Source organism: Candidatus Schmidhempelia bombi str. Bimp, assembly GCF_000471645.3.
Lineage (GTDB): Bacteria > Pseudomonadota > Gammaproteobacteria > Enterobacterales > Orbaceae > Utexia > Utexia bombi.
Window position 1 is genome coordinate 1 of record NZ_AWGA01000013.1, and the last position, 41,744, is coordinate 41,744.

The 41,744-nt window shown below is 38.1% G+C and carries 28 protein-coding genes; 17 read left to right on the top strand and 11 right to left on the bottom strand.

Features of this window, described 5'->3' with window-relative positions; genetic code table 11:
* From O970_RS01395 to O970_RS01420, 6 genes are all read left to right on the top strand, one after another.
* A partial coding sequence (locus O970_RS01395) for a laccase domain-containing protein (RefSeq protein ID WP_024495399.1) occupies positions 1-373 on the top strand: 373 nt, incomplete at its 5' end.
* A gap of 650 nt (positions 374-1,023) precedes the next feature.
* Entirely contained in the window at positions 1,024-3,384 is a 2,361-nt protein-coding gene (locus O970_RS01400; protein WP_051318571.1) for a type VI secretion system Vgr family protein, read from the top strand.
* Positions 3,384-4,352, top strand: a complete 969-nt coding sequence (locus O970_RS01405; protein WP_024495401.1) for a hypothetical protein — start codon at positions 3,384-3,386, stop codon at positions 4,350-4,352. Before O970_RS01400 ends, O970_RS01405 begins: the two co-directional genes overlap by 1 nt.
* 83 nt (positions 4,353-4,435) lie before the next feature.
* Positions 4,436-8,677 (top strand): toxin VasX, encoded by a 4,242-nt coding sequence (locus O970_RS01410; RefSeq protein ID WP_024495402.1) that lies wholly within the window; start codon positions 4,436-4,438, stop codon positions 8,675-8,677.
* 12 nt (positions 8,678-8,689) lie between these two features.
* Entirely contained in the window at positions 8,690-9,349 is a 660-nt protein-coding gene (locus O970_RS01415) for a hypothetical protein (RefSeq protein WP_024495403.1), read from the top strand.
* A gap of 126 nt (positions 9,350-9,475) precedes the next feature.
* Positions 9,476-10,135, top strand: coding sequence for a hypothetical protein (locus O970_RS01420; RefSeq protein WP_024495404.1), 660 nt, complete (start codon positions 9,476-9,478; stop codon positions 10,133-10,135).
* A 529-nt stretch (positions 10,136-10,664) separates the two neighbouring features.
* Here O970_RS01420 and hemW read toward each other — a convergent pair.
* The 4 genes from hemW to dsbB form a co-directional block, all read right to left on the bottom strand.
* The gene (hemW, locus tag O970_RS01425) at positions 10,665-11,801 is read right to left on the bottom strand and encodes a radical SAM family heme chaperone HemW (protein ID WP_024495405.1); all 1,137 of its coding nucleotides are present in this window, start codon (positions 11,799-11,801) and stop codon (positions 10,665-10,667) included.
* Positions 11,794-12,387 (bottom strand): XTP/dITP diphosphatase, encoded by a 594-nt coding sequence (locus tag O970_RS01430; RefSeq protein ID WP_024495406.1) that lies wholly within the window; start codon positions 12,385-12,387, stop codon positions 11,794-11,796. The genes hemW and O970_RS01430 overlap by 8 nt, the downstream gene beginning before the upstream one ends.
* A 41-nt stretch (positions 12,388-12,428) precedes the next feature.
* Complete coding sequence (gene rluA / locus O970_RS01435; RefSeq protein ID WP_024495407.1) at positions 12,429-13,085, bottom strand: bifunctional tRNA pseudouridine(32) synthase/23S rRNA pseudouridine(746) synthase RluA; 657 nt, start codon at positions 13,083-13,085, stop codon at positions 12,429-12,431.
* 199 nt (positions 13,086-13,284) lie between these two features.
* Positions 13,285-13,830 (bottom strand): disulfide bond formation protein DsbB, encoded by a 546-nt coding sequence (gene dsbB / locus O970_RS01440; RefSeq protein ID WP_024495408.1) that lies wholly within the window; start codon positions 13,828-13,830, stop codon positions 13,285-13,287.
* A 105-nt stretch (positions 13,831-13,935) separates the two neighbouring features.
* Between dsbB and rluC the strand changes: the two genes are divergently transcribed.
* The 3 genes from rluC to O970_RS01455 all read left to right on the top strand — a co-directional run bounded on the left by rluC (position 13,936) and on the right by O970_RS01455 (position 17,870).
* Positions 13,936-14,892 (top strand): 23S rRNA pseudouridine(955/2504/2580) synthase RluC, encoded by a 957-nt coding sequence (gene rluC / locus O970_RS01445; RefSeq protein ID WP_024495409.1) that lies wholly within the window; start codon positions 13,936-13,938, stop codon positions 14,890-14,892.
* 100 nt (positions 14,893-14,992) lie between these two features.
* Entirely contained in the window at positions 14,993-15,649 is a 657-nt protein-coding gene (locus O970_RS01450) for a histidine phosphatase family protein (RefSeq protein ID WP_024495410.1), read from the top strand.
* Positions 15,650-16,418: 769 nt separating this feature from the next.
* A complete protein-coding gene (locus O970_RS01455) occupies positions 16,419-17,870 on the top strand; it encodes a hypothetical protein (protein ID WP_024495411.1) in 1,452 nt (483 codons plus the stop codon).
* Between the two features lie 481 nt (positions 17,871-18,351).
* On the opposite strand, the gene O970_RS01460 is transcribed toward O970_RS01455, so the two are convergent.
* From O970_RS01460 to bepA, 5 genes are all read right to left on the bottom strand, one after another.
* Positions 18,352-18,738, bottom strand: a complete 387-nt coding sequence (locus O970_RS01460; protein ID WP_024495412.1) for a DUF805 domain-containing protein — start codon at positions 18,736-18,738, stop codon at positions 18,352-18,354.
* 745 nt (positions 18,739-19,483) lie between these two features.
* On the bottom strand, positions 19,484-19,843 hold the full coding sequence (dndE, locus tag O970_RS01465) for a DNA sulfur modification protein DndE (protein ID WP_024495413.1): 360 nt from the start codon (positions 19,841-19,843) through the stop codon (positions 19,484-19,486).
* Positions 19,844-19,875: 32 nt separating this feature from the next.
* Positions 19,876-21,843 (bottom strand): DNA sulfur modification protein DndD, encoded by a 1,968-nt coding sequence (dndD, locus tag O970_RS01470; RefSeq protein ID WP_024495414.1) that lies wholly within the window; start codon positions 21,841-21,843, stop codon positions 19,876-19,878.
* On the bottom strand, positions 21,840-23,465 hold the full coding sequence (gene dndC / locus O970_RS01475; RefSeq protein WP_024495415.1) for a DNA phosphorothioation system sulfurtransferase DndC: 1,626 nt from the start codon (positions 23,463-23,465) through the stop codon (positions 21,840-21,842). The genes dndD and dndC overlap by 4 nt, the downstream gene beginning before the upstream one ends.
* A gap of 1,081 nt (positions 23,466-24,546) precedes the next feature.
* The gene (bepA, locus tag O970_RS01480; RefSeq protein WP_024495416.1) at positions 24,547-25,992 is read right to left on the bottom strand and encodes a beta-barrel assembly-enhancing protease; all 1,446 of its coding nucleotides are present in this window, start codon (positions 25,990-25,992) and stop codon (positions 24,547-24,549) included.
* 304 nt (positions 25,993-26,296) lie between these two features.
* On the opposite strand from bepA, the gene rlmKL reads away from it, so the two are divergent.
* The 5 genes from rlmKL (at position 26,297) to O970_RS01505 (ending at position 34,040) form a co-directional block, all read left to right on the top strand.
* Positions 26,297-28,426 (top strand): bifunctional 23S rRNA (guanine(2069)-N(7))-methyltransferase RlmK/23S rRNA (guanine(2445)-N(2))-methyltransferase RlmL, encoded by a 2,130-nt coding sequence (gene rlmKL, locus O970_RS01485; protein WP_024495417.1) that lies wholly within the window; start codon positions 26,297-26,299, stop codon positions 28,424-28,426.
* A gap of 32 nt (positions 28,427-28,458) precedes the next feature.
* Positions 28,459-30,369 (top strand): ABC transporter ATP-binding protein, encoded by a 1,911-nt coding sequence (locus O970_RS01490; RefSeq protein WP_024495418.1) that lies wholly within the window; start codon positions 28,459-28,461, stop codon positions 30,367-30,369.
* A gap of 193 nt (positions 30,370-30,562) precedes the next feature.
* The gene (locus O970_RS01495) at positions 30,563-31,843 is read left to right on the top strand and encodes a PqiA/YebS family transporter subunit (protein ID WP_166667065.1); all 1,281 of its coding nucleotides are present in this window, start codon (positions 30,563-30,565) and stop codon (positions 31,841-31,843) included.
* 17 nt (positions 31,844-31,860) lie between these two features.
* Positions 31,861-33,480, top strand: a complete 1,620-nt coding sequence (pqiB, locus tag O970_RS01500) for an intermembrane transport protein PqiB (protein ID WP_024495420.1) — start codon at positions 31,861-31,863, stop codon at positions 33,478-33,480.
* Complete coding sequence (locus tag O970_RS01505) at positions 33,480-34,040, top strand: ABC-type transport auxiliary lipoprotein family protein (protein WP_036562214.1); 561 nt, start codon at positions 33,480-33,482, stop codon at positions 34,038-34,040. The genes pqiB and O970_RS01505 overlap by 1 nt, the downstream gene beginning before the upstream one ends.
* A gap of 60 nt (positions 34,041-34,100) precedes the next feature.
* Here the strand turns inward: O970_RS01505 and O970_RS01510 are convergent, their stop codons facing one another.
* Positions 34,101-34,967: a D-hexose-6-phosphate mutarotase gene (locus tag O970_RS01510; RefSeq protein WP_024495422.1), complete on the bottom strand. Its 867-nt coding sequence runs from the start codon at positions 34,965-34,967 to the stop codon at positions 34,101-34,103.
* A gap of 731 nt (positions 34,968-35,698) precedes the next feature.
* Between O970_RS01510 and O970_RS01515 the strand changes: the two genes are divergently transcribed.
* Both O970_RS01515 and O970_RS01520 read left to right on the top strand, forming a co-directional pair.
* Complete coding sequence (locus tag O970_RS01515; protein WP_024495423.1) at positions 35,699-36,826, top strand: ribosomal protein uL16 3-hydroxylase; 1,128 nt, start codon at positions 35,699-35,701, stop codon at positions 36,824-36,826.
* 151 nt (positions 36,827-36,977) lie between these two features.
* Positions 36,978-38,153 carry an FAD-dependent monooxygenase gene (locus O970_RS01520; protein ID WP_024495424.1) on the top strand — a complete coding sequence of 392 codons (1,176 nt, stop codon included), beginning with the start codon at positions 36,978-36,980 and terminating at the stop codon, positions 38,151-38,153.
* Positions 38,154-38,415: 262 nt separating this feature from the next.
* Here O970_RS01520 and argS read toward each other — a convergent pair whose 3' ends face one another.
* On the bottom strand, positions 38,416-40,152 hold the full coding sequence (argS, locus tag O970_RS01525; protein ID WP_024495425.1) for an arginine--tRNA ligase: 1,737 nt from the start codon (positions 40,150-40,152) through the stop codon (positions 38,416-38,418).
* A gap of 844 nt (positions 40,153-40,996) precedes the next feature.
* Here argS and vgrG point away from each other — a divergent pair.
* Positions 40,997-41,744 (top strand): type VI secretion system tip protein VgrG (gene vgrG / locus O970_RS01530; RefSeq protein ID WP_024495426.1); only part of this gene is annotated, 748 nt, incomplete at its 3' end.

The following is a 41,744-nucleotide window of genomic DNA, read 5'->3' on the forward strand; positions in this document are numbered from 1 at the left end:
CCACGCTGGTTGGCGTGGTTTATGTAATGGTATTATCGAAAATACCGTTCGTCATTTTCATGCAGCGCCACAACAGATACAAGTGTGGCTTGGTCCAGCAATAGGTCCGAGACAATTTGAAGTAGGACCAGAGGTAAAACAACAGTTTGAACAACATAACCCTAACGCCTCCCAAGCATTTCAGCTAATTGATAACGTACAACAAAAATATTTAGCCGATATTTATCTATTAGCCAAACAACGCTTAAATGCCCTAGGTATTACCGCCATTTTTGGTGGCGATCGCTGTACGATGAGCGAACCACAATCCTTTTTTTCTTATCGTCGTGAGCATACTACTGGGCGCATGGCAACGATGATTTGGTTAGCGTAATAAGGTTAAACAGCAAATAGGTATAGATAAAAATCATCATCTTTAAATGAGATAACTAATTGATTTTTCATGAGTAATGGATTATCAAAAGGTAACATGATGCCTTTTAAAGATAAACAAATTAAACCCCTTACATTGAATTATAACATGGTGCAATAACGGGTTAAGCTGGGCTATCATTAACATAGTATATAAACCAATTATTAATATAAGCATCTGATAAAAAATGCAGATATTCTAAACTGATTCAAATCTAACATGGTAGTAATAAAAATTCATAAAAACAGATAGAAATAGCTATATTATAGATATCTTGAAAATACAAACAGGCATAGCAATTTTATTCTCTTCATTTTCATCAAAAAACAGACTATTCATTAAGTAAATATGGGATGATAGAAAAGCCTACTATTTCTTTATCCTTGATTAAACATACCTAAAAGCTTAAAGACGCAAAGTGTCATAATCTATTAAATAAAATAGCTATAAAAACCCCATGAAGTATATCTAATTTTTTATCTTTACAGATTGATTAAGTAAACAAAATAACGTATGTTATCTAGCTAAATATGATCATCTATTTTAGTTAGTAAAAACTATATAAGCATAACAAAAAAATCTTCTATAAAAACAATAATAAAGGAATTCATATGGCTATAAATAAGCACCAAATAGCTAGCTTAAACACTGTAGTTAATAACTTTTCATCGAATCAATACACGCTGACTATTGTTGGACTTAATTCAAACTCAGTATTATCCGTTTTATCTATAACAGGTCAAGAACACCTCAATCAGCCTTGGTGTTATACAGTGACTTTTACCAGTACGGATAAACAGCTTATGATTGATTCAGTATTAAGTCAATCAGGCTCCCTCACTTTCTATCCACTGCAACCTATTAAACAAGCAATCCAAATCAGCTCCCTTGATAGGCCTGCTATTCCTCGCACTATATATGGTGTAATCACTGAATTTAGCCAATTGTCAGTAAATAAAGAAGAAGCATGTTATCAAGTTGTTTTACAGTCACGCTTAGCGCTTTTAGACAATGATCATTATAGTGCTATTTATCAAAATCAAAGCGTGGTGGAAGTAGTAAAAGAGATCCTACGCCGCCATGATTTTACCGATATTAATTATCGATTAGCACTTAAAGAGACCTACCCTGTCCGTGAATTTATTACGCAGTGGCAAGAAAGTGATCTGGCATTTATTCAACGTCTGTTGGCTGATGTAGGTATATGGTTTCGTTTTGAAATCCACGAGCAACATCACTGTGATGTGTTAGTGCTAAGTGATTATGAGCAAGGTTATGATGATGCAAGACATATTAGTTATCATCTACCTAGTGATATGATAGATAAAGGTCGTGATAGCGTATGGGATTTGCAATTCCAGAGTAAAACTGTCCAACAACAGGTACAAGTACAAGATTATAACTATCGTCAAGCAGAAATAAATATGCTGGCACAGATTAATACCCAACCAAAAGATAAGACCACCAAAGGCACCAGTTATCTTTATGGTGAACACTTCAACAGTAAAGGCAATGATAGCACGATAGAGAGTGGTAGTTGGTACGCTAAAATCCGTCATGAACAACATATCAGTCAACAAATAATCATTCGTGGTCAATGTAACGATTATCATTTAGTACCAGGACAACGTATTATTATCACTAATAGTAACATGCATGGCATTAGTCAAGGGATTATTATTCTTTCCACGCAGTCCTATGGTGATCGGAGTCAATCGTATACAACTAGTTTTACCGCAATACCATTTAATGTATTAAAACCATATCGCCCAGTGCCAATTAGCTGGCCGCAAATTGGTGGTACATTACCTGCTAAGATAACCAGCCCAGATAATGATACCTATGGTTATCTTGATACTCAAGGACGTTACCGAGTTAAATTTAATTTTGATTTAAAAACTTGGCGAAATGGTGAGGAAAGCTTATGGGTTAGACTGGCCAAACCCTATGCTGGTGATACTTATGGTTTCCACTTTCCATTAATTGATGGCACTGAAGTTGCGATTGGATTTGTGGGCGGTAATCCGGATCGACCATATATAGCTCATGCTATGCACGATAGCCATCATCCAGACCACGTATCAACTGCCAACAAAAACCGCAATGTGATTCGTACGCCAGCCAATAATAAACTACGCATGGATGATAAACGCGGTAAAGAACATATTAAACTGGCAACAGAATATGGTAAAACTCAGCTTAATATTGGTCATATAGTTAACCAGAATAAACAACAACGAGGCGAAGGTTTTGAATTAAGAACTGATGAGTGGGGTGCTATTCGAGCAGCGAAAGGACTCTATATTACCGCCCAAGGCAAATATAAAGCCGATGGTGATGTCCTTGATATCAATCAGCCAGTTAGCGAACTAGAACAAGCGCTTCATATGGTGAACAAACTCAATCAACAAGCAAAAGCGGCTAAAGCTTCACTCGCTGATCTACAAAATCAGCAAAAACTGCTAGAAGAAAAAATTAAACAGCTCACCGATTCGGCAATATTACAGTATGCACCGGCAGGTGTGGCAACGGTGACGCCAGACAGTATTCAAAACACGGCAGGGAATAACATTATTCAAACTGCACAAAATAGTATAGATATCAGCGCTTTTAAACGTTTTATGGTTAATGCTGGTAACCGCATTAGTCTTTTTGCCAATAAAATGGGTATCAACATATTTGCTGCGCAAGGGAAAATAGATATACAGGCCCAAAACGATGAGTTGCATCTCACCGGAAATAAACACGTAAAATTAACTAGTGTGGGTCATGAAGTGACAGTCTCGGCTTGTAATAAACTAACTTTAAGTTGCGGCGACTCCGCGATTATTATTGAGCCAAATAGTATTAAACTAATGTCGCTTGGCGATATACGGACTTTTTCGACAAGTTTTGGCAGTTTTGGACCAGAAACATTAAGTGTTTCCCCGCCGCAATTACCCGAAGGCGCACATTGTGAGGAGCAATTATAATGATAAGTACGCTTCTTAATAAATTAGCTGTTATATATGACCAATTACAAAGTGAACTAGATAGTGAGATTACTAAATCGCACTATCGCTATATATTACTGGATAAACTTGGTATTGTCAGTGAACTATCCTTAATTTACGAACTTGCATTACAAGATAATATTGCGCCAGAGTTATTAGCTGTTATCAAACGGCCAGAATTAGCCCATAATGAAAATAGTTGCCCATTGCTAGTGTGTATTGCCGAACCAAATGAACCATTAAACGAGGAATTGCTATTATCCAGCTTAGTGCAAATCAAAGAGGACTATTTAACCAGCAAACATTATGTATGCGGTTTTATTGCCAGCCCATTAACGCCCGAAGCATTGGCAGAGGCCTTACTTGAATCAGGGATACGGGCTGGACATGCACTTGGTAAACCATTTCTTCCTTTTTATGAACCGTTTACACTAGATATATTGCACCACAGTTATCAACAACCAGAATCCCATCTTGGACTAATCCTACCACCTAATACGTGTTATTGCTTTATTAATACCGATGTAGAAGCCTGTTTTTTTCAATCGGTATCTTATCAGGATGAACAGGATTTTACGCTACGTTTTGTTAATGAAACCTTACGTTATCATCAGCTAAATCAGCTGGCGCTTTATGGTCTGGCAGTCACTTGGCTAGAGTTATGTGAACAACAAAACAAAGATTTACCGGCGAAAGCATTAGCGACGATTATTGACTATTTTTATGATGCCTATGGAATGCAACTGACTAATGCTAAAGATAGAAGAGCATATGTTCTATTCTCATTACAATATGGTCAACTCACGGCAAATAAACGGTTATTGCAGTTGATCAATGACGTAATAGCCAATGAAGAAAAGCATGGACAATTAGGGCGATTACTAAGTCAACAAGAGGCAGATCTTAACGCCTTAAATCAAAATATTGAAAAAACGTCTAAATATTAAAAATTTATAAAAACCCCCATAGAAGCACGACTATTGACGCAAACAATAGTTGATTTGGAAAGGGGATAAGCAGGGGCAGACAGATGAAAGAGACAAAAAACCCAGCGGGACAGACAAAGGAATATGAGCCAAAACTAGTGTATAGTGCCAGTGAAAAAGAGTTAGCCTTAGCTGGAGGGCAATGTGGGGCGTGTCAGCGGCGCGGATTTGCAATATTTCTGGTAAGAAAATCGATAGTACCGTCATGTTTTATGCCGACGATTAACTGGGGTAAAGGGATGGTAACGCTGGCAGGGCGCGAGCCGGCAATGGAGTGGGAAAATTACCGTTATGCTTATCGGACTTTACGTGAAGGTTATGTTTATATACTGGCCAATCCCCAAGGCAATCAGGATGATAGCCAACTGGACCTACAGGTATATGAAGTGACCCATTCAGGGGCGTTTAGGTTACGTGACTTTCGGGATGTAAAAGGGACAAGACCCAAAGAGATACCGATAAGTTGTATCATCGCCCAACATCAGGTTAAGGCGCAGTTTATCACCATAGACAACAATCGCTACGATAACGCGTGGATAGCCTATTCATCGGTACGCTGGACAGCAGAGACAGTGGAGTATTACCGGCGGCATGTTGATGAGCGTCAACAGCGTTTTAGTAGGATAGACTTGAGGCAGGCGAGTTCAGACCGGGTAAGGGTTGACCAGCGACGGTTTGCGTTTAGGGATTTCTTAACCAAAAAGCGCCACTTACTGGAGCTAGAGTGTGATAAACACATGGTGCGTGATTACTTTGACGAGCCAAACTCGCTAACAGGTTTATTACCCACGACGGGATTGCCATTATTCAATGATATGCGGCGAGGGATGCTAGACCAACAGGGACGCAGTTTAAAAGAGTTACTGATGGTTAGTGCAGACGTTTTATCGGAATTATTTGGTCACCTATTTTACACAGCCAGTCATTTTAACTCATTAAAGGGTGAAGACCTCCATAAAGCTTTATCGCAAACGGTGAGCCGGTATCAATCAGACGAGGAATATGGAGGAGTAGAGCCGGCGGCGTTAGTGGTGGAAGACAGCCTAGGCATAGCGGAAGAGTTAGCGGTACAGCGGCGACAACAATTAGCGCCAGTGACGGAAGGATTAAGCGAACAAAGTGAAACAGAAGAAAAGGCGTTAAGTGGTTATCATCAGATAATACGTAGTAGCGGTCATGAATTTATCTATGACAAAGAGCGGCGCACCAACCGAACGACGCTGGTAGAGTCCATGCAACTCAAGAATGGTCGAGATAAACTAGCGGCGTATTACGATGATAAAGCCAGTCGGGTGAGCGATGCGCCGTTATGTTATTTCACGCCGGAGATAATTTATGCGCGGCATCACTACCGGCAGATAGAGCAATATAAAGCGGCGATACGAGGCTCAGTGCTAGAATCGGGGGCAGATGACGCTTACTTATTTCTATTTTATCGGAAAGCGAGTAGTTATGACCCGACAGCGAGCGACCTTAGGCAAAAAACAATCAATGATAGATTTGTTCAAGAAAATAATTTAATCAATTTACAGACGAATCATTACAAGCGGCTAAATGAACTGGCAGAGATAAATAAAATTCAGGTGATAGATGTTATAGGTGAAGAGACGTTAGCGGAAAAGCTGGGGTTAAGTCGGGATTCGGCAGGGCTACCGCGCCCTTATTTATATTGCCGTTATTTAAGTGAGTGCGGACTGGTCGGTTACAATGCCAATGGCATTGGATTGGGAGACTATAAAGAGGTGCTGTTAAGTGCTGAGCAACAACAGGCATTAATTAGCCAGTACCAACACGAGACGACGGGACTGAGAGTGAAAAGGGTTGACGGGGTAAAGGTGGTACATTTTTATCATCTAAAAGTGGCCAAAGAGCAGATAGCGGAGAAAAAGCTAAAAGAGGTATGGGAGAAACGAGAAAAGCGCCTCAATCGACAATCGGTAACCAATTATGAACAGTTAGAGCGACAGGGTCATCAATCATTATATAACTATGTTGAGCGGGTATCGCGGGATTACTTCCATTATTTAATTTGGTTATTTGGTGAAGACAAGCGCTACTATCAGGTGGAAAAGGGCGAGACTAAAGTAGCGTTACCGGAGCAATTAAATCGGTTACGTTTTTGGCGCAATGAAGTCTACCCGAACAGTTCAGATATGCACCTAAGCCTACTATCCTCATTTTTACTGATATTAGACAGTGGTCATATTGGGACGCTAACGCTGCCGTTACATGGTGTACTCTGGGGACTATTATTTGAAAATAAACAATCGATATATTTTTATCTGTTGGGAGATATAAAACCGGAGCTATCACCGGCGTCGAGCGCCAAACAGACCTACTGGAATAGTGAGCTTGAGGCATTGGAATTAGCTAGCAAATCAGGGATATTACCGACAGATAAAGCCCCGACGCTACCGGCGAAAGGGATAAAAGGGATTGGAAAGAGTCAAGTTTATGAAATGACTAATAAAGTGCTAAATCTGGAGGTAAATCAAAACACCCATTTACTGAGATTACTACTGGAAAGGCTGATTAGCAGTGGACTGGAAGGGATAAACAACGCAGCTAGCACATGGGTAAAAGTCAACGAATTAATGATACGCAGTCATTACATCAACGTCATCAATCTATTTAAAGATAAACATATCCACCGGGTCAGGCAATACCAGCTAACGATGTCGGTAAAAGGGCTACATCAATATTTAAAACGGTTAGAAGACTTTGGGTCACTGTTTTTTGATGGACAACTAAAGAGTGATAAAGGCACGGCGATAAATATTCTGCAAAATAACAAAGGGCGCTGGCATATACCGCAGTCGGGGAATAAGCAGACGGCGAGCGAGAAAGTAAAAGTCAGTATTCTGATGTCGTTTGACACGCCAGCCCATCAACAACGTTTTGAGCAGGCACTAAAAAGCCAAAGCCATGGCAATATGTCACAAAGCCAGTTAAGAGAGCTAAAAGCGAACGTGATTGAGGTGAATAACCTAACGTTAAATGACCATCAGATAGACTACTTAGCGACGGTAGCGAAAGGGCTAAGGCGGCAGCACTATATAGAGGTATTAGATATCACATCGAGTCTAGTGTTGGCAGGGGTGGGTCTCTATTTTCAGGTAGCAAACTTACGCAGTTTACAGCAACAGCTAGATGCATGGGATGACAATTATAATAAAAGATTAATGAAAGCCAAATTAATTAGCAGTTACAGTGTGGCCATCATTATGGGGATAGAGGGGATAATACAGTTAAGTAAATTGGGCGGGATGCTCAAATCGTCGTCCGTCTGCTTATACTTAACGAAGAATAGCAATGGGTATAACTTTTTAAGAATAACTAAAAGCATTGGATGCTGGATAGGGGTGGTCGACAGTGTGATGGGTAGTATTCTGTCGTACAAAAGCTGGCAGGCGGGGAATAGTGGGGCAGGGGTATATCTGACGACCAGCATATTAAGTCTGCTCATGTCAGCGGCAATGCTAGCAAATAGTGTACCGACGATAGGGCAAATAATTTTCCTTTTTGTCAGTGTAGGGATTTTTGTAATAAATGCGGTATTTTACAGTGATGGCAGTGACTGGGATGAGTTGGACAAATGGTTAAACCGCAGCATGCTGGGTAATTATGACCATCGTGACCGGTACCCGCCGTACTATTTACCGACGCCGGTGTGTATGCAACTTTCAAAGCAGGATTACTATTTAGCGGTGAATGGGGGGCTATGCAAGGCTGAGGCGGAATGGCGCTGGTACGACCAAATCAATACTGACTATGATATCTATTTAACTCTGAATTTGCCCGATTTTAATACGGATCTTGCCTGGTTCGAGGGTAAAGTAACGATAAAACCCGATCAAGGAGAAACGATTATTCTTACTATTGCTTATAGTAAACAGCGAATAGTAGTAACCCCAGATAAAAACAGCGTGTTATTTAAACCAGCAACAGAAAAGGTGCTTGATAAGAAGAAAGAACTTTATCGTATGGATGAAAAGAAAATAAAAAAACTGAGTGCAGATGAAAAGTTATGGACGAAGCTAATGACCATCGCCACTGGGCAACCGCTACCGCAAGCGACTCAACCACCGCAAGAAAATAATAGCTTATCAGATAATTTAATAGGCTTATTTCTTATTAAGCAGCGTTTAGGGCAGATAAGCGGAGACCATCAATTATCGGTATTTGTAAATTACTGGCCTAATGGACGGCTAGATAAAGAGGGCAAAGAGATAACACCCTATCTACTTTCCTATCGTTACCACAGAGAGAGTGTGGTTGTTTCATAATCAGGAACCAAGATGAAAAAATTACTATTAACAAGCCTATTAGGTATCGGCACTTTAGCATTAGCTGGGTGTGATAATTACCCTTATAAACAAGATATACAGGAACTTTATGACTGGAATAATCAAACGGGGGATAAAGCAATTTGTATGATGGTTGGTGAAGTTACCCAATCCATGTACCCGTATACGATTAAATATATGGACGGTGCAGATTTACCCTTTACATATGAAACGCGAGAAGCGCATTTTAATCAATTGACAAATGAAAGCCTACATTTTTTTAGCGGACTTGGTTTTTTTAGTGAGGAATTAGTTGGAGAAGAGCAAGGAAAACCACTTTATCGCTATGAGCTCACTGATTTGGGTAAGCAGTATGTAAAATGGAAATTTGGCGCGACTAATTTCTGCTTTGGGCGAATTATCGTGGACTCAATAGGCCGCAAACGAGACTCGATTAATGGGGTGGGTGGGGGCACTATACGTGAAGTGAATATCACCTATCATGTTGAAAATATACCTGACTGGGTAAAAAATTCGGAGGCGTATGAACGTTTTCGTTATCCTAAGGAGATAACAACGGGTGAACCGTTACCGGGTACGCACACTTATAGAGTTCTTGGCAATAATAAACTAGATACTATTTCTGGGGTAAGTGGTAATTATCAATGGTAATTAAACAAGATAAGGTAATGGTAAATAAGAACATCTAAGCAAAAAGAAGGCAAAGAGATAACACCCTATCTACTTTCCTATCGTTACCACAGAGAGAGTGTGGTTGTTTCATAATCAGGAACCAAAATGAAAAAATTACTATTAACAAGCCTATTAGGAATCGGCACTTTAGCATTAGCTGGGTGTGATAATTACCCTTATAAAGAGAAAATACAGGGGATTTATGACTGGGATAATCAAACGGGGGATAAAGCAATTTGTATGGTGATTACTGATATTACGCAATCCATGTACCCATATACGATTAAATATATAGACGGTGCAGATTTACCCTTTACGTATGAAACGCGAAGAGCGCACTTTAATCATCGAACTAATAAGAGCTTACATTTTTTTAGCGGACTTGGTTTTTTTAGTGAGGAATTAGTTGGAGAAGAGCAAGGAAAACCACTTTATCGCTATGAGCTCACTGATTTGGGTAAGCAGTATGTAAAATGGGCCTTTGGCGCGACTAATTTCTGCTTTGGGCGAATTGTCGTGGACTCAATAGACCGCAAACGAGATTGGATTAATAGGCTAGGGGGAATTAAAGTTCGGGACGTTTATATCACCTATCATGTTGAAAATATACCTGACTGGGTAAAAAATTCGGAGGCGTATGAACGTTTTCGTTATCCTAAGGAGATAACAACGGGCGGACCATTACATGGCATACATTATTTTGATGTATTAAGGGGGGGTAAATTGCGTTCAAGATGGGGAGTTAACGGCACCTATCAAAAGTAATTAAACCAAACGTGTACCAATGCCTGTCTAAAAAATATAAAAACCTCCATAGAAGCACGACTATTAATAGTTGATTTGGAAAGGGGATAAGCGCAGGGGCAAACAGATGAAAGAGACAAAAAACTCAGCGGGACAGGCAATGGGATATAAGCCAAAATTAGTGTATAGTGCCAGTGAAAAAAGTTAGCCTTATGAGGAGTCAATGCTCGTTATAAATGGTAATTAAAGAAGATAAGGTTACGGTAAATAATAAATATTTAAGAAAATATAGGTAAATAGACTAACCAAGAATATAAGCGTTTATAATTAAAACCAATAAGTATAAGTAGCAAAAGCTTGTTGTACTTATTGGTTCTCATAGATCTTTCAACTTTAATAAACTCGGTTTTTATTTTTTTAAATATCGTTTCCACCATCACATTAGTATATGGAAATCCTTTTTATTTAAGTGGGCATTTAATATTACATGTCTTGTCATTTCAATGAGTGGCCATCTCTAAATCTTGAAAGTTTGAACCATCTATTCAAACTATTCTAAAAATAACGCTAACAACTCATTAAGAAATAATTTGCCACGCTCGGTTAATATCCAGCTATCGTTATCTTCGCTAAGATAACCTTGCTCCATCGCTTGTTGTATCTGATTTTCAATGCTGGTAAAAGGTAAAAAAGTTCGTGCTGTGAATTCGGTTTTTGGTGTGGGTTCAAATAGCCTAAAACGATTCATAAAAAATTCAAACGGACGATCAGCTAGAGGTACATTATATCGTTTCTCCTGATAACGACCAGACATATAACCTTGTGGATGACGGGTTTTTACGGTACGGATAATCTCACCATTTGCTTGGGTTAATTTACCATGGGCGCCGCAACCGATACCTAAATAATCACCAAATCGCCAATAATTTAGATTATGTTGACATTGATAACCCACTTTAGCATACGCAGATGTCTCATATTGTTGGTAACCAGCATTAACTAGTAACTGATGGCCTTGTTGATAAATCTCCCATAGTAGATCATCATCAGGTAATATAGGTGGTTTAGAACCAAATAACGTATTAGGTTCGATAGTTAACTGATACCATGATAAATGAGGAGGGGCAAGGTCAATGGCTTGTTGTAGATCAAATAAGGCTTCTGTCAGGGATTGATTCGGTAATCCATGCATTAAATCAAGATTAAAGCTACGTAAGTGAAGGGAGTTAGCTAATTGCCCTGCCTGTTTGGCTTCTTGCGTATTATGCACACGACCTAAACTATGTAGTTTTTGATCAGAAAAACTTTGAATACCAATTGAAAATCGATTAACCCCCGCTTGCTGGTATCCAGCAAACCGTAACGCATCAACAGTGTTAGGATTGGCTTCCATCGTAATTTCTGCATCGGCAGCGACCGATATGCGTTGACGAATGCCCTTGATTAGTTTATCGATAAAATTCGGTTCGAGAATACTGGGTGTACCTCCGCCAATGAAAATAGTGGAGATTTGTCGATCGCCAGCTAACGCTATATCCTGTTGTAAATCTTTTAATAAATGATCAATATAAGCGTCATAATCTGGCCTACTTTTTAGCTTATGTGAATTAAAATCACAATAAGGACATTTTTGTACACACCAAGGAATATGCACATATAAACTTAACGGTAGCAAGTGATTATGCATGACGTAACGCTTCTAACAACATGGTTAAGGCCTGACCTCGGTGTGATAGAGCGCTTTTTTGCTCCCGTGTTAATTCGGCAGCACTGCAACCTAGCTCAGGAATATAAAATAAGGGATCATAACCAAATCCACCCGCTCCTCGCGGCGCTGTTAAAATATAACCAGACCATTTACCTTGACAAATAATGGGCGTCGGATCATCTGCATGGCGTAAATAGACTAAAGCACAATAAAAATAAGCGGTACGCTGCTGTACAGGCACCTGACTTAATGCTTGTAATAACTTAGCATTATTTTGACTATCATCCGCAGTTAAGCCAGCATAACGCGCTGAATAGATACCCGGCGCACCGTGTAATGCATCAACACATAAACCTGAGTCATCGGCAATGGCGGGTAAGCCAGTTATTCTCGCTGTATTACGCGCTTTTAAAATGGCATTTTCAACAAAGGTTAGACCTGTTTCATCAATATCAGCAACATTAAAATCCCGCTGCGAGATGACATCAAAACCAGCGTCAAACAGTAAGTGATTAAGTTCTTTAACCTTACCTTGATTATTGGTGGCGAGGACAATTTTTTGCATATTATTCTCCTATTTAGGCGTTCTAAAGCCTAACGTGATGATTAAAAGTCGGGTTCGCAAGTAAATGTCATTAATTTACCGTGAAAAGGGTGGGTAATTGTCAACGATTGTGCATGCAATTGTAAACGGTTAGCCATCGCTTTGGCTTCAGAATGCGCATAAAATTTATCCCCTAATATAGGATGACCAAGTGATTGCATATGAACACGCAACTGGTGCGAACGACCGGTAAATGGGATCAATTTTACGCGTGTGGTATTATCTGGATAGCGCGCGATCACTTCATAGTCAGTTGAGGCGGATTTACCCGTTTCAAAACAGACTTTCTGCTTAGGACGATTTGGCCAATCACAAATTAAGGGTAATTCAATACGTCCTTGATCGTGTTGTATATGACCAAATACCTGAGCGACATAATATTTTTTGGGTTCTCGTTCCCGAAACTGCCTTTTTAGTTCACGTTCTGCTGATTTGGTTAAGGCGACTACCATCACCCCGCTGGTTGCCATATCCAAACGATGTACGGATTCAACAAATGTAAAGTCACGTTGAAGACGGTAGATAATACTATCCGCATGTTCAGGTGCTTTACCTGGCACAGAGAGTAAACCACTTTGCTTATTAACAACAATAATGTGTTCATCTTGATAAAGCGGAATAAGCCAAGGTGTTGTCGAAGGGTGATATTCAAGTAACATAGATTAATATTTCAATGTAATAGCAGAAAAATTGGCGCTATTCTATCAGAAATTAGCATGACGCCAATGTTTATTTTTCATAAGTTAAAACACGATAATTCAAATAATTTTTGGCGCAAATAACAATAAAATGAGTCGATAATTGGTCACACCGTTATCCACCACTAATACTAAGCAATGGATAACCTGATATGTATTATCAATGAAATTTAACTTTATTTAAGTTTTGATCCAAAGGCTGTTTAAAAAACTGTACTAGTAAAATCAGCAAGGCCACGATAACGTAACAGATGAAAATTAACATTGTCCATTGCGACATCTCTAAGGATAAAAAAGCCCAAACTTTTTCAGAACATTGACCAAAACTAGCAAATATGGCTGGAAACCAACGATCAAGCGGTAACCAAGAAGGAAATTCTGGTGTTAATGAGCAAGAGTGAAATAAAGAAGGTTGAAATTGTAATGTCACTTGCTCATAGGCATAACAAAACCCTTTTATTGCGCAATAAAGCCAAAGCGCTAACGCGAATAGACGATAAAGTAATGATTTAGGATTGATTAAGGCAATTAAGGCTGCCAACATAATCCCTAGAAACACACATCGTTGATAAATGCATAATGTACAGGGTAATAATCCTACAACATGTTGAAAAAACAGAGCGACAAGTTCAAAACTTAAAGCGGATAATAATAATAGAAACCATGCCAGACGATTTTGTGAATAATAATTTAATAATCGAAGCATAAACGCACTTTCCTTGAATAGAATGAACAGTTTTCCTGTGCAAATAGTGTAAGTTATTTTCTAATAATGTAAACTATTAATCCTTTTAATTAATTATGATGATCAATGAAAGCAAATTCTCCACAGGTTAAGTTTATAACTATCACGGCTGAAAATGAACAGCAACGAATTGATAACTTTTTGCGTACCGAACTTAAAGGTGTACCAAAAAGTCTTATTTACCGTATTTTACGCAAGGGTGAAATCCGCGTAAATAAAAAACGGGTCAAACCAGAATATAAATTAGTGGTCGGGGATGAAGTGCGTATCCCACCAGTACGCGTTGCTGAAAGAAATGATCATCCAGTCTCAGCTAAATTAGATAAAGTCGCGGGCCTTGAACAGGTTATCTTATATGAAGATGATGATATTTTAGTCATTAATAAACCGTCAGGTATTGCTGTGCATGGTGGTAGTGGTTTAACCTTTGGTGTGATTGAGGGGTTACGTGCCTTACGGCCTCAAGCTCGGTTTTTAGAGTTAGTGCATCGTATTGACCGAGAAACCTCAGGCGTATTAGTGGTAGCGAAAAAACGTTCTGCATTACGTGCCCTACATGAACAATTACGATTAAAACAGATGCAGAAAGATTATCTGGCTTTAGTCAAAGGAAATTGGTCATCGGCTTGTAAAGTGATTCAAGCCCCATTATTAAAAAATACGCTACAAAGTGGTGAGCGAGTGGTTCGAGTACATCGAGAGGGTAAGCCTTCAGAAACCCGTTTTAAGGTAGAAGAGCGCTTTCAGTTCGCGACTTTACTCCGTGCTAGCCCTATAACAGGTCGTACCCATCAGATTCGCGTACATACCCAGCATGCGGATCATCCGATTGCTTATGATGATCGTTATGGTGATCGTAATTTTGATCGGTTACTGGCTGATACGGGGCTTAATCGGCTATTTTTACATGCGTTACAGCTACAATTTATTCATCCTAGAACGGAAGAAAAGATGACCATTGTTGCACCGTTAGATAATACGCTACAACAGTGCTTAACCTTGTTACGTCAACAAAAGCAATAAGATAGGGTAATTATCATCTCCAATGCAAGTAACGAGAAGTCAACCTGCATCGTGGGGTAAATATTGCTACATTTCAATGATAACCAAGTAAGGATAGTAAATGAAAGAGATAAATTTTTATTTGATTCGACATGGTGAAACGGAATGGAATAAACAAAATTTAATGCAGGGGGCGAAAGATTCCCCTTTAACCGAACAAGGCATAAATGGTGCTAAAATAACTGGAAATTATTTGTCCATGGTTCCTTTTGTTGCGGCTTACTCAAGTACCCAAAAACGGGCAATGGATACGCGCGATCTGATTGTCGCAGCCAATCATGCCACAACTACATCCATACCCTGTGCTACTCATTGTGGACTTTGTGAAATGAATTTTGGTATTTGGGAGGGGCAAGAGGTATCATATTTAAAATCATTGCCTGAATTCCAACCTTATTTAACCGATTTAGCGCGGTTTGATTCACAAGTTAATCAAGGTGAACACTATTTGGATGTTTACGCCCGTATGCGACAAGCCTTATTTGATATTATTGCTACACATGATAGCGGTAATATCTTAATTGTTTCACATGGTACGGCATTACGTTTGCTTATCCATGTGATTAGTGGTGGTGATTGGACACAGCATCGGGATGAAATATTGCGTCCTAAATTGCTTAATACTAGTATTAGTCTATTAAATTATCGGCAATCTTATCCAAATCAAATTGGGCAATTTACGTTGCAACAATATAACCAAGTTATCCATTTAACGTGACGATAAATCACCATAGCGTGGTTAAGTGGATAAAAGGATCATCATGGTTAAACTGCTGGTTGCCTAAATACTATTCTACTGATGATGGTATATTAATCGAAACCACTAATGATGGCACTTATATCAATGGTAAATTCATCAGTTTTGAACGTTTATTAAAGAGATATAAATCACGAAACTGATGAATCAGTTCAAATAAATTAATAAATATGATTTTGATTTTTCAGTAATTATTTTTTATTAGTTATAACGTTATATAATATGGGCAGTAGCAGGACATAACTTCGAATAATTCCGCTTATCTAACAAGATAAGTTTTTGATTCCAATTCGCCAGATACAAAAAACAGCATAAAATCAAATAGATATATTCTATATCTTGTCCTTTTATCTACCCAAATAAAAAATAGGTGATTTATCTATAATAAATAGCATTCACTCTTAAGAGGGATGCTCATATTTATGATAAAGCAGAGAATAAGGAAAAATCTATGTTTTTAATAGGAGTAAAAATTCATTATAGAGTAATTATTTTCATGATAAAGAGACGAAAATAGGAACGATAAAATACAAATCAATATATAAAAATAACCGCAATCAATAGTGAATTACTGTACTTTATCTATAACGATCTTTGTTCATAGATAAAATCTATATCAGATTAAACGAATAAAAAATGACTATTTCGATAGAAAGATGACTAATAGTATGTGTTTGGTGTCAACCAATCCACATGCTGCTTAATGAAGGGATATATAAAAGGAATAACAATGAAAATAGTTAAATTATTTTTTATCCATTATTTGCTACTTTTGAACTTTTTTAATTCATCGGTTAACGCTAATCAACCATCGCTAAACAATAAATGGATACCTAACTATATATTCAATGTAAAAAATATTGATAGTGATAACCATGATGAGCCGCCTTTAGCCGAAATGATAGCGAATTTTTTTATCCAAATAGATGAAAATCAATTTTACTTTAATCAGGAATCTTATTTAATTCAAACTTTCTCTACTGATATAGAGACATTTTTTAAACAAAATAATTTAGTACAATTTAATTTTTCAGCAAAAAAAATGATATCAGAATTGACCTATTATTATGGTATTGAATTCATGGATAAAATTACCTATATTCAATTTGAAAAAAGTGTAAATACATCAATATTAAGTTCATTCTTAACTCTAAATAATCAAGCTATCTTAATCGATAATAAATTATTTTTATTAAAAAATGGTTATTTATTTTCCTATTTAAAACCTTACTTTGAGACCGAATTTATTCAACAAGCACAAAAATTAAAAGATATTAATTTATTGCTTGATACGCAAGTAGATTTTGATTTCCCTTCTTTCACCGATATCTCTGCTCATTTTAAAACGTTTCTAAAATTACCGCTCAATATTCAAGAAATCAAAGCTGCCAAATTATCCCTCTCTTTACCCAATATAAATTCAATATTAATTAGTAACTATTCAGAAAGTGGCGATGTTAGCCTCTATTTATATCTGTTTTCTGAAAATTATAGCATGTTAGACAAACTATTTATTTATCATGACCAATCCTCAACGATAGGATCGCCAGAATATAATGGTTATCTTGTCGGTTATGATTTTTACATTGACCAAAATAACTTAATTAATATAAAACATCGTTTTGAAAATGGGGCCATGGAAATCAAACATTATCAAATCACCACCGATGGACATTTTAGGCAACAACCTATTACCTCTTCCTGTTATCCTCAAAATAACGTCAATCAAAATGAAAAGCTACGCTTAACGCCCTCTCAAGCAAATAATTATTTACGACCTTATTATGGTACTCATTTACCCGAATTGGCTAATGCGCGTATTGTTTTGAGCTTAAATAGCAAAGATAAGCAACTTTGTATCAATTATTATCAACCTTACACCGCCTCATTTGTTAAACAGAACTCAAGGACATTTTTTGGCAATGAAGTGCTTTATCAGCAACAAGTCGCTAATTTTAAACGGCATGGCATTGATATAAGTGAAGAATTAACCTATGTCAAATTTGAACATATCCAAAATTCACCATTAGCGGCATTTTTATTCAACGGTGATAAAGCCATCTATATGCAAGAGACGTTTTTTCTTGTTGGGCCTAGCCATTTCATCGCTTTTAGACAACCCACTCAGGAAGAACTGCTTTATACCAAAAAAGATAAGGAAGCTAATGGAAACCCTAAATAATATACAACAACACGAAATGTGCTATTCATATTAGCTAAAATGAGTAGTACATAGTGCCGTCATGATAACTTGGGTATATAGCTATTGGATTTGATAAGTTTAGCGTAAGCCAAAATATACGCCATCATGGATAGATAAAGGTGATAAATATTGTCTGTTTTAGTGGCAAGGCAAGACCAATGATGACTATAGTCCCAGTGATTAACGATGAAAACACCAAAGCAAGTTGCCATTGTTGGTTTTAATAGGAGCAAAAAACAATTTATCAACCCTAAATTAGCTTCTATATCCTCACCAAGGCGTGAGATAGACAAAATTACAACAGAACTATCAGTAAAACCCATTAACGTCGGGTAGCTGGAAAAAACAGTGTTTTACTTAAGGCGTGATTATTTAAAACAAAAAATGGGGATTTAATAAAATAGATATTAACATTCAAATAATGAACCTCATCACATCAAGTGATGAGGTAAATATAAAACTACATATTTTTCGGATTTTCACCATATTGATTACGACCAGGTGTTGAATCTAGGAGGGGAAATATAATTGAGATAATAAAACCCACATACGGGACGAAGGAAATCAAACTCCACCAACCAGACTTATTGATATCATGTAAACGACGAACTAAAACGGCCAAAGTAGGAATAAACAAAGCAAGGTAAGCACAAATGACAATAAAAATTACTACATGTTGTGTTGCTATTGAATCCATCTCCTTCATTGTGCAAATAACTAACGAAGCAATTACTAAAATGGACATAAAAAGAAGATAAAACAAAGTATACATCCAATACTCTTTTCTACGTGCACGCCCGCTAAAATTTGCATAATTTTTTGTAATACACTCAATAAACCAATTCATCCTATTATCCTTTAGTTAAATTATTAATATAGATTTTTTAAGGCGGCTATTTTAACAAAAAAAATTTAAAATAAAACTATTTTATAGTGATTATTTATAACGATTAATTAATGAACAAATAACGCTGATTATCATTTAATAAAAAGTTTAATTAATACAATAATTTATGGTTTATAAACTAGATTTAATGCGCAAACACGATCTTACTATCAAAGCCATTTGTGATCTTGTCAGTGACATTGGTATCCATACTCAATGATGACGTAACGACAGCTATAGCAACTGAAACAATCACGATGAAGGATTGGTGACGTTCGGTTGAGGATAAATGAATTAAGGGTAAAAATGTTAGTTGTGCCTATATTAGGTACAGGGTTAGAAATGATGAATGACGGGTTTTAACATGTACCAAATACCCATATTAGCCTTGCTGGATTTTACCATAGCGAAAAGCGACTTAAACCTATTGCTTAATATTGTTTTAACTACTCCTTTCTCATCGTTACAAGGGGGATGGTACTAGCCTAATTTAACTATAACGCAATAAGTGAAAACCTTTTGCCATGTTATATAGACATATTGTCATTAGAAAAAACATACTAGTTATTAGCTATATATACAGTTAATTTTTTATCTAGAGCAGATTTGGCTCCTAACATAGTCCATCCAATGACGTCTATTTGACAATAAACAATAATAAACGTATACCAATAATTTAACTTGGAGCAGATACTTTTTGATCAGGTTATTTTGATAGCAATAAGCATGCGGATAGATCGGCTAAACTTTTATAATTTCTTAAGGATGCGATACCATCTTCAACATGCGCCGCCCACGCTTTCATCGTCTCTTTTCTATCTAAATTGGGATAAATATATTTAAGTAACAATTCCGTTATCCCTTGTAACTCACCTAACCAGATTGATTTTTCTAGAATTAATGTTCCATCTAAATGTTGGGGAGTGGTTTGATAACGAAATCCAGATTCAATAGAACGATAAAAAGCCACTCTTGCTGCAATATTAGGCGTAATACCAGTAGCATTTTTTAATCGTTTTAATTGATCTTCTGTACGTCGTGATAATTGCATTCTATTTGGTAACATTGGTTAATCTCCTTATTTGGGCTAGGCATAGACTATAAATAGCCATTTTTTATATGCGATGCATGCTGCTGCTGATCAAATACGATCTGATAGCTATGGGCAATATAGCGGTGTAAATCATGCCTAAAATCGTGTTGATCAATTTCGGTGTCAGTAGACAAAATAATCACTTGATGACTGACAATCGGGAAGTAATAGTTGATTAACTTATTCCGATGTTCAGAATCTAAACGCCCTAATGGCGTATCAATGATAATCGGTAATTGACGACCTGAGGTTTTTCCTAAGGCTTCTAAAATGGCAATCGCATAAATCTGTTTTTCACCCGCGGATAATGAGTGGCGATGGATCAATTGTCCGTGTTGGTTCGTTAACTCAATGTTGAAGGTTTTGCTATCTATTTTGGCTGATAAATATTGATGTTGCTTACGGTTTAATCGTGTATAAGCGGCAATAAAATTTTTTTCCAATAACTTAATCCGTGATGTTGTCAAAGCTAACGAATATTGTTCAAGTAAAGGGAGCAACTTTTGCGCATAAGTGACGGCATTATTTAGACTAAAATGAGTGCGAGCATGATCATGGATTTTTTGCATTTGAAGGGCTCGATGTTTAGCTGAAGCTAACGCTTGCCTAGCTTGTTCAAGACGCTGTTTATATAGCTCAATCTGCTGTTGCCTTGAGCGTTCTAATTCTCGAATAGCCGCAAATATCGTTAATAATTGTTCCTCATCAGGTGCTCTTTGTATATTTAAACTGGCATTTTCTAACGCAACTTCTACTTCAGAAAGGCGCGCCTTAGTTTGTTGAAAACGCGATTGAGCTTTAATACTTTCGATAGTGATCATGTGTTGATAGCGGCCTAATTCGGTATCTGATACATCAAATAAAATCTCAGTTAATGATGATTTATTATTAAGATAATCAATTAATTGTTTTTCGATAGCTTGATAGACCATTTGTTGCTTGCTTGATGGATGCTGTGCCGTATTCACTTTAAGCTGTGCTAAAAAAAGGTCTAACTCTTTCTTAAAACTTAAGGTCTGTTTGACTTGTGATTCCTGTGTTAACTGTTGTAACAGTTGTGTCAATATCTTAGGCGCTAACGCTAAAGGAAAAAGACCATCAATTTCTTGACGCAGCATTTTCTCTAAACTCTCTTTTTCTCTAAGCAGATTTTCTGCTTTTTCTGATTCTTGGGTTTTGGTTAGCGCAAACGCGCCACCTTGGGTCGATAATACATGTTCCTGTTTGTTAATTTTTATCGTTAGCTGATCAATGTCTCGTTTAATCAATGCGGCTTCATCACACCATTGCTGTGCCATCGTCAGATCGCTATGTTTTTCTTGTTCCAGTATTGTTAATTGTTGCTGATACTGTTTATCCATATTATCAACATTATGGCGTTTTAAGAAAACGATTAAATCGTGATGAAGTTTATCAATGAGATCCAAACCAAGTAGACGTCGTATTGCGATCGGTAATATCAGCCCAGTTTCATCTTCAGCTAAATCAGCGATCTTCTCACCATCAAAAAAGAATAAATCAGCCACCCCAGATGGGATCAGTCCATTTAAAAATCCTTGGCTTTGTTCATAGCTAAGTTCCGTTAATGGTTGGCCATTACGCGATAACCGCAGGGTATCTTGCGATCCAGATTGCCAATTGCGAATAATATTAAATTCCGATTCTACCCCAGCCTGATTATAGGTAAAAACTAATTCAATTGATGCTTGCGTAGAATTATCGGTATGGGTTGGATTGCTATAAATCATTGATGATAGCCATTCAACATACTCTTGCTGACGAGCCAAAGGTTTAAATGCCATTTTTCCATACAGTGCCAAACGTACTGCAAGCAAGATGGACGTTTTACCCGACCCATTTAATCCGCCAAAAAGGATGATCGGTTTATTTTCATGGCTATTGGTCATGAGTGTGATTTCATGACGACCTTGAAAGACGCGAAAATTATTCAATATTAATTTTTTAATAATCATCTAAGCACTCCTCTATTGAGCGAGGATAAATTATTGGCTTTGGATAATTGCTGTTGAATACGTTTAAGCTGATCATCAATCTGATTAATTTCTTGTTGATGGATATCTTTTTCATGGCGTTTTTGCAGTAAGGCCTGTTTCTGCTCAATCTCTAATAGACTTCCCCAATCTTGTTGCAAGATTTGGTTAATTTTATTAAAAATGCCGTACCGATAATTTATGCCTTCCATACTGATCTCAAGTTCAATTAATTTCATCACCATCTCTGCTTCAATATGATACTCAGCACAAATGGTTCTGAGTAATTGAGCGTCACTGGCATCAAAATGAGATTGATCATTGATAATCCAATTTAAATCTTTACCATAAACATCTCGATAAATCTTGGGTAATGAATCGTCCCAATCAGGCTCATTAGGATCGGTAAGCCATTCTTGGCGTATGGCATGAAGCTCGCTTTCGCGGATCAACTGAATAGCATGACCTTGTTGATTAAGTTGGGCTTCAATGGTTAATAACTCCTTTAACCACTTTTTTCGGTAACTTAACCAGTAAGGACCAGGTACAATTTTCCTGATTAATGCGATATCTTCGCCCTTTTTTGCATGCTGGTAACTCAGTTTTCCTGTCCGCCGTTTATAGTTTCGATAGATATCTTTTTGTTGAGGATCGGTGGTTAACGCCAATAAATTGCGAAATTTTAACAACGGCGACATCCACGCTTCGCCGTGTTTAACTAAACTCTCCATCGCGCGATCTTTTTTTACTACGGTGCAGGTCCAACAGCCGAATCGTGAGTTACCACAAGAAGGTGTGGTTTTATCCATCACCAGTGGACACTCCCCCTGTTCCGAAGAGTCCATATATAGTGTCCAAAGTGGTCGATTATTGCCTCCCCATGGCGATTCCCACTCATCAAAATCGTTATGATTATATTTATAAGCACCACGTAATAGTTTCCACACATCCTCCACATCCCAACTATCAATCGGCGTATAAATAAAGGCATTGGCCAACGTGGTATGATGAGCTAACCGCGAACCAGCGATTTTATGCTTTGCAATCACTTGGGCTCGTGAGGCACTCTCACTACTTCGCGATCCTAATACAACAATCACTTCTTCAAACTGACTAATTTTATCTTTGATAAAATCGCTAACAGGATTGATCTTCATTCTTTCGGTGCACCAGCGGAAATTTCGTGTTGGTGCGGGATAACCTTTTCCAAGCAGATTAACCCAAAAGGTTTCATGGGTTTTAGGAATCACTGTATGGGTAGTTAAAGGAATATGATCTCGCTTAGCGCCTTTTTCGATTTGTTTCAGCGTACGGCTAATTAAATCAACCACGACAGGTGTTTCAACTAAAGTATCAGAACAAACAACAAAAATTGATTTTGTCCTTAATTTCGGATCCAAACCGAGTAACGCTAAATAAACTAGCGTAATAACGGCGGAAGAATCTTTACCTCCGCTATACCCAATCACCCAAGGACGCTTATCCGCACAGTAAATAGTTTGTACTTCGGTTAGGTATTCAATGAGGGGATGATTAGCGAAATGTTCATTATTGATAAAATCGGCATATTCGTATAAATCATAAAGTTGTTTCAAGTTTGTCATCATTCTTACATTTACTTATAGTTCTTTAATCGATCATTGTGGCTAAACGTAACAGATAAAAATTATTGATTAAACGAGGAAAAGCATGCCTAATAGGCGATATTATTAATCTCTGCTAAGTTGTTATCTATCTCCTTGATCTACGCCTGAATATTTACGGAATTAACCACCGTGAGCGTTGAGGCATTGACGCACTACAATAAACGGAATTGGATTGGATAGCTCACACCGATTATTCATATTTTGTCTAGGTTGCTTGTGACGATTCGCTTTAGCAACACATCTTATTCGCGCCAAGGAACAGTACACATATAGGAGAAGATAAAAAGTTATCGTTACGATTTTCTTTTTTACCTTAAACAAACAATAACGATGATGAGTATAAAAATTATTCATAATGGCATTAAGATGTTAGGAAATAGGCTGAACATCATACGTTATTCCGATACAGGATGTAAATATGTTAACACGTTATCATTATATAAATTATCGGTGCTAGGTTAGTAAGGTGTAATATATTGATCAATATATAGTTTATTTGTAATAAGTCGCTAAAAATGGCTAACGAGTCAGTCTGTATCGATAGTTCAATAACATAAACAGGAAATGAACGACGGCTATGCCATAGTGACGCGCAACACAACTGATTTTAATAGAAAGACAAAATAGCCTAAGTAAAATCGTTTGTTCGGCGCTCCACTGTTAATAGATATAATGCTAAAAACCATTAATTCGGTATTCGTGTTAAGACCATTATCGATAGCGGTATCTATTTATCAATAGGATTGTTATTATAGAAAACAACGAGACTGTTCAATATTCTGTGTCATTTCGGTAAACTAAGTTGCCAAAAAAGAAATGACACAGATTCCAAGAATTTGATTTTGAAAAAGCATTAGAATTATTACAAAATGGTCAACTATTAACGCGTAAAAAGGGTATATAAACCCCATTAATTAAACCGATCACCGAAGCGGCATGATCTCATCCATTTATATCTAATGGCGAAACAAACGTTTATTCATTACTGTACAAAGTATCCCAGAACTAGCGCCTTAACCACTAACTATCCCTGCTTTATTTAATGCTTATACTGTGCATAGCGTTTTTGTAACTGTTCAAGTTGAGTTATACGGGCATTACTACGTGCAGAAAGCGTTTTATTATTTTGTAGATAACTTTTAGCATTGGTTAATAATCGAATCGCTTGTTGAAATTGACCTTGTAAGGCGCTAATTTCAGCACGGGCCATCATCTCTTCGCCACGTAAACGCTGTTTAGAATAGGTTGTACCTAATAGCTCCCAGCCATTAATATCATTGCTATTTTGATGCGTATAGCGATGTAATAGCGTCGCAGCTTGGGATAAATCGTTATTTTCCAAATAAGCATTAGCTAAATTAAGCTGTAATACTTGACTATTCGGATTATTTTTTAACGCTTGTTGTAAACGAGTTATCGCTTTCGCAGTATGATTGGTTTTAAGATCAAGATCGGTCATCAAATCGATAAACCAAACATTATTAGGATAACTCGATAGCAAAGGCGTTAATATTTTTTCTGCTTGAGCATAATGGTGTTGATGATAAGCCACTAACGCTTGCCCATAATCCAACGCTATTTGAGTTACTGGTTGATGACTTTGTCGATAATTATTCAAGATTAATTGCGTGGTATTTTGATTTTTACTAAACACAGCTAAACGTATTTTCGCTAAATAATAATCCAATGAAGACGTAACGGTGGGTCGTTTTAACTGATTGGCACGATTTCGGATATCGGCTAATCGATTAGTCGGTAATGGATGAGTGAGCAGCATTTCAGGTGGTTTTGTGCTAAAACGAGAATCATCAGATAATTTTTCTAAAAAATCAGCGAAAGCGTAAGGATCAAAGCCCGCTTTAGTTAAAATATTCATCCCAATGCGATCAGCCTCTTGTTCATTACCTTGGGTAAAACTAATGGCGCTTTGTTGTGAACCAGCAAGGGTACTGGTAAAGGCGGCCATACCCGCTTGTGGATTGGCTAGAGCTAACAATATCGATCCTAGAGCAGCCCCCCAGATATATGGACTATTATTTTTCTGTGACTCCATCATTCTGGCTAGATGACGCTGAGTAACATGCGAAATTTCATGCGACATGACCGAGGCCAATTGACTTTCATTATCGGTCAACAAAACTAACTGTGAATGAATGACTACATTACCACCAAAAAACGCAAAGGCATTTACAACACGGCTGCGCATAACAAAAAAATTAAAAGGGGTTTGTACTGAATCGGCTTTTTCGACCAGTTTGTGACCCAATTGATTAAGATATTGATTAATAAGCGGATCATAACTTAATGGCGCATCGGCACGCAGCATCCGTAAATAGTAGTCTCCCATTTCAATTTCTTGTCCGACGCTGAGTGTCGCTACCGCAGCGGTACCAATATCAGGTAATGGTACATTGGCCGCCATCGCCATAGGTTGTGCTACCATCAGCGTGATTAAAGTAGCTATCAGTGATTTTTTGTTAAACATACGCTTCCCAGTTTTAATCGTTGTATAAACATATGACAAATAATATCGAGGTAATCAATCAAATATACAACGTATTTTGCGATAGTTAGGCTAATTTTTGTCATTCGTATAAAGTCAATCGATCATAACAGGACGATTTAACTGAATGCAATAATAAAAAATACCATGGTGATGATCATTTATATCCGATCGCAAAATAGCAGTAACTAAGATTAAGTAAATGATTAAACGATGGTAATTAATGCTGATTATGGCTGAGTAGTATATAATAGACGCTAATTTTTTTTAGATAGACAGAGTATTAATGAAAAACTTATTTGCCAGTACTGCCAGTGGTCTGGAAGAGTTATTAAAAAATGAATTACAGCAACTAGGTGCGACTGATTGCCGTATTACGCTTGGCGGTGTTTATTTTTCGGCTGATGATAAAACGATGTACCAAACCTTGTTATGGAGTCGTCTTGCTTCGCGAATTTTATTGCCATTAGGTGAATTTACTATTTATAGCGATTTGGATCTTTATGCCTGTGTCAGCAATATTGATTGGTCAGCCCTATTTGATGTTGATGCTTCCTTTATGATCCATTTTCGAGGCACCAATGAATTTATCCGTAATAGCCAATATGGGGCATTAAAGGTAAAAGACGCCATCGTTGATAGTTTTATGCGTAAAGTACAACAACGACCTAATGTAGCCAAACAGGATCCAGATATTCGCTTAGTTGTTCAACTCCATAAAAATCAGGTGATGGTTTACTTAGATTTAAGCGGCCATAGCTTGCACCAACGCGGTTATCGTTTATCGGCAGGCCAAGCACCATTAAAAGAAAATTTGGCTGCGGCGATCGTGATTCGTTCTGGTTGGCAACCTAACACGCCACTTATCGATCCGATGTGTGGTTCCGGTACCTTACTTATTGAAGCCGCTATGCAAGCAGCAGGCATTGCGCCAGGTCTTTATCGACAAGATTGGGGATTTAAAGCATGGAAAGCGCATAACTCAACCTTATGGAATGAGTTAGTTTTTGCGGCAAAAGCGCAGGTTAAACAGACAAAAGCCAACTTAACTACGCCATTTTTTGGCTATGACAATGATGCTAAAGTGCTAGAAATAGCTAAACAAAATGCACAGCGCGCTGGAGTGGGTGAGCTCATCATCTTTAAACAACAAGATGTATTGGCACTTCAAAACCCTTGCCCTGAACATCAAGGAACCCTATTAAGTAATCCACCTTATGGTGAACGATTGGAGAGTGAACCGGCATTAATCGCCCTACATAGTGCACTTGGGACCTTAGTTAAACAACGTTTTGCGGGCTGGCATTTATCATTATTTAGTGGTGCGCCCCAACTATTAGACTGTTTACAATTACGTGCCGATAGACAATATAAAGCCAAAAATGGTGCTTTAGATTGTGTGCAAAAAAATTACACCATGACGAAACGGTCAACATCAGCGCCGGGAAGCGCTTCAGCACCAACCTCATTGGTGGCGCCCGACTTTGCCAATCGATTACGAAAAAATGCGCAGAAATTAAAAAAATGGGCAAAACATGAAGGGATCGACTGTTATCGCTTATATGATGCTGATCTACCTGAATATAATGTAGCCATAGATCGCTATCAACATAAAGTGGTGATTCAAGAGTATGCACCACCAAAAACCATTGACAGTGAAAAAGCACGTAAACGTCTGTTTGATGTAATTAATGCCACCATTAACGTATTAGGCTTATCGGCAGATCAGGTCGTATTAAAAACCCGAGAAAAGCAGAAAGGCAAACAGCAATACCAAAAATTAGCACAAAAGAATGATCACTTCTTAGTCAGTGAATATCACGCAAAATTTTGGGTCAATTTAAGTGATTATCTTGATACTGGGCTATTTCTAGATCATCGACTAGCGCGTAAAATGATTGGACAGATGGCCTGTGGTCAATCATTTTTAAATCTGTTCGCTTACACGGGAAGCGCCACTGTTTATGCTGGACTGGGCGGCGCAAAACAGACCACAACCGTTGATATGTCACGTACTTATCTAGAATGGGCCGATCGCAACTTACGACAAAATGGGTTAACTGGCTCACAACATCGTTTAATTCAAGCGGATTGCCTTCACTATTTACAGGCATGTCAGGAACAATTTGATCTTATTTTTATCGACCCACCCACTTTTTCTAATTCTAAGCGAATGAGTGGTACGCTTGATATTCAACGTGATCATTTGCTGCTACTGAAACAGTTAAAACGAATGCTTAAACCGAATGGTACGATTATGTTTTCTAACAATAAGCGTGGGTTTAAAATGGATATCGAAGGAGTAGCCAAACTTGGTTTAACTTCTCAAGACATTACTGCAAAAACGATTTCACCTGATTTTGAACGCAACAAACAGATTCATTACTGTTTTTTATTAACCCATAGCAATAACTAATTTATTGATTTTATGATGGAAATATAATTTTTATGGCACTAATTAATTTAACTGATGCTTATCTTTCATTTAGTGATGCGCCTTTGCTCAATAAAGTTGGACTATTCATTGAGCCAAATGAACGTGTCTGTTTAGTTGGGCGTAACGGCGCTGGTAAATCAACACTGCTAAAAGTACTAAATAAAGAGTATCCATTAGATGATGGTCATATTGTTTATGAAAAAGATCTGATTGTCTCACGCTTACAGCAAGATCCGCCGCGAGAGGTGAGCGGTAGCCTATTTGATTTTGTTGCGGAAGGGGTGGCGCAACAAGCGGCATTATTAAAAACCTACCATCACATTTCAAGACAAATTGTTGATGACCCAAGCGAACAAAATTTAGCGCGTTTAGCTCAATTACAAGATCAACTTGAACACCAAAATCTTTGGCATATTGAAAATCGTATCAACAACGTATTAATGCAATTAAATTTAGATCCGGATATGGAGCTAAGCGCCTTATCGGGTGGTTGGTTACGCAAAGCGGCCTTAGCCAAAGCACTGGTATGTGATCCTGATGTATTGCTGCTTGACGAACCGACCAACCATTTAGATATTGATACCATTGAATGGCTAGAAACCTTTCTAAAAGGCTTTAGTGGTAGTATCGTATTTATTTCCCATGACCGTGCTTTTATTCGAGCAATGGCAACCCGCATTATTGATCTGGATCGCGGTCTGGCGACATCTTGGCCAGGGGATTACGATAAATACCTTATCGGTAAAGAAGAAGCGCTACGTATTGAAGCATTACAAAATGCGCATTTTGATAAAAAACTAGCGCAAGAAGAAGCATGGATTCGCCAAGGTATTAAAGCGCGTCGTACGCGTAATGAAGGCCGCGTACGCGCGTTAAAATCAATGCGACGTGAACATGCACAGCGCCGTCAGGTAATGGGTAATGCCAATATGCAGATTGAAGAGGCGTTACGATCCGGTAAAATTGTTTTTGATATCAAAGATATTAGTTATACGATTGGCGATAAACAAATCGTTGAACACTTTTCAGCACAAGTATTACGTGGTGATAAAATTGCCCTTATTGGCGCTAATGGCTGTGGTAAAACCACATTACTAAAACTCATGTTAAAGCAATTAGACCCAACGGCAGGATCGGTACATGGAGGAACCAAATTAGACATTGCTTATTTTGATCAATATCGTGCTGAGCTGGATCCTGACAAAACCGTTATGGACAATTTAGCCGAAGGAAAACAGGAAGTCATGATTAATGGGCGTCCACGACACGTATTAGGCTATCTACAAGACTTTTTATTTCACCCAAAACGCGCGATGACGCCAGTCAGTGCTTTATCTGGCGGGGAACGCAATCGCTTACTACTCGCAAAACTGTTTCTTAAACCGAGTAACCTATTAATTCTGGATGAACCAACCAATGATCTCGACATTGAAACCTTAGAATTATTAGAAGAGTTAATCAGTGATTATCAAGGAACCCTATTACTGGTAAGCCATGATCGACAATTTGTTGATAATGCAGTAACGCAATGTTGGATTTTTGAAGGCAATGGCGTGATCAGTATTTATCCTGGCGGATATGTTGATGCTCATCAGCAATTAATGCAAACCCAACACTTCAAACAACCTAAACCCGCTGAAGTAAAAAATACCGTTGTTACTGAGAAAAAAGCGGAACATCGCTCAAAAAGTAGTAAAAAACTGACTTATCAGCAACAACGAGAACTAGACCAGTTACCGCTAACCATTGAAAAGTTAGAGATGGAGATTGTACAATTACAAGCGCAAATTAGTGATAGTGAATTCTTTAATCAACCTCACGGGGTAACGACGCCTATTTTAACGCAATTAGCTGACAATGAAGCTGCGCTAGAACAAGCTTTTGAACGTTGGGAAACATTGGAAGCACTAAAAAATTCATAAAAAATAATTATGTTAACCTCTTACTCCATACCCATTAACCTAAAGATAGCGAGATGGGTTAAGGGATGAGTAAGAGTGTAATTATCGTTACACCGCGCAATAAAAATGGTGTAATGATAACTAATGATAATAAACAATGACTAGTTTTAAATTTTAGTTATTATAAAGTAGTATGGATAGGATAGAACAAGTTATGTACAAAGATATGGAAAATCAGGATAATTTCACAAGAAATCAATATGATGGACAATACATCTTGTGTAATGAATGTGATTTAGTGGTTGAAGTCCCCCGTATTACTAATCAACATAATGCACTTTGCCCTCGCTGTAATAATCGACTAGTGAGTTATCGTCAACAAACCAATCAGTTAGCATTGGTTTATGCGGTTTGTGCATTGATGATGTTTATACTTGCGTCTGCGTTTTATATGGTCAATATTCGCATTATTGGTAGCATAACCAATATGGATCTCTTCCTTATACCCAAAATGCTGATTCATGATGATTATACGTCATTAGCCTTTTTATTTATTACCTTTGTACTCGTTTTGCCCGTGATTACATTAATTATTTTAATTATTTTATGTTGTCATGAGTCGCTGCCAAAATGGCTAAAAACCAATTTATTAATTAGTTTAGAGCGTTTACAAAATTGGTGTATGGCTGAGATCTTCTTGGCTGGATTAATTGTCAGCTTTGTCAAGCTAATTAGCTATGGCGATATAGGGATTAATTTAAGTTTTATTCCTTTTTGTCTTTTTGCCTTAATGCAAATTAAAGCCTTATCGCTATTTAGCGCCAGACAAGTATGGCAAAGTATCTCGCCAACCATCCACATCAATACGCCTTTTGTGGCAGGAAAATCAGGGATAAGCCAAAATATACGCTCGTGCCATTGTTGTCATGCTATTTTGCCCATTAATAAAACCGTTTGTCCTCGATGTCAGATGAAAGGGACGGCCCGTTATAAAGATAGTATTCAATGGACCATGGCACTATTATTAACGTCAACTATTTTATATATTCCTGCTAATGTATATCCGATTATGGCGACGCTATTTGTCGGTAGCCTATCGGGCTCGACTGTACTTGATGGGGTAAGCTATATGTGGCAATCGGGTGACTATCCTGTAGCGGCGGTCATTTTTATTGCAAGTATTATTATCCCTATTTTCAAAATTATGGCCTTATGCTGGCTCTGCTACTATGCGATTTATAGGAGTAAACCCACTGAAAAAGCCAGTGCAAAAATGAATAAAATTTATAATGTTGTTGAATTTATTGGCCGCTGGTCAATGATTGATATTTTTGTTGTGTCGGTAACCGCAACGTTAGTGAATAACGGGGAAATGATAGCTGTTTACCCGGCAAAAGGTGCCGTCTATTTTGCCATTGTCGTGATAATAACGATGATAGCATCACATAAATATGATCCGCGTCTAATATGGGATAAAGTGAAAAATAATGAATAAACAGGGAAGCGTGTATTATGTCAAATAAAATAGCCAAAGTATCCAAAATCAAATTATTATCGCCAATTTGGATTGTGCCGATCATCACCGCTATTGTCGGGATCTGGATTTTATATACGCATATTGCTGGACAAGGTAAATCTTTTACGCTAACCAGCGCGGATGCCAGTGGCATTATTGCGGGTAAAACCGTCATTCGAAGTCGTAATGTCGATGTTGGCATTATTGAAAAAGTGACATTAAGTGATGATTTTAAACGGGTGATTTTAAAAGGACGCCTTAAACCAGAAATGAGTGAGTTGTTACAGGGTGATTCAATTTTTTGGATTGTTAAACCACAAATTGGACGCGAAGGCGTATCAGGATTAGGGACACTATTTTCGGGTGTTTATATTGAATTAATGCAGGGCACACAAGATAAAACCGAAAGTCATCATGTTTATGAGCTATTAGATACCCCCCCTATGGCGTCGATTAATACCGAAGGTATTAGACTCAATTTAGTGGGTGATCAGACGGCCATTGTTTCTCAAGGTGCGCCAGTTATGTTTCGTGGTTATCGAGTCGGAAATGTCGAAAAAGCAGAATTTGATGTACAAAATAAAAATATGAAATATCAAATTTTTATTGCTAAACCTTACCAGTCATTAGTGACACGCAATATTCGTTTTTGGCGTGATGTTGGGATAAATTTAGATCTATCTGCGCGTGGAGCGAATTTAACCTTGCCTTCTTTTGATACATTACTCGATGGCGGTATTAATTTTGATGTGCCAGATGGGGCAACGTTTGGTCCAGTTGAAAATCAGGCGGAACTAACCAAAATTACCTATCAACTGTATGCGGATAAAAAATCGATTCAGGATTCACAATACACCGTATACGATGAATTCTTGCTGATGTTCTCAGACTCCATTACGGGATTAACTGCGGGCTCTTCAGTCGAATACCATGGCATACGATTAGGTACGGTATCACACGTTCCCTATTTTCAACCTAATATGCAATTTATTTCATCGAATCAATATACTATCCCCGTGCTGATTCGAATCGAACCAGAACGTCTCCCTCAATTGCTAGCAGAAAAGATCGATATCAGTAAAAAAATTATTGAAGAACAAGCAAATGGACTACGCGCAGCAATAAAATCCGCTAACATATTAACCGGCGCGATGTATATTGATCTGGATTTTTATCCCGAAGAAAAGCAGGCTAATCTTCATTTACCCTCTGAAGTCTATGGATTTAAAACTATTGCAACGGTACCTGCGGGTCTATCGCAAATACAAGCTAAGTTAGTTCAGACCTTAGACAACTTTAATAAACTCCCTTTTGATAAAACCATTGATGAGTTAAATCGCAGTATTGTTGCTCTCAACCAGCTATTAGCGAGCAAAGATATGCAAGCGTTACCAAAAGAGATGAGAGAATCGTTACAAACACTGGATAAAACGTTGAGAAGTGTGCAACCAGGATCCGATTTAAACAGATCATTTAAAACCGATCTTGATAAATTTGACCGTCTGCTTGATGAGTTTACTCCATTATTAAAAACCCTTAACGATAAAAGTAACGCCTTGATCTTCTCAGCACCGGCTAAACACGATCCACAACCTAAAGCAAAAGGAAATAAATGATGAAAAAATTAGTTATATTATTATCATTATTACTCTTAACAGGGTGTTCATCATCATTGCCAGAAAAACATTACTATCAGATAAAAAGTGCCTATTCAGTCGCTCACGTTGAGACAAGCACCGCCGATAACTTTATTTGGATTGCACCGATTACCATCGCTGATTTTTTAAATAAAGATGGGCTGGTATATCAAACCAATGACGTTGAGTATCATGTAGCTAACGACAATTTATGGTTATCCCCATTATCTGAGCAATTACAAAATCTGGTGGTACATGATTTATCGGCATTATTACCAACACGGGTTATCTCATCGTCACCGATGGCAGCCGCCAAAACCTCGGTAAATTTATTTATTGAAGGGTTTCATGGCACTTACCAAGGCGAAGCGGTGTTAAAAGGTTATTGGGTGATAGCCAATGCCAATGGACAACTCTACAGTAAAAAATTTGCCTACACCTTACCTGTCAATAAAGATGGATATGGGGCTATTGTGGAAACCTTATCCCAAGCTTGGCAACAAGAAATCAGCGATTTGGTCAATAAATCCAAATTATAATCAATTCCTATTATTATCAGACCTACACCGTTAATCTAGGTCTGATAATATCAATCTACACTACGGCACTATCTCAATCGTAACCGCTAACGTTTGTGGCTGGCTAGGCGTAACCAATAACGGCTGCACAATGCGTGCCGTTTCGACACATACCATGGTTTTATAGCCATTATCGTCCATATCCGCCATCGCTGTTGCTGCGGATTGCCATGGATTCCACGTGACAACTTCAGTGCCATTATGATGAGTCAATTTAATTGTACGATCTATATCATCAATGTAATTAATCGCCTCCGCATGCGTATATACACGATCGACGGCTTGATCAAAGGTCAATTCGCCACACTGCTTAGGTAAATTAGCGACCTTAAGCGCATCGCGATAATCGGCACCTAAACCTGTCACTTTAATCTGCTCAATATCACTCACATTAAAATAACTATGTAAAGCGGCGGTAGCTTGATAATCCCCAGACATGCTTAATTCAAGGTAAGCTTGTTTACCTACGTTTATGGTCATGGTCGCGTTAAAAGCGTGTGGCCATAATTGACGGGTTTGAGGCGTATCACTCAAGCTCAAGGTAAGCGTGACCTGCTGTTCATTTTCGCTATATTGTACTAATTGCCATAACGAAATTCGGGCAAAACCATGAGAAGGGGTACCCAGCTGATTAAACCATGGCCAACAGAGAGGAACCCCACCCCGAATGGCTTTTCCTGTTTTAAACAGGGCTTTTTCACTTAACCAAATTACTGGGCGTGGTTGTTCGGTAGGTTGCCAAAATAATAGATGTGCGCCTTGTAAAGCAATGGCAGCCTGACACGTAGCATGTTTAATTACAATAACGTCTAATTCGCCTTGTTGTACTATTGCTATGCTGGGGGTTAATTGCTTAATCACCGGTTGATTTAAAAGAGTATTTATCATTGTATTCCATATGCCTCTAGAAACGTTTTATCGATTACATTAACATTGATTGTTAGCCACAAGAAGGACGGGCTATCTTTATATTGGCATATTACACCATTATGTATAAGATCAAAATCGGATCCCATAGCAAAATAAATGGGCGTGACATTATGCTCTAGACTTTCGCCATGGGCTCCCTTCGCCTTATAAGTTATTCTAATAACGATATCAATAGCGATTGCACTACCTTTATATCCGCTTATGCCAGATGGTGATGGCTTAATGCATTACCCCAAGCAAAACCTACTCGAGTTCAATTAAAATAGCAATGGTCAGCGATGGGATAGGTCACATAAAGATTCCCCTTTATGATTAGCTAACATTCAACAACGCAGCTTAACTCCCCTTATTTTTACAGTAATGGCAATCGGAATCAGGCTGATATCCCGCTAAGCGTGAGCACACCGCGACATCAACCTAACCCATAAAACGTGCCACATTATGTATAAGGCTTTATTCTATGCACGCATAATTAGCATCGGTTAATGACTATAGGATAGGAATACGTTAACCCAAATGCGCATTGACATGTAGCCATAATAGGCGGGATGATTGATAAAAGATTCCCAAATCGACCACGACTCCATTATACTAGCCATCATAATAGAATGATAAATATTGAAATTGAGCAATGCATCTGTTTAAGATAACCAAACAGTAGCATGCAGCGATAATAACAGAGGTTCACCATGAACAATCAATTAAACATTGACTGGCCGCATTTTCTAGCCAATTACTGGCAAAAAAAACCGGTAATTTTGCGTCAGGCATTTCCCCATTTTTGTGATCCGATAACGCCTGATGAATTAGCTGGATTAGCATTAGAACAAGAAATAGAAAGTCGATTGGTTTCCAATCTTGACCAAAAATGGCAAGCCACGTATGGACCTTTTACCGAACAAGATTTTACGCAACTAGGCGAAACCAATTGGAGCTTATTAGTACAAGCCGTGGATCATTGGCATGATCAAGCCGCAACATTAGTTGCGCCTTTCCGCTGTTTCCCGCAATGGCTATTTGATGATTTAATGATCTCCTATGCGGTGCCAGAAGGGGGCGTTGGTCCGCATATTGATCAATACGATGTCTTTATTATCCAAGGTATGGGAAAACGCCGGTGGCGAGTAGGGGATATTAACCCCAATTATAAACAATTTTGTGCCCATCCAGCGTTATTACACGTTGAAGCCTTTACCCCAATAATTGATCAAGAGATGACCGCTGGCGATGTCTTATATATTCCACCAGGGTTTCCACATGATGGCGTTTGTCTTGAAACGTCGCTTAGCTATTCCGTAGGCTTTCGCTCACCGACAGCACAGGCATTAGTCACCGGTTTTGCCGATTATTTACTCGAACATGATTTAGGTAAAGTACATTATACGGATCCCAATTTAACCCTACCACCAGACCCATTAAACGTATCGCCACATGAAATTGAACGTTTAAAATCGATGATGATTGCATTAATCAATCAACCTGATTATTTTAATCATTGGTTTGGAGAATACATTTCTCAATCTATGCACAGCTTAAATATTGAGTCTGTTGAGCCCCCTTACCACGTTGACGAGGTGATTGCCACCTTCAAACAAGGGAGTCAGTGCCATTTAGTTAATAGTATCCGCTTAATTAAGGTCGCTGAAACTTATTATATCCATGGTGAAGCATTGGATTTACCACGACCAATGATCGAAAAAATCAGTCATCTTCACTATTTTGATCAATCCGCGATTGCTGAATTTATCGATGATAAAAAGGTAATGAACCAATTTACCCACTGGCTTAATCGCGGCTATTGGTATTTTGTCGATTGATTGATAAAAATACCTTGTTTGATATAAATCACGCCTAAAACGTAAACCAACTTCGGCGTGATTCATATAATAGATAAAACCTATCGCTTATTAAGACAGGCTAATTAGCGACTAAAAATAAATGATAAAATGAAAAAGAAGGAAAACGGGTGTGAATAATTTTGATGTCATCATTATTGGTGGAGGTATGGTTGGATTAGCTACAGCATGCGCATTAGGTGAACAATCACTACAAGTCGCAGTGATTGATGATAACCTCACCTTAACCGTTTTACCGGAACAACCGACCGTAAGAGCATCGGCAATTAATGCCTCAAGTCAACGCTATTTTAGCCAATTAGGTATTTGGCAAGATCTCTTAGCGAGTCAACGTGTAGCAAAATTTAAGGCGATCAATGTTAAAGAGTTAGCTGGTTTTGCCAAACTGAGTGCAAATAGCCACGATTATCACTATCAGGAATTAGGGCATATTATTGAAAATCAATTAATCATTCAAACCCTTTACCAAAAGGCCCTAACTTATCCAACCATTCACTTTTTTAACCAAAAAGCCCAACACTTTTACGCCGCCAATCAACATGCATTTGTGGAACTCACCGATCAAACCCGACTAATGGCAAACTTAATTATTGGTGCGGATGGCGCTAATTCATGGGTAAGAAAAACCGCCGATATTAAATTATGGCAATACCCTTATCGCCATCATGCTCTGATTACAACAGTAAAAACAGCCTATCCGCACCAAGCTTGCGCCAGACAACTTTTTTACCCGGATGGTATTATTGCATTTTTACCACTATGGCAAGCGAATTTAAGTTGCTTAGTATGGTCAGCCAAACCAGACGAAGCGAATAGTTTAATTCAACAGGACTCCGCCACCTTTGCTAATACATTAACTGCTGCGACAGGACAATGGTTAGGTCAATGCGAATTAGTTGGCGAAAGACATCTATTTCCACTCATTGCCCGCTATACACCAGAATTTGTACAGCACCGATTAATTTTGATTGGCGATGCCGCCCACACTATTCACCCCTTAGCTGGACAAGGCGCCAATTTAGGTTTACGTGATTCGGCGCTTTTAGCTCAAACCATTAAACAGTTAAGTGAGACTCACCAAGATATCGGTTTAACCCATCATTGGCGACAATATCGCTATGCAAGACATAAAGACGCATTAATGATGTTAGGCGCAATGCAAGGTGTTGAAACCCTATTTGATGGACAACTTATAATGAAAAAATGGCTACGCGGTCTGGGTATGAACCTAATTAATCACTTGCCATTGGTTAAACGCAATATTATCAAGTATGGACTAGGCTTATAGATATAGCTAGTTATTATTAACACCAACTAGCTTGATCATTGGGCGGTCACTTCCCATGGGTTACTGATTAAGCATTGGATCAACTTGCTTTACGCAGCCATTGATCGGCACCGACATAGGATAAAATATAAAACTATCCTTTTAGAAACGGTAGAGCAATATCGTTATAGCTATCTAAGACAAGATCTAACCGCAGATAGCCTTATCTTAGCGCGGACAGCATTTACAGCTATCCGCACCATTTTAATCCTCGTAAAAACCGTTACATTTTATCGACGGTCTTAATCCCTAACATATCTAAACCAACCTGCAACGTACGCGCGGTTAATGCGGCTAATTTCAAACGACTCTGCATTAACGCTTCATTTTCAGCGGTTAAGATCGGACAGTTCTCATAAAAACTAGAAAATAGTGTGGCGATATCATACAGATAGCCACAAAGGACATGCGGTAATCCTTCTTTAGCCACCGTCTGAACCGCTTCTTCAAATTGTAGCAAGCGTACGACTAAAGCCCGTTCTTTATCATCCGTTAAATGAAATTCACCGTCCTGAGTTTGCTCTAAATCACTATTAGCTTTTTTAAATATCGACAGCACCCGCGTATAAGCATACTGCAAATAAGGCGCGGTATTACCTTCAAATGCCAACATATTATCCCAATCAAAGACATAATCGGTTGTACGATTTTTCGATAAATCAGCATATTTCACAGCCCCAATCGCCACCGCATCCACAATAGTCTCTAATTCGCTTTGGCTAATCGCAGGATTTTTACTACGGATCAACGCCGCAGCGCGAACCATCGCTTCATCTAATAGATCATTCAATTTTACGGTATCGCCAGAACGGGTCTTAAACGGTTTCCCATCTTTACCTAACATCATCCCAAACATATGGTGTTCTAATGGCATGGTTTCCGGTAAATAACCCGCTCGCTTAACAATTGCCCACACCTGTTCTAGATGTTGGTGCTGACGCGAATCGGTATAATATAAAATTCGATCGGCATGTAGTTGCTGATAACGATAAAGGGCACAGGCGATATCGGTTGTGGCATAAAGATAACCGCCATCGCGTTTTTGGATGATCACACCCATGGGGTCCCCGTCTTTATTTTTAAACTCATTCAGGTACACCACGATTGCGCCTTCACTCTCTACCGCTAATCCTTTCTGTTTTAAATCGGCAACTACTTGCGGTAACATCGCATTATAGGTACTTTCTCCCATAGTATCCGATACATCTAAGGTGACATTAAGACGGCGATAGGTGGCGATATTTTGTGTCATCGTAATATCCACCAACTTACGCCACATGGCCGCGCAATACTCATCGCCGCCTTGCAATTTCACTACATAATTACGCGCTTTCTCAGCAAAAACCGGATCATCATCATAATGTTTTTTAGCTTCACGATAAAATAGTTCCAGATCAACCAATTGCATATCAGTAGCATGCTCATTTTGCATTTTCTCTAAATAAGCAATTAACATCCCGAATTGCGTTCCCCAATCGCCCACATGATTAGCACGGATCACATGATGACCTAAAAAGGTTAACGTACGTACCGTCGCATCGCCAATAATCGTTGAACGCAAATGCCCAACATGCATCTCTTTTGCTACATTTGGCGCTGAATAATCCACTACAATGGTTTGGGGATGTGAAGTCATGGCTATCCCCAATTTCTCATCACTTAATGCAACTTGTGCTTGCTGGGTTAACCATGATGGTGCTAAAAACAGATTGATAAAGCCAGGACCTGCGATTTCAACTTTATCAACGATACCGTTTAGATCAAGGTGCTGTAATACGTGTTCTGCCAATTCTCTTGGCGCTTTTCCCATTTTTTTGGCCGCGGCCATAATTCCATTAGCTTGATAATCACCAAATTGTGGTTTAGCGGACTGTTTAATTAATGCATCACAACCAACGGGCGCACCGGCTGCAATCATAGCCTGACTGATTTTCTCGGCAAGAAGAGTTTGAATATTCACTAAATAACCTTAAATTACTATCAACATAATAGGGACATATGATACCTGTAACTGAACCAATTGTCATTGGTGACTCACACTGGTTGCCGCAGTTTATAGCGCTCACTATAAGGAAATAGAAATACCGTAAATTAATCTGAAAAAATAAATTATTCTTGTTACTGTTAAACAACTTAAATGGCGTGATCTGATTAGATAACCTAAATAACAATATCGTTATCCTAACTTAAGAGCATATTCCATTGATTTTATATTAAAAAATTAACTCGTCATTATTAGCTAAATTAAATCGATAAGGATATTTAACCAGCCATTGCCCCATAAAAAACTGACTTTACCAAATAGTAAAAAATTTATACTAAAAAATTAACGCAAATAAATTCAGGTTGACTAAATTAGTTTTTATCCGCGGCGCCTCACGTTACTATGGTGCGCTATTATTGATGATGATAACTATCATCTCGATAATCGGTCTTTCCCCTTAAAATAAAGCCTAAACCACCGCTTACCATACGTATTAACAGCAAATTAGCGCATTACCCTCATTGATTAACTGTGACCCCAAAAGAAAAAATAGATATCAACGCTATAACCTATTGCCTATAGGTTGAAGATTAATGACTTGTCGCCTTTTTGGTTGCATGATACTCACCTTTACTGTTTAAGTTATTTACTTCGATTAACGAAGTATTATAAAATGCGAAACTTCATTATTAAAAATATAGTTAAAGTTTTGAAAAAATAAAGTAAATAAACCTTACCCTATTTAATAAATAGCACCAATAAATGGATAAACATAATCAACTATTCGCTTAATAAGAATAAAATAGAAAAGGACAGTAATATGTTAGAACCCTTTGATATTGCTAAAGAATTAATTAAAAACCAACTAAACAGCAGTAATCAATATCTATTACAAATAGACAAACTTAATGCAGTTCTATCGGTACATACCGTACGTGGTCAGCAGGTATTAAATCAGCCATGGCATTATCAAATCATTTTCACGTCTAATAATAAACAGTTAACCGCGGATGTCTTTCTTACTCAAAAAGCCCACCTTACCTTTCAGCCACAACCAACCCATCTCTTCTCCACGCAACTTAGCTCTTTAACTCAGCCCACTTTGCCTCGCACGTTACACGGCGTAATTACTGAGTTTAGTCAGCTATCGGTCAATAAACAGCAAGCGCAATATAAAGTGATCTTAGCGCCGCGCCTAGCATTACTGGACTTACATCGCTATAGCGCCATTTACCAACATCAAAGTGTGATTGAAGTGGTGGAGCAGATATTACGTAAACACGGCTTTACCGGCATTGACTACCGCTTAGAATTACGTGACACCTACCCAATGCGTGAATTTATCACCCAATGGCAAGAGAGCGACCTCGAATTTATCCAACGTATTTTAGCCGATATCGGGGTCTGGTTCTGTTTTGAAACTGACAGTAAACATGGCTGTGAGGTAATGGTAATAAGTGATGGCGAGCAAGGTTATAATAATCACGGCACGATAGTTTATCAACAACCCAGCGGCACCGTTGACAGTCATATCGAAAGTATCTGGGATTTACAACAGCACAGTAAAA

Excerpts from the sequence above, each read along its gene's own strand:
- O970_RS01450 (WP_024495410.1), top strand. The coding sequence starts at position 14,993 with ATGAAAGAGATAAATTTTTATTTGATTCGACATGGTGAAACGGAATGG.
- rluC (WP_024495409.1), top strand. The coding sequence starts at position 13,936 with ATGAAAGCAAATTCTCCACAGGTTAAGTTTATAACTATCACGGCTGAA.
- dndC (WP_024495415.1), bottom strand. The coding sequence starts at position 23,465 with ATGACAAACTTGAAACAACTTTATGATTTATACGAATATGCCGATTTT.
- O970_RS01415 (WP_024495403.1), top strand. The coding sequence starts at position 8,690 with ATGAAAAAATTACTATTAACAAGCCTATTAGGTATCGGCACTTTAGCA.
- O970_RS01455 (WP_024495411.1), top strand. The coding sequence starts at position 16,419 with ATGAAAATAGTTAAATTATTTTTTATCCATTATTTGCTACTTTTGAAC.
- dsbB (WP_024495408.1), bottom strand. The coding sequence starts at position 13,830 with ATGCTTCGATTATTAAATTATTATTCACAAAATCGTCTGGCATGGTTT.
- hemW (WP_024495405.1), bottom strand. The coding sequence starts at position 11,801 with ATGCATAATCACTTGCTACCGTTAAGTTTATATGTGCATATTCCTTGG.
- dndD (WP_024495414.1), bottom strand. The coding sequence starts at position 21,843 with ATGATTATTAAAAAATTAATATTGAATAATTTTCGCGTCTTTCAAGGT.
- rlmKL (WP_024495417.1), top strand. The coding sequence starts at position 26,297 with ATGAAAAACTTATTTGCCAGTACTGCCAGTGGTCTGGAAGAGTTATTA.
- O970_RS01405 (WP_024495401.1), top strand. The coding sequence starts at position 3,384 with ATGATAAGTACGCTTCTTAATAAATTAGCTGTTATATATGACCAATTA.
- O970_RS01490 (WP_024495418.1), top strand. The coding sequence starts at position 28,459 with ATGGCACTAATTAATTTAACTGATGCTTATCTTTCATTTAGTGATGCG.
- O970_RS01505 (WP_036562214.1), top strand. The coding sequence starts at position 33,480 with ATGAAAAAATTAGTTATATTATTATCATTATTACTCTTAACAGGGTGT.
- bepA (WP_024495416.1), bottom strand. The coding sequence starts at position 25,992 with ATGTTTAACAAAAAATCACTGATAGCTACTTTAATCACGCTGATGGTA.
- O970_RS01400 (WP_051318571.1), top strand. The coding sequence starts at position 1,024 with ATGGCTATAAATAAGCACCAAATAGCTAGCTTAAACACTGTAGTTAAT.
- O970_RS01495 (WP_166667065.1), top strand. The coding sequence starts at position 30,563 with ATGTACAAAGATATGGAAAATCAGGATAATTTCACAAGAAATCAATAT.
- O970_RS01410 (WP_024495402.1), top strand. The coding sequence starts at position 4,436 with ATGAAAGAGACAAAAAACCCAGCGGGACAGACAAAGGAATATGAGCCA.
- dndE (WP_024495413.1), bottom strand. The coding sequence starts at position 19,843 with ATGTTACCAAATAGAATGCAATTATCACGACGTACAGAAGATCAATTA.
- pqiB (WP_024495420.1), top strand. The coding sequence starts at position 31,861 with ATGTCAAATAAAATAGCCAAAGTATCCAAAATCAAATTATTATCGCCA.
- O970_RS01430 (WP_024495406.1), bottom strand. The coding sequence starts at position 12,387 with ATGCAAAAAATTGTCCTCGCCACCAATAATCAAGGTAAGGTTAAAGAA.
- rluA (WP_024495407.1), bottom strand. The coding sequence starts at position 13,085 with ATGTTACTTGAATATCACCCTTCGACAACACCTTGGCTTATTCCGCTT.
- O970_RS01420 (WP_024495404.1), top strand. The coding sequence starts at position 9,476 with ATGAAAAAATTACTATTAACAAGCCTATTAGGAATCGGCACTTTAGCA.
- O970_RS01460 (WP_024495412.1), bottom strand. The coding sequence starts at position 18,738 with ATGAATTGGTTTATTGAGTGTATTACAAAAAATTATGCAAATTTTAGC.
- O970_RS01510 (WP_024495422.1), bottom strand. The coding sequence starts at position 34,967 with ATGATAAATACTCTTTTAAATCAACCGGTGATTAAGCAATTAACCCCC.
- O970_RS01515 (WP_024495423.1), top strand. The coding sequence starts at position 35,699 with ATGAACAATCAATTAAACATTGACTGGCCGCATTTTCTAGCCAATTAC.